Source organism: Streptococcus sp. HMSC071H03, assembly GCF_001813035.1.
In the GTDB taxonomy this organism is placed as follows: domain Bacteria; phylum Bacillota; class Bacilli; order Lactobacillales; family Streptococcaceae; genus Streptococcus; species Streptococcus anginosus.
This window is the reverse complement of record NZ_KV811145.1, coordinates 195,241-242,160: the sequence shown is the minus strand read 5'-3', so window position 1 is coordinate 242,160 and position 46,920 is coordinate 195,241. Positions and strand designations below refer to the sequence as shown.

Annotated in this window: 41 protein-coding genes and 5 pseudogenes; 2 read left to right on the top strand and 44 right to left on the bottom strand. The window is 40.6% G+C overall.

Annotated elements, in window-relative coordinates; translation table 11 throughout:
• From HMPREF2887_RS10410 to HMPREF2887_RS02510, 15 genes and pseudogenes are all read right to left on the bottom strand, one after another.
• The coding region (locus HMPREF2887_RS10410; RefSeq protein WP_261673800.1) for a DUF6414 family protein at positions 1-500 on the bottom strand (500 nt) is incomplete at its 3' end.
• Positions 497-1,279 (bottom strand): type II toxin-antitoxin system toxin PezT, encoded by a 783-nt coding sequence (gene pezT, locus HMPREF2887_RS02570; protein ID WP_057489708.1) that lies wholly within the window; start codon positions 1,277-1,279, stop codon positions 497-499. The genes pezT and HMPREF2887_RS10410, both read right to left, overlap by 4 nt.
• Positions 1,279-1,755 carry a type II toxin-antitoxin system antitoxin PezA gene (gene pezA, locus HMPREF2887_RS02565; RefSeq protein WP_049512045.1) on the bottom strand — a complete coding sequence of 159 codons (477 nt, stop codon included), beginning with the start codon at positions 1,753-1,755 and terminating at the stop codon, positions 1,279-1,281. Before pezA ends, pezT begins: the two co-directional genes overlap by 1 nt.
• A gap of 69 nt (positions 1,756-1,824) precedes the next feature.
• Positions 1,825-2,112 (bottom strand): hypothetical protein, encoded by a 288-nt coding sequence (locus HMPREF2887_RS02560; protein WP_049476718.1) that lies wholly within the window; start codon positions 2,110-2,112, stop codon positions 1,825-1,827.
• Positions 2,113-2,156: 44 nt separating this feature from the next.
• Positions 2,157-2,546 carry a DUF5945 family protein gene (locus HMPREF2887_RS02555; RefSeq protein ID WP_049512043.1) on the bottom strand — a complete coding sequence of 130 codons (390 nt, stop codon included), beginning with the start codon at positions 2,544-2,546 and terminating at the stop codon, positions 2,157-2,159.
• The gene (locus tag HMPREF2887_RS02550) at positions 2,543-2,770 is read right to left on the bottom strand and encodes a DUF5965 family protein (RefSeq protein WP_007520115.1); all 228 of its coding nucleotides are present in this window, start codon (positions 2,768-2,770) and stop codon (positions 2,543-2,545) included. The genes HMPREF2887_RS02555 and HMPREF2887_RS02550 overlap by 4 nt, the downstream gene beginning before the upstream one ends.
• Before the next feature lie 54 nt (positions 2,771-2,824).
• On the bottom strand, positions 2,825-3,913 hold the full coding sequence (locus HMPREF2887_RS02545) for a DUF3991 domain-containing protein (RefSeq protein ID WP_049512042.1): 1,089 nt from the start codon (positions 3,911-3,913) through the stop codon (positions 2,825-2,827).
• A gap of 38 nt (positions 3,914-3,951) precedes the next feature.
• Positions 3,952-4,589, bottom strand: a pseudogene (locus HMPREF2887_RS02540) (peptidylprolyl isomerase).
• A gap of 95 nt (positions 4,590-4,684) precedes the next feature.
• Positions 4,685-4,975, bottom strand: a complete 291-nt coding sequence (locus HMPREF2887_RS02535; RefSeq protein ID WP_024052551.1) for a DUF5966 family protein — start codon at positions 4,973-4,975, stop codon at positions 4,685-4,687.
• A 15-nt stretch (positions 4,976-4,990) separates the two neighbouring features.
• Positions 4,991-5,290 (bottom strand): DUF5962 family protein, encoded by a 300-nt coding sequence (locus HMPREF2887_RS02530; protein WP_049512039.1) that lies wholly within the window; start codon positions 5,288-5,290, stop codon positions 4,991-4,993.
• A gap of 69 nt (positions 5,291-5,359) precedes the next feature.
• A pseudogene (locus tag HMPREF2887_RS02525) lies at positions 5,360-11,608 on the bottom strand (SNF2-related protein); the annotation flags it as partial.
• A gap of 56 nt (positions 11,609-11,664) precedes the next feature.
• Positions 11,665-12,181, bottom strand: a pseudogene (locus tag HMPREF2887_RS10660) (hypothetical protein); the annotation flags it as partial.
• 49 nt (positions 12,182-12,230) lie between these two features.
• Positions 12,231-12,782, bottom strand: coding sequence for a hypothetical protein (locus HMPREF2887_RS02520; protein ID WP_049512035.1), 552 nt, complete (start codon positions 12,780-12,782; stop codon positions 12,231-12,233).
• A complete protein-coding gene (locus HMPREF2887_RS02515) occupies positions 12,766-12,960 on the bottom strand; it encodes a thrombospondin type 3 repeat-containing protein (RefSeq protein ID WP_049512032.1) in 195 nt (64 codons plus the stop codon). Before HMPREF2887_RS02515 ends, HMPREF2887_RS02520 begins: the two co-directional genes overlap by 17 nt.
• Positions 12,961-17,862, bottom strand: a complete 4,902-nt coding sequence (locus HMPREF2887_RS02510; protein WP_057489710.1) for an SspB-related isopeptide-forming adhesin — start codon at positions 17,860-17,862, stop codon at positions 12,961-12,963.
• 193 nt (positions 17,863-18,055) lie between these two features.
• Here HMPREF2887_RS02510 and HMPREF2887_RS02505 point away from each other — a divergent pair, with 193 nt between their 5' ends.
• Both HMPREF2887_RS02505 and HMPREF2887_RS02500 read left to right on the top strand, forming a co-directional pair.
• A complete protein-coding gene (locus HMPREF2887_RS02505; protein WP_057489711.1) occupies positions 18,056-18,646 on the top strand; it encodes a type IV toxin-antitoxin system AbiEi family antitoxin domain-containing protein in 591 nt (196 codons plus the stop codon).
• Positions 18,643-19,488 (top strand): nucleotidyl transferase AbiEii/AbiGii toxin family protein, encoded by an 846-nt coding sequence (locus tag HMPREF2887_RS02500; RefSeq protein ID WP_057489712.1) that lies wholly within the window; start codon positions 18,643-18,645, stop codon positions 19,486-19,488. The genes HMPREF2887_RS02505 and HMPREF2887_RS02500 overlap by 4 nt, the downstream gene beginning before the upstream one ends.
• 96 nt (positions 19,489-19,584) lie before the next feature.
• On the opposite strand, the gene HMPREF2887_RS02495 is transcribed toward HMPREF2887_RS02500, so the two are convergent.
• The 29 genes and pseudogenes from HMPREF2887_RS02495 to HMPREF2887_RS02360 form a co-directional block, all read right to left on the bottom strand.
• A complete protein-coding gene (locus HMPREF2887_RS02495) occupies positions 19,585-22,371 on the bottom strand; it encodes a phage tail tip lysozyme (protein ID WP_057489713.1) in 2,787 nt (928 codons plus the stop codon).
• A complete protein-coding gene (locus HMPREF2887_RS02490; protein ID WP_049512024.1) occupies positions 22,368-24,719 on the bottom strand; it encodes a VirB4-like conjugal transfer ATPase, CD1110 family in 2,352 nt (783 codons plus the stop codon). Before HMPREF2887_RS02490 ends, HMPREF2887_RS02495 begins: the two co-directional genes overlap by 4 nt.
• Positions 24,676-25,029, bottom strand: coding sequence for a PrgI family protein (locus HMPREF2887_RS02485; protein WP_037613260.1), 354 nt, complete (start codon positions 25,027-25,029; stop codon positions 24,676-24,678). Before HMPREF2887_RS02485 ends, HMPREF2887_RS02490 begins: the two co-directional genes overlap by 44 nt.
• 242 nt (positions 25,030-25,271) lie before the next feature.
• Positions 25,272-26,126 carry a VirB6/TrbL-like conjugal transfer protein, CD1112 family gene (locus HMPREF2887_RS02480; RefSeq protein WP_049512022.1) on the bottom strand — a complete coding sequence of 285 codons (855 nt, stop codon included), beginning with the start codon at positions 26,124-26,126 and terminating at the stop codon, positions 25,272-25,274.
• 16 nt (positions 26,127-26,142) lie between these two features.
• Complete coding sequence (locus HMPREF2887_RS02475) at positions 26,143-26,385, bottom strand: hypothetical protein (protein WP_007518271.1); 243 nt, start codon at positions 26,383-26,385, stop codon at positions 26,143-26,145.
• Positions 26,386-26,402: 17 nt separating this feature from the next.
• Entirely contained in the window at positions 26,403-28,223 is a 1,821-nt protein-coding gene (locus HMPREF2887_RS02470) for a VirD4-like conjugal transfer protein, CD1115 family (RefSeq protein WP_057489714.1), read from the bottom strand.
• Positions 28,223-28,711, bottom strand: coding sequence for a hypothetical protein (locus HMPREF2887_RS02465; RefSeq protein WP_049512019.1), 489 nt, complete (start codon positions 28,709-28,711; stop codon positions 28,223-28,225). The genes HMPREF2887_RS02470 and HMPREF2887_RS02465 overlap by 1 nt, the downstream gene beginning before the upstream one ends.
• Before the next feature lie 75 nt (positions 28,712-28,786).
• The gene (locus HMPREF2887_RS02460; RefSeq protein WP_049512018.1) at positions 28,787-29,368 is read right to left on the bottom strand and encodes a CPBP family glutamic-type intramembrane protease; all 582 of its coding nucleotides are present in this window, start codon (positions 29,366-29,368) and stop codon (positions 28,787-28,789) included.
• 2 nt (positions 29,369-29,370) lie between these two features.
• On the bottom strand, positions 29,371-29,604 hold the full coding sequence (locus HMPREF2887_RS02455) for a hypothetical protein (RefSeq protein WP_037613274.1): 234 nt from the start codon (positions 29,602-29,604) through the stop codon (positions 29,371-29,373).
• The gene (locus tag HMPREF2887_RS02450; protein ID WP_049512012.1) at positions 29,601-29,996 is read right to left on the bottom strand and encodes a thioredoxin domain-containing protein; all 396 of its coding nucleotides are present in this window, start codon (positions 29,994-29,996) and stop codon (positions 29,601-29,603) included. Before HMPREF2887_RS02450 ends, HMPREF2887_RS02455 begins: the two co-directional genes overlap by 4 nt.
• A 9-nt stretch (positions 29,997-30,005) precedes the next feature.
• Complete coding sequence (locus HMPREF2887_RS02445; protein ID WP_007518276.1) at positions 30,006-30,191, bottom strand: hypothetical protein; 186 nt, start codon at positions 30,189-30,191, stop codon at positions 30,006-30,008.
• Entirely contained in the window at positions 30,175-31,527 is a 1,353-nt protein-coding gene (dcm, locus tag HMPREF2887_RS02440) for a DNA (cytosine-5-)-methyltransferase (RefSeq protein ID WP_057489715.1), read from the bottom strand. Before dcm ends, HMPREF2887_RS02445 begins: the two co-directional genes overlap by 17 nt.
• 148 nt (positions 31,528-31,675) lie before the next feature.
• Positions 31,676-32,493: pseudogene (locus tag HMPREF2887_RS02435) on the bottom strand (replication initiator protein A).
• Positions 32,490-32,663, bottom strand: a complete 174-nt coding sequence (locus HMPREF2887_RS10225) for a hypothetical protein (RefSeq protein WP_186821892.1) — start codon at positions 32,661-32,663, stop codon at positions 32,490-32,492. The pseudogene HMPREF2887_RS02435 and the gene HMPREF2887_RS10225 overlap by 4 nt, the downstream one beginning before the upstream one ends.
• A 211-nt stretch (positions 32,664-32,874) precedes the next feature.
• A pseudogene (rlmD, locus tag HMPREF2887_RS02430) lies at positions 32,875-34,235 on the bottom strand (23S rRNA (uracil(1939)-C(5))-methyltransferase RlmD).
• A gap of 75 nt (positions 34,236-34,310) precedes the next feature.
• On the bottom strand, positions 34,311-35,648 hold the full coding sequence (locus HMPREF2887_RS02425; RefSeq protein WP_021001854.1) for an LCP family protein: 1,338 nt from the start codon (positions 35,646-35,648) through the stop codon (positions 34,311-34,313).
• A gap of 12 nt (positions 35,649-35,660) precedes the next feature.
• Positions 35,661-36,494, bottom strand: coding sequence for a prephenate dehydratase (gene pheA / locus HMPREF2887_RS02420; RefSeq protein ID WP_003029040.1), 834 nt, complete (start codon positions 36,492-36,494; stop codon positions 35,661-35,663).
• Positions 36,491-36,967 (bottom strand): shikimate kinase, encoded by a 477-nt coding sequence (locus tag HMPREF2887_RS02415; RefSeq protein ID WP_003029038.1) that lies wholly within the window; start codon positions 36,965-36,967, stop codon positions 36,491-36,493. Before HMPREF2887_RS02415 ends, pheA begins: the two co-directional genes overlap by 4 nt.
• The gene (gene aroA / locus HMPREF2887_RS02410; protein ID WP_057489717.1) at positions 36,960-38,243 is read right to left on the bottom strand and encodes a 3-phosphoshikimate 1-carboxyvinyltransferase; all 1,284 of its coding nucleotides are present in this window, start codon (positions 38,241-38,243) and stop codon (positions 36,960-36,962) included. The genes HMPREF2887_RS02415 and aroA overlap by 8 nt, the downstream gene beginning before the upstream one ends.
• Positions 38,244-38,361: 118 nt before the next feature.
• A complete protein-coding gene (locus HMPREF2887_RS02405; protein WP_003023974.1) occupies positions 38,362-39,276 on the bottom strand; it encodes an L-lactate dehydrogenase in 915 nt (304 codons plus the stop codon).
• Positions 39,277-39,490: 214 nt separating this feature from the next.
• Positions 39,491-39,829: a YlbF/YmcA family competence regulator gene (locus tag HMPREF2887_RS02400; RefSeq protein ID WP_003029032.1), complete on the bottom strand. Its 339-nt coding sequence runs from the start codon at positions 39,827-39,829 to the stop codon at positions 39,491-39,493.
• An 11-nt stretch (positions 39,830-39,840) separates the two neighbouring features.
• Positions 39,841-40,947 carry a prephenate dehydrogenase gene (locus HMPREF2887_RS02395; RefSeq protein ID WP_021001857.1) on the bottom strand — a complete coding sequence of 369 codons (1,107 nt, stop codon included), beginning with the start codon at positions 40,945-40,947 and terminating at the stop codon, positions 39,841-39,843.
• 9 nt (positions 40,948-40,956) lie between these two features.
• Positions 40,957-41,331, bottom strand: coding sequence for a DUF1634 domain-containing protein (locus tag HMPREF2887_RS02390; protein ID WP_021001858.1), 375 nt, complete (start codon positions 41,329-41,331; stop codon positions 40,957-40,959).
• On the bottom strand, positions 41,328-42,164 hold the full coding sequence (locus tag HMPREF2887_RS02385) for a sulfite exporter TauE/SafE family protein (RefSeq protein WP_057489718.1): 837 nt from the start codon (positions 42,162-42,164) through the stop codon (positions 41,328-41,330). The genes HMPREF2887_RS02390 and HMPREF2887_RS02385 overlap by 4 nt, the downstream gene beginning before the upstream one ends.
• The gene (gene aroC, locus HMPREF2887_RS02380) at positions 42,164-43,330 is read right to left on the bottom strand and encodes a chorismate synthase (RefSeq protein ID WP_057489719.1); all 1,167 of its coding nucleotides are present in this window, start codon (positions 43,328-43,330) and stop codon (positions 42,164-42,166) included. The genes HMPREF2887_RS02385 and aroC overlap by 1 nt, the downstream gene beginning before the upstream one ends.
• A 33-nt stretch (positions 43,331-43,363) precedes the next feature.
• Positions 43,364-44,431 carry a 3-dehydroquinate synthase gene (aroB, locus tag HMPREF2887_RS02375; RefSeq protein ID WP_021001861.1) on the bottom strand — a complete coding sequence of 356 codons (1,068 nt, stop codon included), beginning with the start codon at positions 44,429-44,431 and terminating at the stop codon, positions 43,364-43,366.
• A 10-nt stretch (positions 44,432-44,441) separates the two neighbouring features.
• Complete coding sequence (locus HMPREF2887_RS02370) at positions 44,442-45,296, bottom strand: shikimate dehydrogenase (RefSeq protein WP_003023958.1); 855 nt, start codon at positions 45,294-45,296, stop codon at positions 44,442-44,444.
• Entirely contained in the window at positions 45,286-45,963 is a 678-nt protein-coding gene (gene aroD / locus HMPREF2887_RS02365) for a type I 3-dehydroquinate dehydratase (RefSeq protein WP_003023956.1), read from the bottom strand. Before aroD ends, HMPREF2887_RS02370 begins: the two co-directional genes overlap by 11 nt.
• The coding region (locus tag HMPREF2887_RS02360; RefSeq protein WP_084740394.1) for a class I SAM-dependent rRNA methyltransferase at positions 45,960-46,920 on the bottom strand (961 nt) is incomplete at its 5' end. The genes aroD and HMPREF2887_RS02360, both read right to left, overlap by 4 nt.

The window sequence follows — 46,920 nt, the reverse complement described above, 5'->3', positions numbered from 1 at the left end:
TTTATCTCTCTTATTCCAGAATTCAACTTCGAAAATGACATAGATACATTTTCCATGCCTTCTATACTTTGACTCCCCTCCATCATTTCTGAAATTGGTGCAATCATAGCAAAATAAGACATCGAATTTTCACTAATTTCTAGAGTATAGTTTTCTGTAATATCAACAAGATAGTTTTTCTTCCGTAATTCTACGGTATCTAAGAAATCGTATAATAGAGAATTTTCAAGAATTGTTTTTGCTATTTTGTTTCCTTGGATAGCACCTGAAGTAGTACTTGATACACTTACCCCACCACTTAGACCTGCCATTTTTTCAAAAATAGTTTTTAATGCACCATTTTTACCTAGCGAGACTTCCCCAGTAATCTGTGCATCAATACCTCCTTCCAATGTTGACATTAGCTCAGTTGTTTTCGTTAATTTCCCCTTTGATTCAATTTGTAAAAAATCCATCGCTGTCGATTCATCAAAATAGATTACCTTTTTTATTGTTGTCATTTCTTACTCCCAATCATATTCTTATCTACTAAGTTAGCTAATTTTTCTTTTCCCATCTTCATCATCTCTTTCTCAACCTTACTCCATTTACCGAAGAGAGATTTTTGAAGAACTTCTGCTGCTGCCCCCTCATCCGTTTCAGAATCGTAAATGCAAGTCCTATCTCTTTGATAAATTTGAATGCGGTCAAAGAGTTTATCGTTTTCTAACTCTCTTAGATTATCAACCAAATGGTCCACAATACCATCATGGTACTCTTTAGGTGTTGCTCTAGTTTGGCTTGGATTTACTGCATAGACTTCTTCGTAACAGATTAAGGTGCTGAGATAAGACAATTCAGGCTTGGTGGCTATCAAGGCTAACGAGACTTGGTATCCCCTTGATTTTAATAGCTGTGTAGTTTTTCTTGGGACTTCCGTCGTTCTCAAAGTTCCTTCAATTAACAAATGATAGCCTTGTATGCTGAGTTCATCAACCAGATGCTCTACCATTTTTCCTGTAAATCCCTTGGTGTAGTCCACACTATCTTTACCATACTTTTCTTGCAGAGCTAAGTAATTTGGGTGCTGAGAACGATAGCTATCACCGTCAATGATAACGATATTTCCCTGAAATTCTTTTTGTTTAATTCGATGAATAGTCGTCTTTCCTGCTCCGCTTTGACCACCAAGCAAGATGGCTTTAGGTTGGTCTGGAATCGTCTTTCCACGAGTTAGAGCTCGAATCGTTCGCTGTAAGGCTTTCTGAAATTCATCCTCACTAAATTCTTCCAGTCTCATCAAGCCACCACCCGATGATACACCGTGTCTAACATCCGCTCTATACCGTCTAAATAGCCATTATAACGCTCTATTTCATCGAAAGTATCAACAAGGTAAATCTTTGTATGGATCAATTCAGCCAGATCGTCGCTCATCAAAATCCAAGGATTAGTTTCGTCATCAAAAGCAATATCCTGACTATCTTGGTAGCGATAGAGTTGGGATAGAATGGCTGCTCCACGTTCTTTAATCACTTCTACTTTTAAGGTTAGTTGGTAATCTTCAACAGGTGTTAACATTTTGTCCTCCCCTACAATATCAACGTATGAAACATTAAATTTCTGACAAATTCGGTCGATGAGTTCTGTTGAAACCGTGCTAGTTCCATTTTCATATCGACTTAAGCTATTGCGTGAAATCCCAACAATTTTTGCGAATTCTGGCTGGGTTAGATCATGAGTTCTGCGTAAGGACTTAATATTATCTCCAATCATATACTGTTTCCTCCTTGTATTTACTCTTATTATACCACAAAGAACGGATAACGCACCAAAATTGGTGCATTATCCGTTCTTCGGTTTCTTTGCCTGCTTAAATTCTTCAATCCGTTTCGCCAGTTGCTCGGTGTTCAGTTTGTTCTTGACATCAGTAATGGTTTCATCTAAAGTTAGTTCCCTTGGTATAGGTTTTGAGATGGTTTCTTCTGCTCTAGTGGTCTGAGTTTTTGAATCAAAGACAACATCTAGTAATTGGTCTACCTTAAATAATTCGGCTTCAGACATCCCTGATAAGCGATGAATGAGACGTTTAAAGCTATTCTGGTTATGAGTTTTCTTTCTGAATAATCGCATAGTTTTTCTCCTTATAAAAAGCAGTCCAGCTGGACTGCTCTCGCTTATAGTTCATCAATAGCTACGGAAATAGCCTGTAGCTTTTTATTTTGAATCTTCTTTTCATCAATCAGCTGATGGAATTCTTCAATTTGCTTTTGACAAGCTGAAATGTCATTGTTGTTTTGTGCAATTGTATTCGCCAAATGTTGTTTGTAGTCACTAGTGATATTTACTTTCAGCGACTGACTTTGCTTATCTTTTTCTTCAGTCTTTGATTCTACTTTAGCTTCTGGATTCTTTTTTTGCTTTTCAAAAGCAGCCACATAATCCACTTCTTCATTTGGCTGATCATCCTTTTTATGGAAGAGTGCTGCGATTTTAGCTCGCTCTTCATTTGAAGATGTTGGTGTCGCATCGTCTAGTGGCTGATCAAAATTCCATGATTTACTCATTCTGTATCCTCATTTCTATCATTTGGGTGGAGTGGGGCTTCTTTACCAAAGGCCTGTTCTAAAGCTTCATGAAAGGATAAATGACTAGATTGTTGCCGTTTGATAAAGGTACTGTACATAACTGTTTGAAGTTGGTCACGATAATTTTCCAATTTTTCCGTCTCTCGCGAGACTTTTTCTTCTTGTCTAGCCACTTTTTCAGCCAGACGTTCAATCACACTCATAAAACATTCCTCCTTGTCACACTCTAGCTTATGACAAGACTCTTGATTTTGTTATCACAATTCTAAAACAGTCTCTCGTTTAGGTGGAGGATGATTCCTAATGACTTGTGCTTGAACTGATTGGATAACTTCCCCTAAAGAAATTTCCCTTTGTTGTTTCACCAAATCATTCCAGTCTGACTTGGTTTCAAATCCCTGTAATGGTGGCAATTCTTGAACGATTGGAATACCTTTCTCTGACAATTTCTGACAAAAGTCTCTCCCGGCTTCATCATTATCAACTGCCAATGTTATCATTTCAGGGTGTTCATTAAAATAGGGTGTCGTATCTTTGATGGCATATAGGTAGTTGGTTAACCGATTAGGTGTGACGGTGTCTAAAAAATCTAGTTTCCCTTGTTCCTCTGCTGCTAGACGCAAGACTTGGTATGCAATCACTGAAAGTTTTAAGCCTTCCATTGAAACCAGGCGAACATCTGATAGCTGCTTTTGATGAAGCTGATAATAGCTCATCATATCAATAACCGATTCACAAAAGATGAGTCGATTAGGTTTGCCAACATCAAAACTAATACCCACATGACCATGAGACCCCTTCATGATTTTCTTCAAGTATCCTCGATCATGTCTTTGTTCATTTTTGACGAGACCTTGAAGGCTTGCTCCTTCTAGCTGACCATGGTGGTTGTAGCTCTTAAAGACAAGGACAGATTCCTGAAAGGTCTTTGTCTGGTAACATGCTTGAGCCAAGATCCCTTTTCTACCGAAGGCATTAATAACATCATCACTTAATCCACGAACCTGGGTCAAGTAAGTTCTTGCTTGCTGAAAAGTTTCTTCAGGCAAATAATAACGAAAATGTCGATAAGTTTCTTCTATCGTTTTAGCCTGTTTAAAATCTCCAGTTTCAAGATAGGACACGGCTTCTTTGAAAGAAACACCTGCCACTAACTGAACAAAGTCAATCACATCTCCTTGTATATCTCTTGAAAACCATTTGAAAGTATTGGTATCGGCAAAAATCCGAAAGGAATCATGTTCTGGGTGTTCATAAACTTGTCCTGATAAACATCTAAAGGAATAACCCAGACTCTCAGCCACATCTAAAATGGACTTTTGTTTTACTGCTTTAATTATTGTCATCTCATCTCCCTATCAAAAAAGCAGAAGAATCTCTCCTGCTAGTTTGTCTCATGTGTGGTATCTCCTTGAATGTTTGGAATACTAGAGTTAGCCCCATCGGTAGCTTCTTTTAAGTTCTCTAGTTTTCCATTACAAATGGTTAGATGATTAACCAGGAGCTTGTCTGAAACCTTGGAGTAGGACAACTTAATCGTCTTAGTTTCTGTCTGAGTAGTTCGTTGTTGCTGCTTACTCAAATCAGATACATAGGTCACTTGATAGGATACTTCTGCAAGTGCTTCATTTTCTTCTGTATCGACGTAGATACTAGCTGATTCAAATCGGTAGTCAAGCATGTAATCTTTATAAACTTGATTGATGGCTTCTTTCTGATTTGCTTCTTCTTCTGAAAATGCCGAATCAGTCATGTAGGGCTTAATACGAGTGTTATTTTCACCTAGCTGAACTTTGGTATAATACCGTGTCAAAACTCTTTAACAAGCTCATCTGATAAGATCGTTGCTTTTTCTTCCTGCCTTTCCTTTGTCACTAGCTTATTTGCTTCTGCTCGTATTTGGTGCTCAGTTTGCTTTGAAACGGATTGTGAGCCAATCGTATAGCCAATCATGACCATAAAACTTACTGCGACTAAACCTCCTACTCCAATCAGAAATCTAGCCTTTACTTTATTTAACATGGCTTTCTCCTTTATAAGTGATAGCCACATCATATCAAGATTAACTTGGAGATTTTATCACAAGAAAAAGGACTACCAATTGGTAATCCTAAGTATTAAGCTACCCTTTTTCTCCATAATCTAATCATCAGAGTAAGGAAGAATAAAAAGTTTGATGCAATATAAAATCCTGTAAAACTCCAAATACCATTGGTGGCTAAATCTTCTGTATAGAGATTTCGTTCTGTGAAGAAGAGGTAAATCCCAAAAATTTCCATAAAGGCCAAGCTTCCAATGAGGCCGATAAGAACTAACCCTGTTGCAGCCTTTACAATCTGAAATAAAACAATAAAGATTAATCCTAATGCGGTAATAAGAAGAGAGCTTTGTAATATCTGTTCCATCATGTCTTGCACCTCTTCCTAAGTCAATTGCTTACGGTAATAATCAGCTTGTTCCTTGTCGAGTTCATCTAATTGACTAACTAAATCAAGGTATTCTGCTTTTGTCACCTCATCTAAGTCTGGAAAGTCATTCTCACGAGTTGTGATGATGACCTCTAATTGACTAGTGATTTCTTGTTTTGAAAAGCTATAATCAAGGGTCTCATCTTCATACTGTTCTTTTAAGGATTGGTAGTTTTCTCTATCTTCTGGGCTTGTAAATCCTTGTGCTAACCATTCTTCTAGTTGATAACGCATTTCTTCGACTGTTTGGGTCATGGTCTGTTCTCCTTTTGTGATTTCTTGACTTCATTTTACCGCGTTCAAAAATATTTGTCAGCCTTTTTCTTAAATCTCAAGAGCTATTTGTTGCTGTTTTTGATGTTGTGTGCCTTCATTAAACTTGGCCAGTGCTACATCAATTTCCTCGATTTCAGCTTCTTGTTCTACCAAGGGTGCCAAAACATCATACTTAGCCTTTACAAGCTGATAATCCTCTTCTTTTGGAAAGACTTTCTCAACTTCAACTTTCGCTACTTGTAACTTATCTTTTAGGTTCTTTACCATCTCTTCTGTCTTTTCTTGGTCATCAATAATATGGTCAATGGCATTATTAATCCGTTGAATAGTTCCCACGTCTGATTTCAAATCAAGGGCGACTGTATATTGATTATCTCCTACAATCATCAAAGAAATAGTCTCTGGTAAGGGCTCACTAGGACCTCGAGTTGTCATTTTTAAATCAAATCCTCTAAATGTGGCAAGAGTTCTGACTTCCTTTGTCTCTGAACGGTTATAGGTAATGAGTTTTCGGAGATAGTCCCCTGCTTCAGCACGATTGTCCATTGCTTGATTGTCAAATCGCATGACAAAGTCTAAGTGCTTAGTTGCGAGGGATTGAGCAATATCCTTATCATATTGACTCAATCGTTTTTCCATGATAGGGAGGTACTTCTCGCAATAGGAAACGGTATGGCGGTATTCATCTTTGGAGCGGTTAAAGGCTCGTTTTTGATTTTCTAATACTGTCAGTTCATTTTCCAACTCCATTTTGAGTTTGAGATAGGGATTACCAGTCGCTAAAGCCTTAAAGTCAGAAGCCGTCATGGTTTGTTCGTCTATATCTTCTGCTGCTCGAATAGGTTCTTTAGATGTCATAATTTGTTTAATATAACGCAACTTATTTTCCTGTGTTGCCCACAAATAATTATCAAAAGAACCTTTCGTAATATAATGATAAATCTCTACATTTTGGTGCAGATTACCTTGTCTAATCAAACGTCCATTGCGTTGCTGGATGTCAGAGGGACGCCAAGGAACATCCAAATGGTGGACAGCTTTCATTCGTGATTGCACGTTTAAACCAGTTCCGCCCTTTTCCGTTGAAGCCATGAGAATCCGTACTTCTCCGCTATTGACCTTTCTAGACAGTGAGTTTTTCTTTTCATCAGTATTGGCGTCATGGACAAAGGCAATCTGGTCTTTTGGAATCCCTCGATCCACAAGCAAGTCTTTGAGTTCATTGTAAACATCAAAGCCCTCTTCCTTACTCTTTGGCGTTCCAATATCAGAGAAAATCATCTGAGTGGCTTTGTCTTCTGCTCCTTCACGGTAAATTCGCTCGACATTATCGACCACTTGAAGGATTTTCTGATTGTCCGCTAAGGTATAAGCAGGGTCAATGAGACGCATATCAATAGCTAGTTTTCTGGCTTCGCCGGTTATCTTTAACATATTATCAACGCTAGGATCTACACTACCTGATTTGATAGCGTCTGAACGCTCTACCAGTTCTTCTAAATAGTATTTCTGGGCTTCTGTCAACTCGCTTTCCACCGCAATTATCTTAGCTTCTGGTACAGGTAAATCCAACATATCAGAAGTTTGAATATCGGCAGTCTCCTTGTAGATTCGCATAAGTTCAGGAAGATTGACAAATTTTTTAAACCGTTTCTTAGGCTGGTACTTATCTCCTGTTGGGGCTAATTCCATAGAGTTCTCGATATTCCCAAAAGCTCCAACCCACGAATCAAAATTGGATACTTGGTATCGCTCTAAAACATCTGGTTGAATGTAATTCATCATGGTGTAAAGTTCGCTGATAGAATTGGATACGGGTGTTCCTGTCGCAAAAACGACATTTCTATCTCCATGCTCTGCCTGAACCTGTCTGACCTTCATCTCCATATCCACGTTCTTTTTAGAAGTGGTATTGGTGATTCCAGCTACATTCCCAAGTCCAGTGATTGGACGGATATTCTTGAAGTGATGAGCCTCGTCCACAAAGAGAAAATCTATGCCTAGATTTTCAAATTCAATAAAGGTATCTCGCTCCAGTTTTTGGAGTTCTTCCAACTGGTGCTCTAATCCCTTGATAGAACGCTCTGCTTCTTTAACTGTATAGTTATTGTCACTACCTTGTTTGATTTCTCTTAGCTGCTCTAACTTATCCTGAATATAAGTCAACTGTTTTTCCTGACTCATGGGGATCTTTTCAAACTGGGAATCCCCAATGACAATAGCATCGTAGTCCCCTGTGATAATGCGAGAGACAAACTGCTTGCGTTTGGCTTTGGCAAAGTCTTTCTTGGTCGTCACATAGACCTTTTTCGTTGGAAAGAACTTCATGATTTCTTGACCAAACTGGGCGGTCAAACTAGAAGGAACCACATAGAGAGGTTTATGCACCATACCAAGTTCTTTCAGTTTAAAGCCTGCTCCCAGCATGGTTAAGGTCTTTCCAGAACCGACTTCGTGAGCTAGTAGGGCACGTTTTTCTTCCACAATCCGTTGAATGGCATTCTTTTGGTGAGGACGTAAGGAGATATTCTGGGCAAGCCCATCGATGGCTAAATGACTGCCATCATAGACCTTGGACACTGTTCGATTATAGAGGCCGTTATAGGTGTCTTCAATCATCTGCTGCACTTCTGGGTACCTTGCCACAAAGTCTTGAAACAACTCTTGAATTTGGTTTTCCTTGGCACGAAGAACTGTTGTTTTCTCCACATCTGTCACATTCTTTTTCTTGTCTCCTTCAACAATTTGTTTTGTGATGGTCGGTTGATTGGAATTAAGGAGGTTTTCAAAGATTTTTCGACCACTATCATAACGAGAACCTGAAACACCCAGACTTCTATCCGTTGCCGTAGAATAGGTATAGGCAAACTTAGACTGGTAGGAAATTGTTCCATCAAGAGGACTGACTTCAAGGACTGTCGCTACTTCTTGGCCAGAGAGTTCATAGGCTTTCCCCATAAAGGTTTCTTGGGCAAATTTTCCATAAACGGCTAGAGGAATCCAACGTGAGCCAATCCGATAATCAATATCAGCTAGAGTGACACGTTGTGGTCTAACCTCTTCTAAGAGAGCTTGATAGTGTTGCCAAGGAAAATCAGAATTTTCTTGCTTAATGAGTAAGTCCACAATTTCTAACTTAGTCACCACATCCCCTGATAAGAAATCCTGACGAGACACATAGACCACTTCTCCGTTTTGGAGATAGCGTTCTGGGTCAGGAATAATGGCATCTCCCAGTTCTTCAATCAAAGTAGCTTTGGAATCTGTGTGATAAATAGACATCATGTAATCCAAATCCACTCCACGCCCATCTGCTAGGCTGGAATTGAGAGCATCAAGTGCTGAGGTAACTTCTGTCACTTCTCTTTCAGGACGAACCAGAGCTTTTTCAAAGGCAAGCGACTTAGTATAGATAATCGTTTTTCCATTTGGGTCAAGACTTTCATCTTCTAAACTAGCAAGGAGCGAATACTTATCATCACTATCAAAAAGATTGCGGTTTACAGCACTATTCAAATAACCATAGCGTTTGACAAAGCTATCATAAACATGATTGAGTTTGCCTAACAATTGATTAAATTTCTCCTTATCGTAGTCATAATAGCGTTGAATGGCAATGACTTCTTGATAAGTATTACGAATGTCCACCATTCCCTTAATCCGTGCCACTGCCTTATCTGATAGCGGTGCTTCATAAAAGACCGTTTTTTTGAAATATCCCTTAAATTGTCCTCGTTTTGCTGTTTCCTCGGTCACATAGACATCAAGAGCCGTACTATCCGTCACCTCTAAAGCATTAAAGCGGTCAATCTGCTTTTGGGAATGCTTGCTGTCCCAGGCTTTAAAGTTTCCATCTTCATCGACATAATAGCTGATTTCTTCCGTCTTGGTTCCCACTCGAATACCTTTGTTATCTCGATAGTAAACCGTAGAATCCTGATAGCCAAAACTGTATTGACCAAGATTCTCTCTCATTTCAGGTGGAATGGAGGTATCAATAACTAGTTTGGCCAGTACATCTGGGTTGATGATGATTTCAGAAGCATCTACCATTCTTGGTGCCTTGACCTGTTCCAGAGCAGTCTGAACATCTCCTATCAGGTTATCAGAACTGCCCTTAACAGAAAGAGTTCCACCGTTAAAGTTTCTGACTTCATAGGTTCCTAGAACTTGGCGATTGTATTCTCCATCAAAGTAAGGATTGAGCCAAATGCGGTCATCCTTGTCATAACGAACGGAACCTGAAAAGGCTAGGTCAGCTGCCACATATCCTTTGTCCAAGTGCTTCTGGAAGAACAACATATCTGTTGTAACATTGGTTCCTGCAATGGCCTTAAAAGCAGTATCTGGTAAACGCACACCACCAAGAAACTCGGTTGTCTCACGAATATCTTGAAGAATATTCTCCGTCCGTTTATCCATGGTTCCTGTGGAGGAGATAATGGTCACTTGCCCACCATCATGTACCAAATCAAGCGACTTCTTCACAAAGTAGTCATGAATCATATAAGGCTTATCGTACTTGTTATCTGCAATCCGAATATTAGCAAACGGTACATTTGAAATTACCAAATCAAAGCTATTATCATTAAAAGCAACTGTCTCAAAACCTTTGACTTCAATATGCGCATTTGGATGAAGGTGTTTGGCAATAGCTCCTGTAATGGTATCTAACTCCACACCGTATAACTCACTTTTTTCTCTCAAATGTTTGGGCATAGCCGCAAAGAAATTCCCTGTTCCCATGGAAGGATCTAGGATTTTACCACCTTTAAAGCCATCTCGTTCCAACTTATCCCATATCTGACGAATAAGGGCAGGATTAGTGTAATAAGCTGTTAGAGAGGACTGTTTCATATCCGAATATTCCTTATCGGATACTAAATTTTTTAGTTCTTCACGTTCTTTAGAGAACTTAGGATTATAGTCATCAAAGAAATCGTTAGCAAGTCCACCCCAACCCACATATTTGGCCAAAAGTTCTTGTTCACTCGGAGTCGCTTGTCGTTGTTCTGCTTCAAGTGTTTTCACAAGACGAATGGCAGCAATATTCGTCTCCACCTTATCTCTAGCTGTCTTAGGGTAAAACTCTGTCAGATCTTCTGGAAAGTGAAAATCAACAGCAGGAATGGTTTCAACGACATCAGCTACCTCTGAATCAGTCTCCATCTCAATACTTTCTGGTACTTTCTCTTCTATTGCATTGACTGGTTGTGCTGTCATCATCACTTTAGAAACTGGATCTTTTTGTTCTTCCATATCCATAAAGGAAAAGAGGTCTAATTCCTGACTGGTTTGCTCCATCTCTTCTTTTTCTTCGACAGAAGGAACATGGAGAGCCTGGGTGATGTCGTCTAGTGTCTGGAAGAAAAGGACTGGATTTTGTTCAATGAGATAGGAGAAATCATTTTGTAATTCAATCCGAATCAGGTTATTAACTCCTGACTCTTCTATGGCTATCACCTTAAAGTCTTGTCCCTTATAAGTTACCATAGAGTCAAGGGGAAAACGTTCAAGAGCTTCTTGTATGATAGGATTGTTGGGGGTTGGCTGAGGAATGGACATGTCAGCCTCAGTTTGAATAAAGGTGTCCCTCCAGTCTTTAAAGACAAGGTCTGGAGTTTCCTGTTTTTCTGCTTCAAAAGTTCTAGCTTCTTCCAAAGATAAGTCTTCGTGTAAAAAGCCATAAGCAACTGGTCTTAAATCTTCCAAATCCAGCTGACTGGTCAAGAAAAATTCAACCTTTTCATGGCTAAGTCCCATCTGAAGCAATTCTGTCGCAAGAGCTAGTTGAGTTACTGTGGCTTTGGGATAGCCACCTAATAATGCAAGGTCCGCATTTTCCAAACGGAAGCGACCTGCTGCGTCCAATAAAACGCTGACTTGGTCTGGCTCAAACTGAAACAAATCAATCCCAACCTGATTCAATATCTCTTGATTTTCAGTCCTGATAGCTTGACCAATCTTTTCTAATTCCTTTTCTTCGATTTTAGTCAGTGTTCGTTTCAGATCATAGGCACTACCATCAGCCTCTAAGTAGGTGAGCAGTTGCTTTCCCTCATAGACTGGTATCATTTCCATCTCATGATCAAAATCCCCACGTCTAAGGTTCGGAAGTTTAGGAAGGTCGTTTCGTACCTGGTCAAAATGGCTCAGTATCTCAAATTTCTGAGTCAGATTCAATTTCTCATACGCTGGTAAGTGTTCCGTTTGTCCCGTTCGAAAATCCAGTTGTGACAGGTCTTCGTCAAGGCTTGCAATCATGATAAAACCTTCTTCTCGAAAAGTAATCTCTTGAGGTGGTTCTGGTCCCATGATTTCTTTCTCTTCTTCAATAGCTTTTGGTTTCACTGCCTCTGCTTCTGGTTCATAGCTCAAAAGAAATTGTTCAATATCACGACTGATACGATCAGACAGGTTATTAGCCACACGGTACACATTGACTAAGTTTGCGGCTCTGCCTTTTTCCAACAGAGAGGATACTGAAATGGACTGATAAGCTCCTTCTTGGTCTAAGAGTTGAAAGCGAGTCGCCAGGTTAAAGAGGGCAACCTCAATTACCAAGGCTTTCTCATTGGTTGATAATTGGGGCAACTTATTTAGTCCAGGCTGACCAAAGGTTTGCGTATAGGTACGTAAGTCATGAGCTGCTTCAAATGGACTAGCTGCCACGAAGGCAGAGACATCCGTCTCAAACTGAACCACTTGAACAGGTGGTTTGACCTCTCCCCTATGGGTCGTAAAGTGTTGGATCAGACTGTCCCAGTCCTCATCAAAATGGGCTGCCTGATAACATAAAAAGGATTCCAAAAGAATATGGTCACGTGGCAATCTTGCCCGCAACATCTCTAGTAAGTGTTCTTGATTCATGCTTCTCTCCAATCGAAAATGGGCTGAGAAATGTTCTCAGCCCACTGCTTTAATCTAGGACCAAGGCTCTTTGGTCTTTTTCTTGTGGCAACTTATCCATTAAAGTCGTCACATACTGTTGTAAGAAATGGCTTCTCTGGTCTAACAAATCTTTCTGCAAGGCAATGTAGGTCACATCTCCAAAATAATCTTGGCTAGTTAGAGACAAGTCCTTTTGGATAATGTCTTGCAAGGTTTCTAAGGTGAGAGACGAATAATCGTCCTCATCCAAAACCTCATACCGAGCAAGGGTGTCTGAAATGTTGTTGGACGCTATCACTTCCATGATGAAACTAGCTCCCTCCCCTGTTAGATAGAGTTTATCTAACAAATCGGTCAGCTCTTCTTGAAGCTGTTCCTGATATCCTTCTGCCTTTAGGCGTAAATCATCACTAACCAAAGGCAAGTCATCTATTGCCATAAAGTCACGATAGAGGGTATCAAGTAGTGACATATTATCAACACTTAACTCCATGGCTAGAAAGGCTTTAACCATATCTTCATAGTTTTCTCGTGCCATCTCTGAAAATGTCTTAGAAATGGTTTCATAGTTCCAAGTCATAGCTTCTCTCCTTACGCTGATGTTGAGTTGGCCATAAACCTTGTTGTACTTCTTCAAGATCCGTTAGGCCATCACTATCCGTGTCACTGCTCAAGGGATTGGTTCCTCGATCTAGTTCCACAGCGTCCGTTAAGCCATCCTGGTCAGAATCCGTATTGTAAATTGTTTTTGGTTTCATCTAGTTGTCCTCCATTTTCCGCTTTGAAAAGCCATAAGCTAGACCGAGAAGAAGTCCTCCACCAACAAGCGTCAAGAGAGACTGACTCTCCCCTGTATTTGGGAGAACACTAGCAGGAACTGGCGGCTCAGGAGTCTCAACTGGTGGTTGTGATGGTGTTGGCTGATTTGGAGTTGGTGGTTCTGGTTCAGGAGTGTGCGTCTTAACGGTGTTTGAACTGATGGTATAACCATTAACAGTATGAAGCACTGTATTTTCCACCTCACCTGAAGCGATTCGTTTCATCTGCAAGTAAACATCTGCTTGAAATTCAGATTTTTCTGCGAGACCTTCTAAAAAATCTTTATCAAAGCGAATGGTGACTGTGCCTTTTGAAGTATCCACCTCTTGTAGCGTGTACTTGGTCACTTCTGTACCTTTTGGTAGAACACTTCCATCTTTTAGAGTGACATCCACCAAAGTATAAGCCTTATAGACACCGTTATAGGCATCGTGACTTTCATCGTAATCATCGTTAAAACGATAGTCAATGAGCGGTGTCGCACGATTAGCTGGAATGCGTGCCCCTACTAAGCGATAGTTAAAGACCTGATTCATAGCAAGACTTTTGCCGTCAAGGCTCTTCTTTTGAGACAAATCAACCACCACATCTTTTTGTGGATCTAGTTTTGGCACATTATTGACCACGGTTTCTGTCACGTAAGCCAAGCCAAAATCAATCTGATAAGCCGTATTTTCATACTTGCCACCAGTCTTTGTCAGCTCATTCTTAATGGTCATCGGCAGTGTCACGACTAAGGTTTGACCTGTTTTAACATAAGTCTCATAAAAGGCTTTAGGATTATCGGCACTTAAGACTTGAATGGCTCCTTTGGGTGTAAACTGGCGTTTGGCCATAGCTTCTTGAATGACTTTGGGGGCTTCTGATAGGTTGGCGTAGGTTTTAACAGAGACACCTTTGACAAGATTGCCTGACTTATCCATGATGTGAACACCATCTGGATTTAAAGTCAGAGCTTCTTCGGGATAGTCATCTACCATATAGAAACCTTTAGCAAGGGTATCATCTGTCACTACCAAGTCCTTGTACTGACTGTAATCCAGAACCATTTTATAGTAATTGATGGTATTAGGAAGAATGGTCTTGCCATCAATTGTGCTGCCTGCTTTATTAGTATTAAACTTGTGTGGAGTAACTTTGGGTACATGATTAGTCACCGTGTTGGTCTTATAGGCTTGCCCAAAGTCCACTTGATAAGCCACATTATCATAAGACTTCCCTGAATGAAGCATGGATTCCCGAACGGTCATAGGCAGTGTAATAGTAATGTTTTGTCCCTTAGTCACATAAGTATCATAAAAGGCTTGAGGGTCTTCTGCTATAAAGACTTGGAAGGCTCCTCTAGGCTCAAACTTTCGTTTAGAAAGGGCTGCTTGTAGATTTTTAGGCGCTTCTGATAAGCTAGAATAAGTTTTCACCGTAACACCTGATACTGCTTTACCATCAGATGTGGTTAGCTGAATAGCTGTTTCATTTGGTAATAGGGCTTCTTCGGGATAATCATCTACAAAGTAAAACCCTTGTGCAATTTGAGCCTTATCTGCTTTAATGCCTCGGTATTGGTCCAAGTCCCATGACAGCGTATAATGGTTTTTAGTTCCCACAAGCATGGGCTTCCCATTGATGTCCACCTTATCCTTATTCAGGTTTTGTTTCTTAGGCTCTGGAGAAACGAGGGTATTGGTCACTTCCTTGGTTTCGTAGCCATTGCCAAAATCGACTTGATAAGCCTTATTCTTGTAGTTAACAGTTTGACCATAAAGACTCTCTTTAACGGTCATTTTGGTTAGCAGTTCCAATGAAGTTCCTGTTTTAACGTACTGGTCATAGAAGGCTTGATTATCGTGAGGCATGAAAACTTGAAAGGCCCCTTTTGGTGTGATCTTGGCACGAGCCAGTTTGTCTTGAAGGTCTTTAGGAGCATCCTTTATAGAAGCGTAAGCTTTGACAGAAATTCCTGACACAGACTTGCCATCACGAGTGGTGATGACTGTTCCCTGATCCACTAAATCCAGCACATCTTCAGGGTAGTCGTCCACAAAGAAGAAGCCACGTGCAATGGTCTCTTTAGAAGAGCTATCTCCCTTGTATTGGTCTAAATCCCAAGTCAAACGGTAGTGATTGGTGGTTCCTAAAGCAACCACGGTATCGTTAATGACGACACCGTCCTCATTTTCATTGCGTTTCTGAGGTACAATGTGGCTGGTCGTATCTCCATCACCTGGTGTCCGAATGGTTACAACATTTGAAGTGACGGTATAAGCATTTGGTGTTCCCTTGTTCATCAAGAGCTTATAGCTGTTGGAATAAGTGGCCCCATCATTTTGAACAGTTCCATAAAGTTTTGGGGCGGTCAGTTGATAAACCTTGGTTAAGTCTTTATTAACCTCCTGCAACAAGTTTTCCTTGGCAGTTAAGGTCACAAAGTTCTTTTCTTGATTAAAGGTCACCTCATAGTTTCCGTTCTCCACTTGTGTTTTTTCCTTATCAAACACATAGCCTGCTGGCAGGTAGTCTTCGAAAGTAAGGCTTGTTGTTTTGGCACGATTGGAAGAAAAAGCGTCTACTGTCAGTGGGTAAATAACAGTTGAAGCCTTTGCGACTGTTTTGCCATGAAGATTAGTTTGGTCTGTATTCACCACTTTTTTCATAATTTCGGGCGTTGTTGTCAGACGGTAGTCATGGTAGTGAACCATTGGCACTTGTGGTGCTTTGGGCAAGGGTTTTGAAGTAGGAATTTTCGGCAAAGTGACCTTTGTTAAGGTCAAGCTAGGTTGTGTCACTTTCTCTAGTGGTTTCTCTTTAAAAGTCACAGGTAGTTCGGGCGTAAACGTCTTTGGTGTGAAAGTTTTTGGCACCACCTTAATCGGATCAGGTACGGGATCCAGTTTTGGGGTCACATATGGTTTGGGACGATATGGTTTAACAGTTCGTGCGACGGGCAAAGTATTTAAAGCAAACCAATAGGTCTTTCCACCCACCTGCATTGGCATGTCTCCCTGCCCAAAAGTCACTGTATAGGTATTCCCTGATGTGACGGTTGAGACAATCGCACCTTTATAGGCATAACGACTAGACGTAGTATCCCATTCCTCTGGCAACTTCAAGTCACTGGCACGGTTTGAACCTAGTGAACGAGCCAAGCCTTCATTTGTCACTTGAATCGTTGAGCCATTGATAGGCACAAATTTACCAGACGAATTCTTCACATATTCCAGACCGATATCATTATGATTCAGTGAGGAATGGGTAAAGACACCTGGTTTTTCCTTGGTGAAAGCTACTTGCGTTCCATCTTCCAAAAAATACTTGGCTTTGACACGGAACTCCATCTTATCGGTTCGCCAATTTCCTGTTCCATCATTTCGGTAAGCAATAAAACCTTCTGTTGGATCGTTTGGCACGACTAACTGTACTGCATTGGTGCCAGTTGGTGAAACAAGATTAGTAATATCATAAGTGATACGACTAATTCTCTTCCCATCAAATCGGGCATTTTGTAAGTTTTGATAAGTGAAGCTTAAGGTTTCACCTGTCTTAAAAGAGTCATATACAAAGAAACCTGTGGAATCTAAAATGTTAGAATAGCCTCCAAGCATTGCATCGCCTTTCGCAATAATACGGTCTGGATTGCGAGTAGTTGCGCCATGTCTAGCCTGCGGCTCACCATTATTCAAGTTTAGAGCTTGAGCAAGGGCTTCTGAAATATATCCCTCTTCCCCTTTTGAAATCTCCGCTAAATCACGCTTGTAGCGGTTCAGTTCTTTTGCGTTATAAGCGTCAATGGCTTCATTTTCTTTCTTTGCGGCTTCTTCTTTTTCCTTGTTGCGTTTGGTGATAGCTGCAATTTCATCCGCACGATCTGTGGCCAATTTCTGTTGGTTGTTATTGTACTTATCAACAGCAGCTTGACCTGCTTTGTTTTCGTCATCAATCGCTTTTTGTCCGGCTTGATTGCGTTTGTCAATCGCTTCATTATCAGCCTTGGCCTTAGCTAGACCAGTTTCATTTTCCTTTTGAGTAGCAAAGTTCTTCGCAACAAGGACGTCTGCGGCTTTTTTCTTGGTCACATATTCTGCAAGATTCTCCTTATTTTTCTGATCAATAGTAGCTACTGAAGATATGTAATCCTGATAGCCTGAAACAGTCGAGCCATCTCCTGACGATACCGTTTGAGTCGTTACGGTCACATCAGCAGACTTATCTTTACTTTTCAACTTCGAAATTGTGCTATCCACCAAACTGTTTGAGCCATTTCCTGCTTGAGTCGCTTCTTTGTGACTGGCCTCTAACGCAGCATTCCCATTTTCAATACGTGTTTTATCTTGCTCATAGGTTGCTTTAGCAGATTTGTAGTTCTCTGTGACCGTAGAAATCTCCTCAGCTTGTTTGGTAGCATCTGCTTCAGCTTTAGCTAATTGTTGGTTAGTCTCACTAGCTGATGTCGTGTTGCCCAAATCCATCGATTGGTCCTGAACAGTCTTGACACCTTCTGCTTTCGCTTGATTGACAGCTTGGGTTACTGTATCATGAGGAACCGTAACCGTGATAGCACCGTCTGTTTGACCAGTTGAATCAAGACGCTTCGTCTGTTCCACAACTGGTGCTGGCTGTGCTTGAGGCAAATTGGTTGCAGGATTTTCCGTTCGTTGAATGATGTTATCCTGTGGTGTCGTTACTTCGTCAGCCTGCGCCACTGCACCACCCCATGCGACAATAGCTGTGACCATTGTTCCAATAGCTACCGAACAAAGCGTACGATACTTCTTACTTTTACGAAAGACATGCTTCTCTGCTTTTTCCTGATTCACTAAAAAGTGATGATGACATTGTTTTGTCATAACTAATCCTTCTTTTCTTTTGATAAGTAGCAACAATCTGTCGCTCTTTCCCCATCATAAAAAAGAAGCCTTGATTTTGGTATCACATCAAGTAAGAGAATAGTAAACTGTATGTATAACATCTAAAAATGTTGCTTTTGTGCCGTAAAAATGTTAAAATCGCGGTACAAAAGCAACAAAGAGAGGGTCGAATATGTCTAAAAAAGAATTGTTACTTGAGTACTTAGACAGTCACAATGGCATGATTACTCATAGAGATTGTAAAAAATTAGGTATTCCAACCATTTATCTAACTAGACTAGAAAACGAAGGGGTTATCTTTAGGGTCGATAAAGGAATCTATCTGTCCTCTAGTGGAGATTATGATGAATACTATTTCTTTCAGTATCGTTACCCCAGAACTGTTTTTTCTCATATCTCTGCTCTTTATCTACAGGGACTTACAGATGAAATTCCTCAATATTTTGAAGTAACAGTTCCAAAGGACTACCGTTTTAGGAATACACCATTAAATTTAAATATTCACACTATTTCTAAAGATATTGTCAACCTAGGGGTCATCAGTGTAAAAACTCCAATGGGAAACACCGTTAACGTTTATAATTTTGAACGTGTTCTGTGTGATTTTATCCTTAATCGAGATAGCATTGATGCTGAGCTATTTGTTAAAACACTTCAGACTTATAGCAACTTCCCTAAAAAAAATCTCTCAAAGCTCTATGAATATGCTCAAAAACTGAATATCTTAGATGAAGTTAAACGAACCTTGGAGGTACTACTATGAATAAAGCAAAATTAACAGCACTCTGCCATAAAATATCGAAGAATACTGGATTAACTTTTAATTCCGTCATGACCTATTACTTTCTTGAAGCTATTCTGAAAAAATTAAGTCAGAGTTCTTATTCGAATCACTATATTTTTAAAGGTGGATTCCTACTTTCAAACGTCATTGGGCTTGAATCTCGCAGCACTGTTGATATTGACTTTCTGTTTCATAAACAAACTTTATCAGAAGAAAATATTCAACAACAGCTTGAAGAAATTTTAACTGAATCGAAAGATGGTATTCAATTTTCAATTCAATCCATAACAGCTATTAAGGAAAGCGATGATTATGGTGGTTACCGAGCAACCATTTTATGTCAACTCGAAAATATTAAACAAATTATCCATTTAGATATTGCGACTGGAGACATTGTCACACCTTACCCTGCTACCTATGACTACAAAGCCATTTTTGATGATGACAATTTTCCAATCATTGCTTATACGATTGAAACAATCTTAGCTGAAAAACTCCAAACCATTTATTCACGAAATTTCTTGAACAGTCGCAGCAAAGATTTTTACGATGTCTATATCCTTTCAAAGCTAAAGAAAGATGACATTGATTTTTCACAATTAAAAATTGCTTGTGAAAGAACCTTTTCCTATCGTGAAACTGAACTCGATTTCAATAAAATCATTGAACTACTGGAGAGATTCAAATCTGACTCTATTCAACAGCAACAATGGCAAAATTATTCAAAAAAATATAGCTATACAAAAGACATTCTATTCACAGATATACTTAATGAGATTATCAGCCTCTTGATAGCTCTCAATTCTAATCATAACGTTTAAGTCGTGACTGAAAGACTTTAAAGCTAGCAGCTGACCTTGCCATAAAAAAACAAAAAGAATATGCTAACATTTTTATACTTTGTTAGCATATCCTTTTTATTTCGTTGTGTAGGCAAAACTGATGGTACTATCCACTCCTGATAACTTGCGGAAGGTATAGTTGGGATTGCCATTATAGTTGGTCTCTGAGATAAGAAATGACCCATCTGGATAAACTTTCTCAATAAATGCCACATGCCCGTACTGTCCACCCGCAAAGGAGACAATCGCTCCTGCTTTAGGGATGGTTCCTGTTTCACCACCGAGACTAGCCGCAGTTCGTACCCAATCTTGACCATTGCCCATGGTATTGATAATCGGAATTTTCTCACCATTTCTGCCTTTGAGTTTCAATCCTAATTGGTTAATCCGTGCAGCCACTCCCCATGTACATTGACCGTAGGCATAGCCCATACCATCACCACCACCTGGGATAGAATTGTCATAGAGGTCACCACGAACAGCTTCCAAAGCTTTGGGATCACTTTGGGCAGTCCCACCATTCGGCTGGCTAAACCCTTTTTCGATTTGGTAATACCACTCGGTTGCTCTGGTTTGGCGCTCTAAGAGCTTATCTCCACTATTTCCTTCCCAATAAATGAGAAAGAGTTGAGCAAGGTTTGCTGGACTTCCTGAATGTTTGAAAAAGTCCTTTAACCAGTTGGTGTAATAGGGACTATCCCCATGCAACATGAAGTCCAGTTGTAAGCCTAAGTCATACCACTTCTGGTTCTTTCGTTTGGCATATTCTAACAAAAGTGTGTGACGGCGTGACCCATCAGCAGTATCTGTCCACTGTCCTAGCCCTAGTCCACGTCTCAAGATATTAGGGTAACGACCGTTATAAATGGCTGGACCACCCAGAGATAGCCACCCCTCATCATCCCAAGAGTTTTCTCTTGCCCCAACTGGAGGAGATAGGTAGTCGCCTTCAGCTCGTTTGGGATTGATAGAGGATTCTACCGACCAGTTTCCTAGGACAGCTGCGATGGCTTGATTGGTCGCTCCTTGACTTCTCAGGTACTCATAGATCGCTTTCGCTCTCGCAAACTCATCCCCGCCAAACTGACCAATGGCTGGTATAATAGTGGTTTGAAGCTGAATCACTTTAGGAAAGTAAAAGGCTGGATTGACATAAACCAACTTGTCCGTGTCATCATCCACCTTTTGATAGGTGACTTTTAGCCCCGTACCATCTTTAGTTTGGCCAATAACCTCTCCTGCTTGGACTCGCTGACCAGCCGTCACTCGACCAGTATGAACATTATAAAGAGTGAGTTGAGCTTTGTTTAGTCCTTTGCCTGATGTGAGGATAATATTATCCCCATCAAGAGAGACTTTCCCATCCATAGGTGCCACAATCACTTGGTTCTCTTTAGCCTCTAAAGTGATGTGATGATGAAGCATTGGTTTCTCATCCATCACCTCGTAGCCATAGCGAACGGTCATGGTTAGAGCGTCATCTTCCGTTTGTCCTTGAAAGGGATTCTCCAATTCCTGAAGGGAAAGGTAAGTTCCTTCCTCGCTTAATTCCTTCAGGTCTGCTCGTTCTTCATCTGAGAGTTTATAAAGAGGATTTTTAGTTAAGTCTGACATGGACTGAATAGATGAGCCACCATTTAAGTCCTGCCAAAGCTGACTCAAATAAGCTTGATAGGTTTGAGGACTTTCTTCCATCACTTCGTCTAAGGCATAATCCTGATACTTATGATTCATGAAGGCCATGACCTCATCAATCTTAGTGTAGTAGGTAATGCCTTTATCATTGGTTCTCGTGTGCTCCGCATCCTCCCAGGTCAGATGGGTATAACTCTTGGTCAACTCTATCTCATCTTGTTGGATGAGACTGGTTCCTGAAATCCCCATGACAAAACTCATCATGAGAAGAAACAGAAACAACAGGCCTGATACCACCCAAGTCATGGGATTTGTGATAAGAGCTGAAAAGAAGGTCAGGCTCCCCTTAATGGCTTGGATTATTTTTGAAAAGCCTGCAATACCTTGCTTCCCAGCCTGTTTAAGAAAAGTTTGGTAACGTCTTCTTGGCTTTAAAGGTTTTTGGCGTTTCCAGCCTTTCCCCTTTTTAAAGTTCTGATACCGTTCCTTGCCATGAGCAATCTTGTTTTTGACAAAACGATGTCCAGTCTGCCCACCTTTCACGACGACTTTTCCAGATTGATAGGTAAATCTAGCATAGCGTCTGCCTTTCAGACTGGTATCTTTTAGGGTTCTAAGACCATCTAAATCATCGTCTTGAGCAACTACATCTAGCGATTCGGACGCTAGAAAACGCAACCCTCGTTTAACTTTGGTAGAGGTTTTCTTGGCCTTATGAGCCTTTTTGAGCTGATGAACCTCACGTTTGGCGGAAGTGACTTCTTTTTCTGCCTGAAGGCGGTCAAAATTTTTCTCTTTTTGGAACTGAAACCGTGAAGTTTTCGTTTCTTTTGACTCTTTGAGATAGGTAAACTTAGGATTGACAGTTTTCTCTTTTTCTTCTAGCTTGACCTCTGCCAAGTGTTTTTGGGCAAGCTTCAGACGATTTCTTGCTTGTGGGAGACGGTACTTTCTTATTTCCTTTGCCTTTAACCATCTGGGAGATACATAGGCGATAGACTCCTTAAAAGATTCTGTCGCAGCTGTTTTTTCATCTTGATAGGCTTCTTTGAGAGTTTTCTTCTGTTCTTTTGCTTCTGCTTTCTCAGCTCGTCTGGTGAGAAAGCGTTTCTTAGGGAGAGCTATTTGTATGGCTTTCTTCTCCCTACGGTAATGAATTCGGCTAGACTTTAAACTGCTTTGAAAGGTTTTTCGTGCAGCTTTAAGGGTTTTCTTATCTAGTATCATTTGTCAAGCCTCATCTTTTCTGGATCGGTACTCATGATGTCAAAGAGCTTGGTTTGGTGTGGAATCTTATTCCTGAATGGTACAACTGTTGAGCCAGCCTTAATGAGACCTGCTCCCTTTTCAGGATTAACCAAGTATTTCTCTAACTCCTTGGATAAACCTAAGAGGTGAACCAATTCTTCTCGGTCATTCTTAGCCTGTTTTAGGAGAATCATGAATTCGCTATTCGCGATAATGCGTCTGCCATTGGCATCAAGAAGCAGCGTTTCCACATTCTGCGTAATCCCTGTTGGCGTTGCCCCATACTTCCGAACCCGACTCCAGAGTTTGAAGAAGAAATCAGAAGCGTACTTATCCAATAACAGCAGCTGCATTTCATCAAAGTAAATCCAGGTTCTCTTCCCTAGTTTTTGATTCTTCACCACACGATTCCAAATCTGGTCAAAAATCACCATGAGGGCAATTTGTTTGAGTTCATCGCCCAGCTTTTTGACATTGTAAATGAGGAAGTGGCTATCGGTTTTGATGTTGGTGCGGTGTGAGAAAATATCTAGAGAACCTTCCACATACAGTTCCATATCAAGAGCCAAGTCCTTCGCTTCTAGTTCAGGTTGCTTGGAGAGGACAAAGACCCATTCCACCAAAGACGGTTCTTGAAAATGCTTATAGGTCAAGCGTGTCACACGGTCGATTAGTGACTTCTCACGACCATCTATTTTGCGGTCCAACAATTTCCCAATCCAAGACAGGAGAAATTCTGACTTGACCTTAACAGGGTCTTCATCCATATTCTCATCTGACAAGTCTAGGACATTCAAGAAAGTGGTGGAGTCAGGCGCAATGTCAATGCTTTCCCCACCAAAGGCTTGACCGATGATGCTGTACTCATTTTCAGGATCGACGATGATGATTTCGGTATCATTATCCGCTTCTTTTAATTTAGTCGAAATAATCTCATGTTTTGTGGCCATGCCTTTCCCTGAACCTGATGTCCCTAAAATTAGACCTGATGGGGTATTGAGTTTCCCACGGTCAATGGTAATGATGTTACTTGAAATCTGATTAATCCCGTAAAATTTTCCACCTTTGTCCTGAATATCAACAGAAGTCCAAGGTGAGTTGACGGCAATATTCGAGGTTAAGAGAGACCGAGAAACACCTTCAACATAATTCTTCCCAAAGGGTAACAGACTATTAAAGGCAGCTTCCTGCATATAAGTCAGATTATCAATGATGAGATCATTTGAGCCGGCCACTTGTTTGACAATGTCTAAGGATTGGTTCAGCTGATCCTCATTATCCGCAAAGACCCCAATCAAAAAAAGGGTGTCAAAGAGCTTGTCTCCAGTCTGTGTCATAGTTTTAAGCAGCTCATCAGCTTCATCAATGTTACTTTCAAGCACCTGACTAACCTTTTCCAAATAAACACCAGATTGTGCCATCTTTTGTTGCTCGCCAATTTTTTGTGATTCCATCAAGGTTTTCTTGGTTCGGAGTTTCTTCATGGCCTCTGACTTGGCTGAGCCTTTGGCATGCAGGCTCATCATCACTTCCAAATCCGACTGTATTAAATCACGAATAAACTTGTCCCCTAACTCCATACCGTAATCCCGAACATAGACAATCTGTAAGAGTCGATTGTCTATTTCAATATGATTTTTGTGTTTGAAAGATAAGCTTGGTGGTGCAATAAAATGTTTGGTGGTTTGTCCTGAACGCACGAGGTCTTGATAAGTAAAGGGCAGATGGTTTTCTCCGCGTAACATATCGGCCAGGTGATTGGCTCGTTCTTCTCCTGTCAAGAGGTTAAAGCTAGCCTCGATTTCTGAAAGACCACTCTTGAAGTATTCTCCAATTTGAGACAGAGAGCGGTAAGCCAGTTTAGGCGTTTGGTCACTTTTCCCAAAAGAAATCAACTTGATAGCTGAAAAATTATTCTTTCCTGCTTCTAAGTTAGAATCCATCATACTGTTGAATTCCTCACGGTAGGGATCAAAACCATCTTCATGTAAGGGATAAAGGACACTTTTTCGGAATTGTTCCAAGTTGACCTTCTTGTTAAAGATGGTCAGTTGGAAATTTGTTTTATCGTCCAGCGAATTGATTAAATCTGAATACTTCTCAACAATAGCCCCCTTATCCTCCAATCCCACGGTCTGGTAATTGACATCCCCTAAGAGATAGGACTGAGAGAAATAATCTGGGCTTACCTGCATAAGGCCATTGGGAAAGAGACCTTGATAAAAAAGAGTATTAACGGTTGTTGGTAGAACCTCCTGTTTCTTTGGGGTTGTCTTTTTGACCTTAGAAGAGGTCTTTGGTTTCATGAAGTGTTTTAAGTTTTTCATGGTGAATTCCTTTCTGTTCGATTAGGGTGCGGTCTGGTACCGTCATCTCGTAATGAAAACGGTATTTTAAATAGGTTTCAAAGGGGAGATCATTAGGACGATAAACCCCAAATAACATGAGGGGGATGGTAAACGTAAAAACAAATCCATAGACAAACCAGTCCCCAAATTGCCAATAAAAAAGATTTAACCCTAAGACAAGGATGGTGATGGCAATAGCTGGCAAGACAAAAATGACTTGCCGTGTGGTAAAACCTAACCAAGCCCTGTGTTGAACCTTTGTAACGTCCTTAAAAACACGTGTATTCATAAAATAGTAACTCCTTCTTTGATAAAAGGACCAAGATGGAAATCTTAGTCCAGTTTAAATTGTTTTGTGACTTTGACACAGTAGGCGTCTGAACTCTCTACGCTAGTTCCTAGCTATGACAGTTCTAGTCGTCCTTGCGGAGGTCGGACAACGAAATCGACCGTAAAGCAGTACCTTGTTCCTCTTCGATTTCCAAGGAACAACCTTAAACAGTCCACTGGACTGTTTAAGCTATCCTACTCTCACATGCCCAAAATACTTCGGGCAGTGCGTTGACTGCCCACCAAGGCAATGATTAACAAAATAGCCTGCACTAAGCTACCAAACATAATGGCTAGGCTTTCCATAATCCCTGCCCCATTTGAAACAGCGATTTTTCCAGCTGATTCAAAAAGAGGTACAAGAGAGACGATGAGGAAAATTAAAACTCCTTGCAGGGCATAGACCATAATATTTTTAAGATAGCCAATCCCAATGCCACGCCAATCATCACTAAGGAAAGCTGGAATCGTCAGTGGCGCAAAAGGAATCATGAGATAAAGTTGGATAAAGCGAATGGTAATGAGAATATTCACGACCATCACACTAACTAAACGAACCAACCAAATCATGATGGCAAAGAGTCCGACAATCATTTTTCCAACAATGCCTGAGCCTTTAAGACCTGAGATGGTGTCATAGGCTGTTCTCCCATGTGACACCACGCCTGCCACCTGTTCGATGATGTGGGAAGCAACAGCTAAGATAGCTTCCACAATCACAGTGGTGTTAGTAATCACCACTGCTACCATGATGTAGCTGACAATCATTGGGGCAACAGCTTCAAAAGTCATGGCACCTCCTGAGCCCGCAATTTTCTTTGCCATCTTAGAAAATTCCAGAATCAAAACAACCGCTAAAATCGCTACTCCCAAAGGCTGCATAATCCCTTTGGTGATAGCAGACATATAAGACCAGACGGTCGGATTGTATTCTGCCAAGGATTTGATTAAATCAGCTGTTGATTTTAAATCCACATTAAAGCCTTCAAAAAGGCTGTCGCTTGAAATTTTCTCTGAGGCTAGAAAGACAAAAGCTGAGGTTAGTTTCATTATCATGTCATACCTTGCCCTCCTAAATTGTAATCTGAGTAACAAAGGCGCCAGCAGCACCGACCATCACCCCACCCACAATTTCTAAGATAGCATTACGGACACCTGGTCCTCCATCTTTGATATTGGTCGAAAGGTTGATAATGCCCATCACAACAAGAAAAGCCCCTACGGCAATCAAGCCTTTTTGTAAGAGAGACATGGCTTGTGCAAACATGGAGCTGGCATCCACTCCGTAAACAAAGCCTGTAAGTTTTTGATCCATATGATTCCTCATTTCCATTAGTGTAGTGTTCTTTCTGTGCTTAAATCCCTGACCTTATGATCCGATAAATCAAGAAGTGCTTCCTTATTGCTTAGAGGGTCAATCTCATAGTGCCACCAACGAGCGTCCGTTTCCTTATCTGCTAGGTATTGCCAGTTCTGGTGTTTCAAAGGGAGATACTTCTTCTCCTTAAAGACTGGAACTCCTGCAATTCGTACCAAACACTCATCTCGTTTCATATTTCCGACTTCATCAGGGGTCATGAGGTCCCTTGCAATTTTTTGATGAGAAGTAGAACCAGACCCTGTTTGGCCATAAGACCGACTGGTGTTTCTCACATCGATAGTTTGTTTGCCTAAAAGGCCACTCATGAACTTGAAGGTTTCTTCGTCATTCCCACCCAGATACAACAAGCTGTCACAGTTACCAAGAATGGTTTTCCAAGCCTCTTTTTCCTTATAAAGCCCTTGGAGCTGAGCAATATTTTGGAGAATAGGTACAAGGCTCATGTTTCGAGAACGAACCGTTGAAGTTTGTTCGGCAAAGTCTGGGATTTCACCGATATTGGCAAATTCGTCCAGGTAGCTTCTCACATGAATAGGTAGTTGCCCCTTAAAGTCCACATCAGCCTGTCTGGTCAAGGTTGTAAAGACTGTTGAGAAAAAAAGTGCAGACAAGAATCTGAATGTCGTGTCATTATCAGGAATGACCAAATAGACCATCGTCTTCTGAGTTCCCCATGTCTTCAAGTCCATGGTGTCCCGCTGCGTCAAATCAATCACTGATTGGATATTAAAGAGTGCAAACTTAGCCGTCGTCACGGCAATGACTGAATCAAGGGTCTTGTCCTTGTAGTTCTGAAAATCTGCCCAGTTACGCATGGTAAAGTTCTCCATGCCATACTTCTTAGCATAATTTTCAAACATGACTTCAAGGACACTCTTATCTTGATTGTCTCCTTTAGATAAGAGTTTAATGAGTTTTCCAATCTCTGAAAAAGCTGGATAACGCCCACGCTTGCGCCGCTTCTCAGCTTCTTCCTTGGAGCTTTCTGGAGGATTGTAAAAATCCACTAAGTAAGATGAAATAGCTCTGACCAAGGTCATGGAGGCCTCATCCCAAAAGGGATCGCTTCTTGAACCACTACCTTTCGTGTTGTTAAAATACACCGTCAGCATGCGGTTCAAATCATTCTCAGTTTCCACATAACGAAAGGGATTAAAACCATCCGAATTAGTCATATTCACTATGTCTAAGACCTTGACCTGATAGCCATTTTCTAGAAAGAGCTTCCCAGTTTTTTCTGCCAAATGGTCCTTGGGATCAACCACAATGTTGGAACAGTTAAGCTGAATCAGATTTGGTTTGACAAAGCGAAAGGTCTTCCCTGCTCCTGACCCACCAATAACAACCAGGTTCTTATTTCGGTCAAACTGTGGCGTTTTCTTTTCTAAAAGAGTCAACCTGACATTTCGAGACAAGATGGTATCGTTCAAAGGATTCTTACTGGTAAAGGCTTTACGCTCACGACTATTTCCAAAACGAGCAGAGCCATACTCAGCCCCTTCTCGGTAGACCTTTTTGCCTGTTGAGATGTAAAGATAGACAAACCCCATGGTCATAAGTCCAAAGAGAAAGCCTAAGAAGGATTTTCCAGTGAAGTTGACATCCCACAAGGGATGAAGCACTTGTTTTTGTCCTTCTCCTAAGAGATAAGCAAGACGTTCAATGGGTGGCTGATTGGGAAGACTCTCGTACAGCAAAACCAAACGATGACAGAAATAGCCAAATACAAGCCCTAAGCTCCCAAAGACGATGGCTTTTTTCCCTGAATACACTAGAGAGTCACCTCCTTGGTCTTCACGGCAGAAGGTTTTGACATCACAATCTGTTCCTTAGCCTTTTCAATTTCCTCATCAAGGGTTTTATCGAATGTTAAGTCTTGAAGTTTTTCTGGATTAGAGACTAACTTTTTCAGTAACTCATCTAGGTGTCTGTCTAAAAGAGACTTGTCCTTGGCGTAGAAATGAAGATAGTTCCCTTGCCAGCTAATGGCAATCGGAAGGTTCTCGGATTCCATCAGTTCCTTGAATTTCTCCATATCAATCGGTTTATCCAACATATCCCTGGTCACGTTTACTGATTCAATGGCATAGGGACTTTGAAGCAGTTCTTCCAACTTTTGAACCCCAATCTTATAAGCTGAGTCTTGAGCTAGGGCTTGCCTAGCCGACCACTCTAAGAGCTTTAAGAGCGTTTGAACCGTAAACAGGCTACTTCTCTCCGCATATTGCAAAGCTTGGCGTTCCTGTTGTTCTGAAGACATAACTCCCTCCTTTGTATGATTCCCTCATAAAAATCAGGGTGCCTTCATAATACGAAAGCCTTCTTGATTTTGGTATCACAGAAATGATAGAAGAAAAACCACACCATTCCAAGAGAGATGAACCAGAGTAGACATTAAAACATCCGTTTTGAGACGAACCAGTCCTAATGTCACTCCTAAGCTGCCATAAATGAACCAAGTCATCATGCTAGAAGGGTGGTGCGCTAAGGAAAAGAGGAAACTCGTCAACAAAAGCTGAGCAAATGGCTTAGACAGCCTATCCCACAAAACTTCTCGGTAAAAGACCTCCTCCACTATACTGGCATTAAGTAGAAAAATAATAAACGACAGAACGGGAACTTGATCCTGAACAGTTACCATCGTTTGTTGGTTAGTCTCAATTCCTGAAAGCGTGACACTCATGGCAAGAGCTATACTCACCATCACGCCAAGGCTCCCTAAAAGCCAAACTCCTCTCTCTATCCAGGACATGTTTCTTTTGGGCATGCCATAGTGTTTCCAAAACCACAACAAAAAACTTAAAAAAGCAACTTGTAAGACGATTAAGCCTATCCCATCAATCCATCCCATTAAGAAGAGACTAACTAAGAGCACATTAGCATGAATGGCTCCGTACATCAGTAATATTCGTCCCATCTCTACCTCCTAAACAAATCTTCATAATCAATCTCTAATACTGCTACAATTCTCTCCACCCATTTGAGTTGAGGCATAAGGCGATTGGACTTGTAATGACGGAAAGTCTGATAGAGACGATTAAACTCACTAGGATAGACGTATTGACCTTTAAAAATGTTCCGTGCTAAATCTGCCCAAGACATGCCCTTATCAATGAGGAGGATTTCTAAATTTTCCCAAAAGCGTTCGTTCATAGAGCCTCCTGTTCTGTCATGTCCTTAAAAAGATGTTCACGAAAGAGCATTTCCTTATGGTCTCTTGGAAGAAAGGTTCGTGCCTCTTCTACACTCATATCTGGATAAACTTTCTGATGACTGACCACCAGTGGAAGACGGAGATTTTGTTCTGGTCTTGTTAAGACTAAAGTCACCAACTCACTCAATTTCATCCGTTCCTGACGTTTAAAGCGCTGAAAGGAGGGAGCTAATAACTCAAAACAATCACTGGTTTTGGCAAATAATCCCAGTAAGTCCTCATGTGCCAAGTGGCCAACGTCTTTACAGGTATAGGAAATGTCATGTGACCTACAAAAGTTAAAGAGTTTCTGATTACGACTGGTATTTCGACTTAAATAGATTTCTAACATGTCTCCCTCCTATACAGATAAATCCTTCTGCAATTCTTGAGTCAGTGGTGTGAAAACTTTACTCCTATCAATCGGAGACTTGCCTTCGCCGAAACATTCAATCGTAATCAGACTTGTCATCTCCACTTCAGCTTGATGGATGGCTTCATCCAGTTCTGTACATTCCCTAATACTTTTATTATGTAACAACTTCATGTTCTTCTTCCTCAATCTTTCTAAATGCTCCAGCAATGGCTTCGATGACTGTCACGGTCACACTATTGCCTGCTTGTTTATACAGCTGGCTTTTACTGGAGACGCTTTCCGCTCTTTCATAGGCCCAGTCAGGAAAACCCTGAAGTCTAAAACACTCTCTGGGAGTCAGCCGTCTGATTCTTAAACGATAGAGTTTCCCATCAATGACAATCCCTGTCACCTCATACCACTTGTCCTTGCGATATTCAAGAGCTGCCACGACTACCCCCATATTGTCAGAAGTGGTTATCGTATTAGATACCCCTTTACCGACTCGTCCCCTTCGTTTTGTGGACTCTGGATAAGCAAGGTTGACAGAATCCCCTATTGTCGCCTTGGCATAACCTAGTTTAGTAGCTTCTTTGATTTTTAAATGCGGAGCTTCTTCACGACAAAGAATCTTAGGAACTTTATCGCCTCCCTGCATGGTGGTAAGTGTTGGGGATACCCCTGAAATATCATAGATGCGTCCCGTTTGAACAAAAGATGTTGGTAAGGTTCCTGCGACAACGACACCATGCCTATCTTGAGCAGTTAGGGTAAACATAGGGGCTTGATTGTCCTTAAAGCGTCTGCCATGTTGGCGTTTCTTCAGTCTATCTGGTGTTAAAACTGATATAGCAATTTTAGCTCCTTCCCCTTTTCCTCTGGTTAGGGTTGGGGATAATCCGTGACTCAAGTAAACCTCTCCACTCATGCCTTTTCCTGATGGATTAACATTGCCTAATCGCTCAAGACCAGCTGTGCTACTTTCTCTTCGGAGAGGAAATAAGAATCGGGGACGGTATCTTCTAGAATGTCCGATAATAAAGACCCTTTCTCTGTTTTGTGGGACTTGGAAATCTTTACTGTTAAGGATTTGCCATTCAACATCATACCCCAACTCATCCAATGTAGCGAGGATTGTTCGAAATGTCTCTCCCTTGTCGTGACTGAGTAAGCCCTTGACGTTTTCCAAGAATAAAAAACGTGGTTGGATCTGTTTGACCGCTCGAGCAATTTCGAAGAACAAAGTACCTCTAGTATCCTCAAATCCCAATCGTCGGCCTGCGAGTGAAAATGCCTGGCAAGGGAATCCCCCACAGATGATGTCCACTTGCCCTCTAAGTTGTCTAAAATCTTGGTCTGTGACTTGTCTAATGTCATGAAATTCTATCTCTCCTTCAGTCTCATACATAGCTTTGTAAGATTTCCTCGCAAACTTATCAATCTCACAAAAACCAACACACTCATGGCCTTGACGCTCCAATCCCAGTCGAAAGCCTCCAATTCCAGCAAACAAATCTAAAAACTTCATTTTTCCTCTCTTTCAAAATAAAAAGAGCCTTACTATTTGTAAAACTCTTACTTAAATATGGTCATCCATCTCTGGTGCACGGATGATTTCAATCAATAAAATAATAAGGGAGATGAGATAGACTCCACCTAGTATCCACCAAATCATCTTAATCACCTCCCTTCGTTTCTTGTCGCCTTAGCTGCTTGGTCCATTCAGACAGCACACCATTAAACACGTATTCCGCAATCGCTTCTGCCGACCGAGCAAATCTCATATGTTCCAAAGCGTACTGATAACGGTCACTAAAATAAATCATGGCGTAATCACTAGCTACCTGTGATAAACCGACTTGTCTCAACTGGTCATGAACCAAGCCCCAAATATAATCTCGATCGTACTTGGTCACTGAGTCAACTTTTGGAGAAAAGGTATCTTCTTGTTTTTCAACTACAACTTGTCTCTCCTCCTCATCCTCAAAAAGGAAATCACTCTTTTCAGTTTCACTATATTCAGTCTCACTTCTTTCAGTCTCACTAGGGGCTGAATTTAAAACCGGCCCCGGCTGATTTGGAGACCCCCCTAGTGTTTTTTGAACACTACCCCCGTCTGAATTTAAGACTGGGGTGGTGTCATGTTCTAACTCCCCTAAATAAATCTTATTAGCCAAACGCCCTTTTCACTGGAAGACTGTTGGACTTCATCAATCAGTCCAAATTCTCTCAATGTCTTTTTAATCGTCAGCAATTTAGACTTGGAACAACCAAGGAGTGCCATTAGTTTGGAGTTAGAGTAAATCAAATAAATAGCCCCATCCTCATCAATCCATCCCTTACTCAGAGATAATTCCAATCGATCTTTTAAGACTGCATAAGCCACTTTAACCTCTAGTTTCATCTCCTTATAGCGGTCACTCTCAAATAAAAGTTTTGGGAGCTTATAGTAACGCTCTGACGTTTGATAGTGATTTGCGGTAATACGCTTCATGATTGTCCCTCCAACAATAAAAGTCCAACATTCCCCAGTTCATCAAATTGAATCAACTCTGCTTTCTCCATTTCAGCAACTAAATGTGTTGCTTCATCAACATCAATTCCCATGATAGCCATGAGATGACGCATCACAGCATACCGTGATGACTTTTCTTCTTTTTCCATAATTTTCCTCCTGAAAATAAAAAAAGCGAGAACACTTATAAAATGTTCTCGCTGAACCAATATATTTTACGACGTATCTATTTTTTGTCTACGCAGTCGACATCCAAACAGACGTTCACATCAATATACTTTTTTTGTACCTTTTTTATGTCAAAATCATTCTTTTCAATAAAGACAAAATGCTTGAAGAAGTGCTTAAAATAAAGGATTTTCACTCTTTGCTTCGTTGTAGCAACACTACGCACTCCACATGATGCGTCATTGGAAACAAATCCACGGGCTGAACTTTTGTGAGTTTATAGCCTAGTTCTTGATAGAGCTTGATGTCACGTGCCATGGTGGCGGCATTGCAGGAAATATAGACGATTTTCTTTGGATTCATACTGACGCTTGATTTGATAAAACTTTCAGTCAAGCCTTTACGTGGTGGGTCGACCATGATGATACTAGGTTTTATACCTTGGTTCAGCCATTTTTTGATAGCATTTTCTGCTGAATCACAAATATACTGGGCATTGCTAATACCGTTTAGCTCAGCATTCTTTTTGCTATTTTCAACTGCTTGGGGGATGACCTCCACGCCATAGACTTCTTTGACATGTTTCGCAACTGACAATCCAATGGTACCAATCCCCGAATAAGCATCCACTACAATATCCTCTATACTCAACTCAGCGAAATCAATCGCCGTTTGATACAGTTTCTCTGCCATCTCTGTATTGACTTGGTAAAATGCTGGGGAAGCAATTTGAAAGTCATTATCCAGCATGCGGTCAGTAATATAATCTTGTCCATACAGTACATGAAATTCCTTCCCCAAAATCGCATTACCTGGCTGGTCGTTAATATTTTGCATGATAGATTTAATATTCGGAAATTGCGCGACTAATCGCTCAATTAACTGATTTATACGGAAAATCTTGGGACGATTGGTCACTAAAATAACCATGATTTCACCAGAGTAATGTCCACGACGAACCACAATATTACGAATCAGACCAGATTGCTCTTTCTCATCGTAAGGTTTCAGGTCAAAACGACGCAGCAAATCCCGCACTGCCAAAACGACTTGATCAATAACTGGATCCTGAATATAAAAATCCTCAATTGGCATTAAATCGTGCGAATTTTTCGGAAAAATCCCGTTTCTAGCTGTCCATTGACACGGCGAACAGGAACCTGCGCTTTGTTTCGATAATGTAGTGGGTGCTCCATACCAAGGGTTGGTGCCACTTCGATATCTGCAATTCCAGCAATCTTGTAAAGACTATCTCTAACTTTCTTGGTTTTAAATTTCAATTGCTCACTATATTTTAGATGCCCAAGGTCAGCAATACCTGTCCTCAGATAAGCCACATCAACATCTTCGTTTCGATAAGGGGATTTCGTCAGATAGGCTTCTACCTTGCCAAAACCAATTTTTTTATTGACTTTCAGTATGCGCATACGGATACGTTCCGTAGGCAGAGCATTCTCTACAAAGAAAACCAGCCCCTCTGCCTTAGCTACTCCTGCACCGTCATGGCTCAAATCCACAATTTCAACTTCTATCACATCATTCTTTTTTAACATATATTTCTCTTTCTATCAGCTCTGCCATTTCCCAAAAAAAGAAAGCGACAGAATTATCACTTTCTATTCTATCATTTATCTGAGTCCAAGTTGTGCCAATTTTTCTTTATAGGCTTCAAAATCAACTAACAGTCCTTGACCGCCATACATATCATAGGCATCTATCCAATCTCCATTTTCAGGAATGGTCACCTTTTCAACACCATTACGAGCATTGGTAAGAGAAGACAAGCCGTGCGTTAGTAAAAAACTATACGGAACGTTGGTCGAGGTTAAAGCAAATACTTTGCCAAGCGCTTCAGAGCCTGTAAAAAGCTTCGTCGGGTCTTTGATTTGCTGAATAATCGCGCTCATCACCTCTTGTTGGCGACGTGTGCGTCCAAAATCTCCTTCATCATCTTTACGGAAACGCGCATAATTCAAAAGCGTGCGACCGTCCATTCGCTGTTTGCCAACCTTAATCGTCTGCTCTGGAACCACGCCGTCTTTCATATTGAGGTCGTCCGGCACCTGTACTTCACTCACTTTTTCACCATTGATAGTTGAAAAATTCGCATTCATTTCAACACCATTTGGGAAAAGGGTATCGATAGCTGTCGCAAAGGTCGAAAAGTCAACCAACGCATAATACTTAATGTCAATATCAAAATTGTCTTTCAGCACTTGACGTACTAATTCAGCGCCTTGATTGTTATTTTGCTCTCCAATGGCATATGCTACATTTAACTTTTGATCATAACCAGAACCTTGACTGACTCCATCAATGTGAACGAGCGTGTCTCTCATGAAACTGACGAGTTTCATTTTTTTATTTTTTCCACCGACATTTAAGACCATAATCGAATCTGTCCGCGTTTCAGAAGAAGATTGACCAATTCGTCCATCTGTACCCAAAATAAGTATATTCACACCGTCTTTGGTATCTTTCCCATTAAAGACTTCTGTTTGGGCAGCTTTGGCATTTGGATTGCTTTTTGAAGTGTTCAAGCCTTTTATAAACATGAACAACATGCCCCCTACAATGAGAACCAAAATTAAAGCAAGCCAAGCTAGAATCCGCTTCACACGTATTTTTCTATGCCGTTTTTCCTTTTTAGGCTTGGGTATATTTTCTACAACACTTTCAGCCACATTAGTTGGTATGTGCTCTGATTTAGCTCGTTTATTACGGCGACTTCTCTCTGGATATTGAGGGAGTCCCTGCTCGGTGTAACCAAAATTCTCAGGTACTTGTTGGTCAGAAAAGGTACCTCTCGATTCACGAGCTGATTCTACTCTTTGGTCTCCTTCTTGCTTTCTCAGAAGATATTGATATTCTTTTTTCTCGCGTTCATTTAAATAATGGATATTTTTGTAAAGATAGTCCAGTCTCAACTGCTCATGGTGGCTGAGATTATCTGATTTTTTACCCATGATTGCTCCAATCTACTGTTCTGAAATAGTATAAACGGTATAATTTCCTAAAATTTTATAAGTAATGCCAATCGCTTCTAACTCTTTCATCGCAAATGACACTAAATCCTCTTTTTCATTATTGATGTCCACAATGAAAAAATATTCTCCCAAAGCGGTCTTCAACGGGCGGCTTTCAATCTTTGTCAAGTCAATTCCCCGCCAAGCAAAAGTTGCAAGAGCTTTGTATAAAGCACCGGGCAAATTGTCTGGCAAAGTCAAAGCAAGCGTTATTTTCTTTTCCTTAGGATATAATGACAAAGTCGGAATCGACTGTCCCAGCAACCAAAAACGGGTGAAATTCTCGTCCATTTCTTGAATATCTTCTGCAATAATCTGCAAATTATATTCACTAGCTGCAGTTTTAGGAGCAATGGCTGCATAATTTTCTTCTGGATGCTGAGCCACAAAACGAGCCGCATAAGCTGTGCTAGCTGTTATTTCGATTTTAGCTTGTGGATAATGCTGGCGAACATATTTTTTCCCCTGCGCAATTGCCTGCGGATGAGAAAAGATTTTTTCTACTGGCTTATCAGCTGCCGTTGCCAATAATTGTTGTTTGATTGGCTGGACGATTTCTGCCACAGCATGAATGGCTGCTTGATGAAAAAGGTAGTCCAATGTTTCATGAACGCTTCCTTCAATTGAATTTTCAACTGGCACTACAGAATAATCCACTTCACCTGTCTCGTAGGCTTTGACAACTTCCGTGATATTTTCAAAAGCCACCAATGTATCTGTTGGAAATGCTTCTTGCGCCACATGATGAGAAAAAGAACCTTTCGGACCTAAAAATCCAACTTTCATTGCAACACCTCCACGATTTGTTTCGGCGTCAAAGTAGTCACATCAATAATTTTTGTAGCCACTTCTTCATACCAAGCCTGACGTTGATCGAAAAGATTTTTCAAATCAGCTTTACTATTGTTCAAATAAAGTGGGCGCTGGTGAGCTTGATCTTCTTCAAGACGCTGGTAAAGCGTTTCAAAATCTGTTTTTAAATAAATATTTTCAGCGTTCTGCTTTAACAACTCGCGATTTTGAGCATTGCTGATGATGCCACCACCGGTTGAGATGACTTGTTCTGACTGTAGCAATTCTCTTAATAATTCACTTTCTTTTTGCCGAAAAGCTGCTTCGCCATACTGCTCAAAATATTCTTTAATCGGCATTTCCAGTCTCTCTGACAAAAGCTCATCCATATCAATAAAATTTTCATCTAGCAAGCTAGCAACCGTTGTTTTCCCAGCCCCCATGAAACCAATCAAAATTTTAGGCATGAAGTAAATCCTCCAAATCATGAAAGAAATTCGGATAACTCGTATTGATAGCTTCGGCGCGCTCCAACTCGACTTGACCGTCGTTTACCAAAAGGGCTGCAATAGCCGTCATCATGCCAATTCGGTGGTCGCCAAATGTATGAACTTTAGCACCGTGAAGAGACGTTTTCCCTTTGATAATCATGCCGTCTTCTGTCGGAGTAATATCAGCCCCCATGCTATTTAGTGCATCTGCCACAACTTGGATACGGTCTGTTTCTTTTACTTTTAGTTCCTCTGCATCACGAATCACCGTTTGCCCCTTAGCTTGCGTGGCAAGAAGTGCAATGATTGGCAATTCATCAATTAAACGTGGGATAATTTCTCCGCCAATTTCTGTGCCGATTAATTCAGATGTCTCTATCGTTATGGTAGCGGACTTAGCAACTCTGTCTATATTGGACAAGTTTATATTTCCACCCATAGCTTTAACAACATCCAAAATGCCAGTCCGTGTTTCATTGATACCAACATTTTCCAAAATAATCTTAGAATTGGGAATGATAAGTCCTGCTACTATCCAGAAAGCCGCACTAGAAATATCTCCTGGTACCAACACGTTCTGTCCAGTAAACTCTTGTCCACCTTGAATGCGGATTTCCTTTCCATTGACAGAAATCTGACCGCCAAATTGTTTAATCATATCTTCTGTATGATTGCGGGTCATTTCTTTTTCCACAATGACAGACTCGCCCTGAGCTTGTAAAGCCGCAAATATCAAAGCAGATTTAACCTGAGCAGATGTCACAGGCAAGGTATAATGAATGGGCTGTAAGTTCTTATTTCCATGAATGGTGAGCGGTGGCAAATCACGCTCGGTTCGCCCAGCGATTTGCACCCCCATTTGACGAAGAGGAATCGTTATGCGATCCATAGGACGTTTAGATAAACTATCATCACCAAACATTTCCGCCACAAAATCCTGCCCAGCTAATACACCTGAAATCAAGCGAATAGAGGTTCCAGAATTTCCCATATTCAGTTTGTTTGTCGGCGCTTGAAGACCAGCAAAACCCACTCCATGAATCGTTACTACATTGCCGTCATCTTCAATTTGAACACCTAAATCACGAAAAACTTGCATGGTTGATAAGACGTCTTCACCACGCAAAATATCGTGAACCGTTGTCACTCCCTTGGCCAAACTACCAAACATAATCGATCGATGACTAATAGACTTATCACCCGGCACACGAATGCACCCAGCTAATCCCTTTGCATTTGTTCGTAACTGCATAGAAAACCTCATACCTGATTCTTTTTACATATTGTACCATAAAAAGAGAAGGGAAACAAAAGAGAGCGGGGAAAAAGCTTCATTTCGTTGAATTCAACTTTTCCTCACCCTCTTAAAATTATAAACTTTCTGCAAATTTTTGCTTGATGAATTGTGCAGAGTAAGCTAATTTTTCTTCCTCTTCTTCTGTTAAACTAAGTTTGACTTGCTCAAGAATTCCCTCACGCCCTACAATCGCTGGATAACTCAAGTAGGTGTCTAATGGCTGATAATAATTTGATACTGGCAATTCTTCATGTGAATCTGACACAAGAGCTACTGCTAAACGGATAGCTGCGCTCGCAATGCCATAAGATGTGTATTTTTTGCCATAAAAGACGGTATGCCCTCCTTTAAGAGCTTCTAGAGCAATCTCATCCAACTCCTCGACTGAAGCAAATGTAGAAATCGGTTGACCTTTTATCCGTACTTGGCTCCAAGCTGTAAATTGAGAATTTCCATGTTCTCCAAGATTGTAGCCATAAACGCTTCGAGGGTCAACACCAAAGCGAACACCGACTGCACGTTTCATGCGAGCTGTGTCCAATAGCGTTCCCGTTCCAATAACACGCTCTTTAGGCAGACCAGTATAGTGTTGATAAAGACTGGTAATGACATCTACTGGATTACTAATAACAATGATAATCCCTGTAAATCCAACTTTTTTCAATTGTTCAGCGACAAAAGGAACTTCCTTGGATGTAAAGGGTAATTCCGCAAATCGATCGGCGTTGGGGTTATCTTGTAATTTGATATTGCCCAGTGCTGATACCACCACATCCGCATCTGCCACTGCCTGATAATCATTAACAATGATATTTGCGTGATGATTCAAATTTGCTGCAGCGTCCTGAAAGTCAAGTGCATCTGCTTTGACTTTCGCTTCATTTTTATCAATCAACACATAATCATCAAAAGCACCTTGCGCAATCAGACCATGCGCGACTGCAGCACCAACATTTCCCATACCAATAATCGCAATTTTACGTGACATAAAGCACCTCCATAAAATACACTGTTCAGCTTTCACCATTAAACTGAAAATCCGTCTAGTTGATACATTTCATTATACTCAAAAATTAGTAAAATACAAGTATTTAGTGGAAATATTCAGAAAATTCTCGCTAATTTGTTGAATCCTTTCTTCTCCTATGGATTTCATGCACATAAAAAGCTGGGCTAATTTTGCACCAGCTTGAATCATAACCTTATTTCAACAGTTCTTGAACTGGATCAAAAATGATGCGTTCAATATCAGCCAAGTAAATAGATAATTGTTGTTGTTTATTGAAAAATTCAGTCAGGGCAGGATTGCCTTGAATCTTATCCCCAAACGACTTCATCTTGTCTTGCACTTCTTGCGTTGGCATTTGACCTGATTGCGCCATAGCTTGCAGTTCTTGTTGGAAAGCTAGATAGTCCTTTAAAAGGTTCTTTGCTTCACTATCAGCATCTACTGCTTTTTTGCTTTCGACAACGGCTTTGTACTCAGGAAGGTCACGTAGAGTACGGCTTAATTCATTCGCTAAATCATAAATATTTGACATAGTTTTCCTCCTTAATCTAAAAAGACTTGATAATGTGTCTTTTCTCTTATTATTTTAGCAGATTTTTCCAAATCTTCGCGATTTTTAAAGGTAATTTGCAAAATTCCGTTAATATCTTCGCGATTTTCTTCGTTAATGTGAATATTGACAATGGATGTTCCCCTTAGAAGTTCCAACACTCCTAAAACAGCATCTTCTTCATCGGGAACATTGATGAAAATGTCATAAAAGCTATCCACACCTGCTCGTTTATGAATTTCCATAGCTTTTCGCACTTGGCGACCATGCTGAAAGAAATTCCAAATCACATCTTCATTTTTATTCTGAATAGCAAGTGAAATAGTATCCAATCGCTTCTTAAAATCCTCTATCCTCTCTAAAATAGCATCTGGATTTGTCAATAAAATCGAAGTCCACATGCTCGGTTCACTTTCTGCAATCCGTGTCATATCACGAAATCCCCCAGCAGCGAAATGCTGCGTCATTTCGTGCTGTTGAATATAGGCAGCGGCTTGATCCATAAGACTAGAAGCGAGGATATGCGGAAAATGACTAATCTGGCTGGTGACCCGGTCATGCTCTTTGGCATCAATCTCGATAAAGCGAGCATGCAGACCAGATAAGAGATTCTTCATTTCTGCTATCGTGCCTTCTTTCGTCAAATGAGACGGAGTAAAAATATAATAGGCGTTTTCAAAGAGATTTATATCTGCTGCACTAGCACCTGACTTATGACTACCAGCCATCGGATGAGCACCTACAAATCGAATAGTTTTTTCCTTTAGAGCTTCTTCAGCAGCAGCTACAATTTCAGCTTTGGTAGAGCCTGCATCTGAGATAATCACATCTTTTTTCAAATCTAGAGTTGCTAATTGCCTGATAAACTCAATGGTTTGCTTGATAGGGACAGCAAGAATAATCACATCTGCCAGAGGAGCAAATTCAGCAAACTGATTGGTCACTTGATCTACCATGCCTTTTTCAAGGGCAATTTTTCGGGATTCTTCTCCACGATTGTAACCTAATATAGTATAGTCTAGATGATCACGTCGAATTCCAAGTGCGATTGAAGAACCAATCAAACCAAGACCCGCAATATAAATAACTTTCTTTACCATGCTTACTCCTTACTTTGGCTCAACGATAAATCCCAGAACAATCGATACTAAAATAATAACCATAACAATCGCTGTGAAAATCGTATACATTTTATCTTTTGTTTTGACAAAAATGATAAAAGTTGAAATCACTCGAAAAATCGGTGTCAAAATAAGCATAAAAGCCCCTAGTAACATAAACGTCACTGCATCAAAAATGGAATGGCTCTTCACATAGGCAACTGGATTAAACTGTTCCAAATTTTTTAAAGAAATGACCTGCTGACCACTAAAAAGGTAAAGAACCAAGCCAATAAACATAAAAAGAATGGAGAGAAAAATTCCTATGCGAAGAATTTTCCCCATGACCAAATCCAGCTCTTCTTTTTGCATTTTATCTGTCATTGCATACCTCGTATAAACATCTGCACACCCAGAGCTAATAAAGCGACTAGAAAAATCCAGCGCAATACTTTTACAGGTACATAAGGCATGATGCGGCTTCCGATGAAAGAACCTGCTAAAACACCCAAGGCGATTGGTGTAACCAATACCGGGTTGATTTGTCCTATAAAAAGGTAAAAGATAGCTGAAGCCGTTCCTGTCACTCCCATCATAAAGTTAGAAGTTGCTGAACTAGCTTTTAAAGGCATTTTCATAACAGTATCCATGGCCAATACTTTGAAAGCACCCGCACCAATTCCTAAAAGCGCCGACATAACACCTGCAAAGAACATGACAACAGAGCCACCAGGGACATTGGTCACTTGATACTTGATTGTTTGATTGAGACCTTTGTCAAAATATTCACCACCGAGATTTAATTTCTCTGCAATGGTATCATTGTGGCTCACAGTCTGAATTTCCTTTTTAGCACGAATCTTCTGGTACATATTAAATGCCTGAAAAAGCATGAGAGCTCCATAAAGTAAGAAAAGGACTTGTGAATCTGTTATCACTGATAACATAGCGCCTACAAAGGCTCCTAAAGTCGTAAAAATTTCCAAAAACATGGCAATTCGCAGATTGAGCATATCATCTTTGAGATAAGCAATCGCAGATCCTGAACTAGTCGCTAAAACCGCAATAATAGAAGCTCCGACTGCATATTTGATGTCTACTCCAAATAAAAGAGTGAGCACAGGCGTAATAACAATTCCACCTCCAAGTCCTAACAAAGCTCCCAAAATTCCTGCAAAAATTCCAACCAAAGTCATCGTAAAAATATAGGTGAGCATTAAAATCCTTTCACATAATTGCGGTATTGTTGAACAGCTTCTTTTAATTCTTCCAGATTATCCGAAGAGAATTTCTCCAAGACCTCAGTTGCAAGCACTGTTGCAACAACAGCTTCCATAACAACACCAGCAGCTGGAAGAGCTGTCGGATCGCTTCGCTCCACCGTTGCCTTATAAGGCTCATGTGTCTCAATATCAACGCTCATAAGTGGCTTGTAGAGAGTTGGGATTGGCTTCATCACTCCGCGCACTACGATAGGTTCTCCGTTGGTCATACCGCCCTCGAAACCACCTAGATTGTTAGTACGACGAGTAAAGCCGTCCTCTTTAGACCAGATTATTTCATCCATCACCTGACTGCCCTTAAGCCGCCCTGCTTCAAAACCAACTCCAAATTCCACACCTTTAAATGCATTGATAGAAACCACTCCTTGAGCAATTTTAGCATCTAGCTTTCTATCCCATTGAACATAGGAACCAAGCCCAACTGGCACACCACCGACAATGGTTTCAACAATTCCACCAATCGTGTCGCCATCTTTCTTTATCTGATCAATATAGGCTTTGATTTCTTCTTCTTGCTCTGAATTGACAATCGAAACTTCTGACCGACGAGCGCGTTTCTTAATTTCAGAAACGGTCAGATTTTCCGGAACCTCAATGTCAATGCCACCGAAAGTTACGATATGACTAGCTACCTCAACTCCGATTTCTTCTAAGAGACGCTTAGCAACTGCTCCCACCGCCACCCGCATGGTCGTTTCACGCGCAGAAGAGCGCTCCAATGAATTGCGCAAGTCGTCAAAACGATATTTCATACCGCCGACCAAATCTGCATGACCTGGACGAGGTTTGGTAATCTTGCGCAGCCCTTTTTTCTTGTCCTCCACATCTGCTACATTCATGATATCCAACCATTTTTGATGATCTAGATTGGTCACATTGAGTGTAATCGGTCCCCCCATGGTTCGCCCATGCCGAACACCAGAAGTAATTTCCACTTTGTCACTCTCTATTTTCATACGAGCTCCACGACCGTATCCGCCCTGACGGCGTTTCAATTCTGCATTGATAGAGTCAGCTGTCAAAGGAAGCCCAGCTGGTATCCCCTCAATGATAGCTGTTAAACGCGATCCATGTGACTCCCCAGCAGTTAAATATCTCATTCCGTTACCTCATCTGTTGTTGCTATTTAGCACTTACTTTTCTAAATAATCTTTCATTTCTTCTAAAGGAATCTGATGAATGGCTGCCCTGCCTAATTCTGGAACAATGACTAATTTGATTGTCTTACCACGAGCTTTCTTATCATGAAGTAAGGCATGATAGAGTTCTTCTTGTCGCCAAGGTTGATAATCAACTGGAAGCCCAAATTTGCGACACATCTGCTCAATATCTGTGGTAATTCCTTTAGGCATCAGCCCCTTTTTTTCTGCTACACGCGCTACCTGAACCATTCCAATAGCCACAGCTTCTCCGTGCATGACTTTGCCATAACCAGCAGTTGCCTCCACTGCATGACCAATCGTATGTCCAAAATTTAGATAAAGGCGCACACCATTGTCAAGTTCGTCTTCCACTACTAGCTTTCGTTTGACATTGCAAGAATGATAGATGATACTTTCTGCGTGCTCCAAAATGGACTCTGGACTACCATCTATGTCAGACAGTTCCTGCCATAGCTCCACGTCCTCAATCAAACCATACTTGATGACCTCTCCCATACCTTCAATCAATTCACGTTGTCCTAAAGTTGTTAAAACATCTGGGTCAATCAGAACCCCGTCCGGCTGAGTAAAAGTACCTACCATGTTCTTAGCCCACGGCGTATTGACTCCTGTTTTCCCACCAATCGAAGAATCTACCTGAGCCGTCAAACTCGTCGGCATCTGTACAAAATGAATGCCTCGCATATAAGTTGAAGCTGCAAAGCCAGCCAAATCACCAACCACACCGCCACCCAAGGCAACAATACCATCACTGCGAGTCATCCCTACTTTAGCGAGAAATTCATAAACTTTATTGACCGTTGTTAAATTTTTACTAGCTTCTCCTTCCAGAAAATCAAATACAAACACTTCAAAGCCAGCAACTTCTAAGCTGTGTTTAACCGTTTCAGCATACAGACTTGCCACATGATTATCTGTGATAACAACGACCTTTTGAGCTGACCATAAACTTGCCAGCCATTCTCCAGCTTTGGCTAAAGTACCTTTTTCAATGACAATATCGTAAGGATGATTGGGGATATTCACATTTAATTTCATAGGCAACTCCTTATTTGTACTTCTTTTCCAATGTCTGCCAAATTTTTTTAGTCGGCATTTCTTTTCCTGTCCATAATTTGAATGCTTCTGCCGCCTGATACAACAACATTCCCAAGCCATTCACTACTTCAACGTCTTGTCCTTTTGCCCATTTTAAAAATGGGGTCTCAAACGGCTGGTAAATCACATCTGCCACAAGAAGTGAATGTGGTAAACGAATACTGCTTGGTATTGGTAAAGCCTTACCGTCCATGCCTAAACTAGTCCCATTGACCAATAAAGCGGAAACATTAATTTTTTCTTGTAGTAATTCTTGATTTTCTAAAGGTAATACCCAAATCTTCGCTGCAGTCTTCTGCTGAATTTCCTTCATTTTCTGTGAAACGCGTTCAAAAGAGGACTGGCGCGTAAACACAAAAATCTCCTCAGCACCATCCAAAACAGCCTGTATAATAATTGCTGTTGCAGCTCCGCCAGCTCCAAGCATGACCATTTTTTTACCCGTGATGACAAAAGAAGGCAAGCTCATAAAAAATCCCTTGCCATCTGTGTTATAACCAATCAATTTTCCATGTTGATTCACAACAGTATTCACTGCTCCAATCATCTGCGCAGCAGGTGTCACTTCATCTAAAAAAGGAATCACAGCCTGTTTATAAGGCATGGACAAATTGATTCCAAACATATTATAGCGGCGAATATTTTCAACAGTTGCTTTCAAGTCATCCTGTGAGATTTCCCAAGCCACATAAACACCATTAACACCCGTTTGCTCAAATGCTGCATTATGGATAAAAGGAGAAATACTGTGCTTGATTGGATTGGCGACAACTGCCGCTAAACGAGTATAGCCGTCAATTTTCATTCAAAATCTCCTGAATTTGTTTCATACTAGCAAGAGAAATTTGACCTGGTGCACTGGATTCATCCAAGCTTGCAAACGACCAGCTTGAGCCTGTCAAATCTGCTGTTATCCGCGAAATCTTTCCAATTTGTCCCATGGAAATCGTTACAAAATCTTGATTTGGATTTAAAGTTTTAAAACCACGCGTATAGTTCATCAAGTCTAGTACATCTTGCTCGCTGCGCGCCATAACAGAAACTTTCACCACTTTTGGTGTCAAACTGGTCAATTCAGATAAAATTTCCATCATGTTTTCAGGCGTTTCTTCAAAATTATGATAGCTCAAAACAAGATTTGGAAAATCCAACATTTCCTCAAATCTATTTTTGTGAGAAAAATATTCAAAATCAATATAATCCGGCTGATAAATCGTTGAAATTTCCTTGATGGTAGAAATATATTCATCATCCGTCAATTCAATATTTCCACCTTCGTCAATTGTTCTCAAAGTGAAAATCAATTCACGACCAGCAAATTTTTCAAAAATAGCAGGTGCAACAGTCAAAACCTCATCTTTTGCTAAAAAATCAGCACGCCATTCAATAATGTCCGCGTCATCATAACGCGAGCTATCAATATTCTGCGCTTCCTCTAAATTTTTCGGCATCACTGATACGACTAATTTCATTTGTCCACCTTAATGGTAAATACCTTGAGGTAATTACTTCTTTCATCTTTTTTATTATAAGTAAAATCTGCTGGCAAACCGTATTCTTTCAAATAACGGTGCTTGCTTCCTGCAAAACCTTTTTCAATTTCTTTTTTAAACTTAGTACGTGAAACATTCGCAGCATTTGTACTAGCAATGATAATCCCTTGGGGATTTAAAATTTCCAAAGACTGAGCAATCAACTTATGATAATCCTTCGCCACAGAAAAAGTTTGTTTTTTATTTCTTGCAAAACTCGGCGGATCTAACACAATTACATCATAAGTCAAACCATGTCGTTTTGCATATTTGAAATAGTCAAACACATCCATTACAAAGAATGTATGGTTGCTTAAGTCAAGATTATTCTCTCTAAAATGTGCTTCCGACAATTCACGACTGCGTTTTGCCAAATCAACAGAGGTCGTCTGGCTGGCTCCTCCCATGGCTGCCGCAACTGAAAAAGCTGCCGTGTAGGAAAACATATTTAACAGCGACTTGCCAGCTGCTAGACCGTCTACCAAGCTACCACGCACCTCATGCTGATCGAGGAAAATTCCCGTCATCAATCCATCGTTTAAAAACACTTGATAGCGAACACCATTTTCTAAAATCGTGAAAAATGCTGGTGCTTCTTGCCCATACAAATGAGCAGATTCAACATTCAAACCCTTGAAACGAATTTTCTCATACGCTCCTGTAACTTCTGGAAAAACCTGCTGAAACGCTTGAACAATGGTATCTTTAATTTCGTAAACAAAGAAATTATACCAAGAAAAGACAGCATATTCTTGATACAAATCTATTGTCAACCCACCAAATCCATCTCCTTCTTGATTAAAAAGGCGGTAAGCTGTTGTCTCTTTTGATTGTTGATAAACTTGTCGCTTTTCTTTCGCATGTTGGAATAACTGACAGAAAAACGAGACATCTAAA

Coding starts and splice junctions, on each gene's coding strand:
- HMPREF2887_RS02450 (WP_049512012.1), bottom strand. CDS start 29,996: ATGTTAGAAATCTATTTAAGTCGAAATACCAGTCGTAATCAGAAACTC.
- pezA (WP_049512045.1), bottom strand. CDS start 1,755: ATGATTGGAGATAATATTAAGTCCTTACGCAGAACTCATGATCTAACC.
- HMPREF2887_RS02390 (WP_021001858.1), bottom strand. CDS start 41,331: ATGACAGATAAAATGCAAAAAGAAGAGCTGGATTTGGTCATGGGGAAA.
- HMPREF2887_RS02385 (WP_057489718.1), bottom strand. CDS start 42,164: ATGCTCACCTATATTTTTACGATGACTTTGGTTGGAATTTTTGCAGGA.
- aroB (WP_021001861.1), bottom strand. CDS start 44,431: ATGAAATTAAATGTGAATATCCCCAATCATCCTTACGATATTGTCATT.
- HMPREF2887_RS02445 (WP_007518276.1), bottom strand. CDS start 30,191: ATGAAGTTGTTACATAATAAAAGTATTAGGGAATGTACAGAACTGGAT.
- HMPREF2887_RS02515 (WP_049512032.1), bottom strand. CDS start 12,960: ATGAAACCAAAAACAATTTACAATACGGATTCTGACCAGGATGGCTTA.
- HMPREF2887_RS02500 (WP_057489712.1), top strand. CDS start 18,643: ATGAATAAAGCAAAATTAACAGCACTCTGCCATAAAATATCGAAGAAT.
- HMPREF2887_RS02530 (WP_049512039.1), bottom strand. CDS start 5,290: ATGACCCAAACAGTCGAAGAAATGCGTTATCAACTAGAAGAATGGTTA.
- HMPREF2887_RS02480 (WP_049512022.1), bottom strand. CDS start 26,126: ATGATAATGAAACTAACCTCAGCTTTTGTCTTTCTAGCCTCAGAGAAA.
- HMPREF2887_RS02490 (WP_049512024.1), bottom strand. CDS start 24,719: ATGAAAAACTTAAAACACTTCATGAAACCAAAGACCTCTTCTAAGGTC.
- aroD (WP_003023956.1), bottom strand. CDS start 45,963: ATGAAATTAGTCGTATCAGTGATGCCGAAAAATTTAGAGGAAGCGCAG.
- HMPREF2887_RS02465 (WP_049512019.1), bottom strand. CDS start 28,711: ATGTCTTCAGAACAACAGGAACGCCAAGCTTTGCAATATGCGGAGAGA.
- HMPREF2887_RS02495 (WP_057489713.1), bottom strand. CDS start 22,371: ATGATACTAGATAAGAAAACCCTTAAAGCTGCACGAAAAACCTTTCAA.
- HMPREF2887_RS02460 (WP_049512018.1), bottom strand. CDS start 29,368: ATGGGACGAATATTACTGATGTACGGAGCCATTCATGCTAATGTGCTC.
- HMPREF2887_RS10225 (WP_186821892.1), bottom strand. CDS start 32,663: ATGGAAAAAGAAGAAAAGTCATCACGGTATGCTGTGATGCGTCATCTC.
- HMPREF2887_RS02505 (WP_057489711.1), top strand. CDS start 18,056: ATGTCTAAAAAAGAATTGTTACTTGAGTACTTAGACAGTCACAATGGC.
- HMPREF2887_RS02425 (WP_021001854.1), bottom strand. CDS start 35,648: ATGGGTAAAAAATCAGATAATCTCAGCCACCATGAGCAGTTGAGACTG.
- HMPREF2887_RS02510 (WP_057489710.1), bottom strand. CDS start 17,862: ATGACAAAACAATGTCATCATCACTTTTTAGTGAATCAGGAAAAAGCA.
- HMPREF2887_RS02405 (WP_003023974.1), bottom strand. CDS start 39,276: ATGTCACGTAAAATTGCGATTATTGGTATGGGAAATGTTGGTGCTGCA.
- HMPREF2887_RS02555 (WP_049512043.1), bottom strand. CDS start 2,546: ATGAGTAAATCATGGAATTTTGATCAGCCACTAGACGATGCGACACCA.
- HMPREF2887_RS02535 (WP_024052551.1), bottom strand. CDS start 4,975: ATGATGGAACAGATATTACAAAGCTCTCTTCTTATTACCGCATTAGGA.
- pezT (WP_057489708.1), bottom strand. CDS start 1,279: ATGAGACTGGAAGAATTTAGTGAGGATGAATTTCAGAAAGCCTTACAG.
- HMPREF2887_RS02415 (WP_003029038.1), bottom strand. CDS start 36,967: ATGCCTAAAATTTTGATTGGTTTCATGGGGGCTGGGAAAACAACGGTT.
- HMPREF2887_RS02475 (WP_007518271.1), bottom strand. CDS start 26,385: ATGGATCAAAAACTTACAGGCTTTGTTTACGGAGTGGATGCCAGCTCC.
- aroA (WP_057489717.1), bottom strand. CDS start 38,243: ATGCAGTTACGAACAAATGCAAAGGGATTAGCTGGGTGCATTCGTGTG.
- HMPREF2887_RS02520 (WP_049512035.1), bottom strand. CDS start 12,782: ATGACTTGGAACTATGAAACCATTTCTAAGACATTTTCAGAGATGGCA.
- HMPREF2887_RS02455 (WP_037613274.1), bottom strand. CDS start 29,604: ATGAACGAACGCTTTTGGGAAAATTTAGAAATCCTCCTCATTGATAAG.
- HMPREF2887_RS02550 (WP_007520115.1), bottom strand. CDS start 2,770: ATGAGTGTGATTGAACGTCTGGCTGAAAAAGTGGCTAGACAAGAAGAA.
- dcm (WP_057489715.1), bottom strand. CDS start 31,527: ATGAAGTTTTTAGATTTGTTTGCTGGAATTGGAGGCTTTCGACTGGGA.
- HMPREF2887_RS02370 (WP_003023958.1), bottom strand. CDS start 45,296: ATGAAAATTGACGGCTATACTCGTTTAGCGGCAGTTGTCGCCAATCCA.
- HMPREF2887_RS02560 (WP_049476718.1), bottom strand. CDS start 2,112: ATGCGATTATTCAGAAAGAAAACTCATAACCAGAATAGCTTTAAACGT.
- HMPREF2887_RS02395 (WP_021001857.1), bottom strand. CDS start 40,947: ATGGTAAAGAAAGTTATTTATATTGCGGGTCTTGGTTTGATTGGTTCT.
- HMPREF2887_RS02545 (WP_049512042.1), bottom strand. CDS start 3,913: ATGACAATAATTAAAGCAGTAAAACAAAAGTCCATTTTAGATGTGGCT.
- HMPREF2887_RS02400 (WP_003029032.1), bottom strand. CDS start 39,829: ATGTCAAATATTTATGATTTAGCGAATGAATTAAGCCGTACTCTACGT.
- aroC (WP_057489719.1), bottom strand. CDS start 43,330: ATGAGATATTTAACTGCTGGGGAGTCACATGGATCGCGTTTAACAGCT.
- pheA (WP_003029040.1), bottom strand. CDS start 36,494: ATGAAAGTTGGATTTTTAGGTCCGAAAGGTTCTTTTTCTCATCATGTG.
- HMPREF2887_RS02485 (WP_037613260.1), bottom strand. CDS start 25,029: ATGAATACACGTGTTTTTAAGGACGTTACAAAGGTTCAACACAGGGCT.